This window comes from Streptomyces sp. NPDC026538 (assembly GCF_055567535.1).
The window spans coordinates 226,036-282,839 of record NZ_JBVHQG010000013.1 but is presented as its reverse complement, the minus strand read 5'-3'; the positions used below and the strand labels follow the sequence as shown (position 1 = coordinate 282,839).

Annotated in this window: 47 protein-coding genes, 3 pseudogenes and 1 riboswitch (2 of these 51 only partly in view); of the genes and pseudogenes, 31 read left to right on the top strand and 19 right to left on the bottom strand. The window is 72.5% G+C overall.

The annotated features are described in order from the left end of the window. Together ACZ4N4_RS39545 and ACZ4N4_RS39540 are read right to left on the bottom strand one after the other, a co-directional pair. Positions 1-237: the start of a GNAT family N-acetyltransferase gene (locus ACZ4N4_RS39545; protein WP_467598133.1), read on the bottom strand. It extends 867 nt beyond the left edge of the window; 237 of the gene's 1,104 nt are visible here — the first part of the coding sequence; the start codon lies at positions 235-237; its stop codon lies beyond the left edge, outside the window. A 310-nt stretch (positions 238-547) separates the two neighbouring features. Next, positions 548-887 (bottom strand): annotated as a pseudogene (locus tag ACZ4N4_RS39540) (FAD-binding protein); the annotation flags it as partial. A 230-nt stretch (positions 888-1,117) separates the two neighbouring features. Between ACZ4N4_RS39540 and ACZ4N4_RS39535 the strand changes: the two are divergent. From ACZ4N4_RS39535 to ACZ4N4_RS39515, 5 genes are read left to right on the top strand one after another with little or no spacing between them, the layout of a single operon-like run. Continuing rightward, positions 1,118-2,209, top strand: a complete 1,092-nt coding sequence (locus tag ACZ4N4_RS39535; protein WP_467598130.1) for a sugar ABC transporter substrate-binding protein — start codon at positions 1,118-1,120, stop codon at positions 2,207-2,209. 25 nt (positions 2,210-2,234) lie between these two features. Next, entirely contained in the window at positions 2,235-3,323 is a 1,089-nt protein-coding gene (locus ACZ4N4_RS39530; RefSeq protein ID WP_467598127.1) for a mandelate racemase/muconate lactonizing enzyme family protein, read from the top strand. Then, positions 3,320-4,384, top strand: a complete 1,065-nt coding sequence (locus tag ACZ4N4_RS39525; RefSeq protein WP_467598124.1) for an ABC transporter permease — start codon at positions 3,320-3,322, stop codon at positions 4,382-4,384. The genes ACZ4N4_RS39530 and ACZ4N4_RS39525 overlap by 4 nt, the downstream gene beginning before the upstream one ends. Next, the gene (locus ACZ4N4_RS39520; RefSeq protein WP_467598121.1) at positions 4,381-5,400 is read left to right on the top strand and encodes an ABC transporter permease; all 1,020 of its coding nucleotides are present in this window, start codon (positions 4,381-4,383) and stop codon (positions 5,398-5,400) included. Before ACZ4N4_RS39525 ends, ACZ4N4_RS39520 begins: the two co-directional genes overlap by 4 nt. Then, positions 5,397-6,920 (top strand): sugar ABC transporter ATP-binding protein, encoded by a 1,524-nt coding sequence (locus ACZ4N4_RS39515; protein WP_467598119.1) that lies wholly within the window; start codon positions 5,397-5,399, stop codon positions 6,918-6,920. Before ACZ4N4_RS39520 ends, ACZ4N4_RS39515 begins: the two co-directional genes overlap by 4 nt. 18 nt (positions 6,921-6,938) lie before the next feature. On the opposite strand, the gene ACZ4N4_RS39510 is transcribed toward ACZ4N4_RS39515, so the two are convergent. Further along, on the bottom strand, positions 6,939-7,703 hold the full coding sequence (locus ACZ4N4_RS39510) for a GntR family transcriptional regulator (protein WP_467598116.1): 765 nt from the start codon (positions 7,701-7,703) through the stop codon (positions 6,939-6,941). Positions 7,704-7,859: 156 nt separating this feature from the next. Here ACZ4N4_RS39510 and ACZ4N4_RS39505 point away from each other — a divergent pair, with 156 nt between their 5' ends. The 7 genes from ACZ4N4_RS39505 to ACZ4N4_RS39475 all read left to right on the top strand — a co-directional run bounded on the left by ACZ4N4_RS39505 (position 7,860) and on the right by ACZ4N4_RS39475 (position 13,369). Beyond that, positions 7,860-8,597 carry a YqjF family protein gene (locus ACZ4N4_RS39505; protein WP_467598182.1) on the top strand — a complete coding sequence of 246 codons (738 nt, stop codon included), beginning with the start codon at positions 7,860-7,862 and terminating at the stop codon, positions 8,595-8,597. Between the two features lie 117 nt (positions 8,598-8,714). Then, positions 8,715-9,947 carry a carbohydrate-binding protein gene (locus ACZ4N4_RS39500; RefSeq protein WP_467598113.1) on the top strand — a complete coding sequence of 411 codons (1,233 nt, stop codon included), beginning with the start codon at positions 8,715-8,717 and terminating at the stop codon, positions 9,945-9,947. A gap of 129 nt (positions 9,948-10,076) precedes the next feature. Continuing rightward, on the top strand, positions 10,077-10,853 hold the full coding sequence (locus ACZ4N4_RS39495; RefSeq protein ID WP_467598110.1) for a polysaccharide lyase family 7 protein: 777 nt from the start codon (positions 10,077-10,079) through the stop codon (positions 10,851-10,853). A gap of 88 nt (positions 10,854-10,941) precedes the next feature. Continuing rightward, positions 10,942-11,742 carry a DUF4389 domain-containing protein gene (locus ACZ4N4_RS39490; RefSeq protein ID WP_467598108.1) on the top strand — a complete coding sequence of 267 codons (801 nt, stop codon included), beginning with the start codon at positions 10,942-10,944 and terminating at the stop codon, positions 11,740-11,742. Between the two features lie 42 nt (positions 11,743-11,784). Further along, on the top strand, positions 11,785-12,237 hold the full coding sequence (locus ACZ4N4_RS39485; protein WP_467598105.1) for a hypothetical protein: 453 nt from the start codon (positions 11,785-11,787) through the stop codon (positions 12,235-12,237). Further along, positions 12,228-12,350, top strand: coding sequence for a hypothetical protein (locus ACZ4N4_RS39480; protein ID WP_467598102.1), 123 nt, complete (start codon positions 12,228-12,230; stop codon positions 12,348-12,350). Before ACZ4N4_RS39485 ends, ACZ4N4_RS39480 begins: the two co-directional genes overlap by 10 nt. Before the next feature lie 41 nt (positions 12,351-12,391). Beyond that, positions 12,392-13,369: an SMP-30/gluconolactonase/LRE family protein gene (locus ACZ4N4_RS39475; RefSeq protein WP_467598099.1), complete on the top strand. Its 978-nt coding sequence runs from the start codon at positions 12,392-12,394 to the stop codon at positions 13,367-13,369. Positions 13,370-13,426: 57 nt separating this feature from the next. Here ACZ4N4_RS39475 and ACZ4N4_RS39470 read toward each other — a convergent pair whose 3' ends face one another. Both ACZ4N4_RS39470 and ACZ4N4_RS39465 read right to left on the bottom strand, forming a co-directional pair. Next, entirely contained in the window at positions 13,427-16,801 is a 3,375-nt protein-coding gene (locus ACZ4N4_RS39470) for a pyruvate carboxylase (RefSeq protein ID WP_467598096.1), read from the bottom strand. A gap of 191 nt (positions 16,802-16,992) precedes the next feature. After that, on the bottom strand, positions 16,993-17,811 hold the full coding sequence (locus tag ACZ4N4_RS39465) for a hypothetical protein (protein WP_467598093.1): 819 nt from the start codon (positions 17,809-17,811) through the stop codon (positions 16,993-16,995). Between the two features lie 229 nt (positions 17,812-18,040). On the opposite strand from ACZ4N4_RS39465, the gene bla reads away from it, so the two are divergent. The 7 genes from bla to ACZ4N4_RS39430 all read left to right on the top strand — a co-directional run bounded on the left by bla (position 18,041) and on the right by ACZ4N4_RS39430 (position 24,574). Beyond that, positions 18,041-18,916 carry a class A beta-lactamase gene (bla, locus tag ACZ4N4_RS39460; protein WP_467598090.1) on the top strand — a complete coding sequence of 292 codons (876 nt, stop codon included), beginning with the start codon at positions 18,041-18,043 and terminating at the stop codon, positions 18,914-18,916. 180 nt (positions 18,917-19,096) lie between these two features. Further along, a complete protein-coding gene (locus ACZ4N4_RS39455) occupies positions 19,097-20,716 on the top strand; it encodes a sensor histidine kinase (protein ID WP_467598087.1) in 1,620 nt (539 codons plus the stop codon). Then, positions 20,713-21,120, top strand: coding sequence for a roadblock/LC7 domain-containing protein (locus tag ACZ4N4_RS39450; protein ID WP_351734280.1), 408 nt, complete (start codon positions 20,713-20,715; stop codon positions 21,118-21,120). The genes ACZ4N4_RS39455 and ACZ4N4_RS39450 overlap by 4 nt, the downstream gene beginning before the upstream one ends. Beyond that, entirely contained in the window at positions 21,117-21,464 is a 348-nt protein-coding gene (locus ACZ4N4_RS39445) for a DUF742 domain-containing protein (protein WP_351696726.1), read from the top strand. The genes ACZ4N4_RS39450 and ACZ4N4_RS39445 overlap by 4 nt, the downstream gene beginning before the upstream one ends. Then, positions 21,445-22,071, top strand: coding sequence for a GTP-binding protein (locus ACZ4N4_RS39440; protein WP_453566786.1), 627 nt, complete (start codon positions 21,445-21,447; stop codon positions 22,069-22,071). The genes ACZ4N4_RS39445 and ACZ4N4_RS39440 overlap by 20 nt, the downstream gene beginning before the upstream one ends. Continuing rightward, positions 22,068-23,276: a cytochrome P450 gene (locus ACZ4N4_RS39435; protein WP_467598083.1), complete on the top strand. Its 1,209-nt coding sequence runs from the start codon at positions 22,068-22,070 to the stop codon at positions 23,274-23,276. Before ACZ4N4_RS39440 ends, ACZ4N4_RS39435 begins: the two co-directional genes overlap by 4 nt. Positions 23,277-23,347: 71 nt before the next feature. Then, positions 23,348-24,574: a cytochrome P450 family protein gene (locus tag ACZ4N4_RS39430; RefSeq protein ID WP_467598080.1), complete on the top strand. Its 1,227-nt coding sequence runs from the start codon at positions 23,348-23,350 to the stop codon at positions 24,572-24,574. On the opposite strand, the gene ACZ4N4_RS39425 is transcribed toward ACZ4N4_RS39430, so the two are convergent. Then, positions 24,571-25,734, bottom strand: coding sequence for an NAD-dependent formate dehydrogenase (locus tag ACZ4N4_RS39425; RefSeq protein ID WP_467598077.1), 1,164 nt, complete (start codon positions 25,732-25,734; stop codon positions 24,571-24,573). The two genes, ACZ4N4_RS39430 and ACZ4N4_RS39425, sit on opposite strands and share 4 nt — an antisense overlap. A gap of 105 nt (positions 25,735-25,839) precedes the next feature. Continuing rightward, positions 25,840-26,772, bottom strand: a complete 933-nt coding sequence (locus ACZ4N4_RS39420; RefSeq protein ID WP_467598074.1) for a LysR family transcriptional regulator — start codon at positions 26,770-26,772, stop codon at positions 25,840-25,842. Between the two features lie 454 nt (positions 26,773-27,226). Between ACZ4N4_RS39420 and ACZ4N4_RS39415 the strand changes: the two genes are divergently transcribed. Both ACZ4N4_RS39415 and ACZ4N4_RS39410 read left to right on the top strand, forming a co-directional pair. Then, positions 27,227-28,216, top strand: coding sequence for an aldo/keto reductase (locus ACZ4N4_RS39415; RefSeq protein WP_467598071.1), 990 nt, complete (start codon positions 27,227-27,229; stop codon positions 28,214-28,216). 49 nt (positions 28,217-28,265) lie between these two features. Beyond that, on the top strand, positions 28,266-29,426 hold the full coding sequence (locus ACZ4N4_RS39410; protein WP_453566797.1) for a PP2C family protein-serine/threonine phosphatase: 1,161 nt from the start codon (positions 28,266-28,268) through the stop codon (positions 29,424-29,426). 6 nt (positions 29,427-29,432) lie between these two features. On the opposite strand, the gene ACZ4N4_RS39405 is transcribed toward ACZ4N4_RS39410, so the two are convergent. After that, positions 29,433-31,088, bottom strand: coding sequence for a carboxylesterase/lipase family protein (locus ACZ4N4_RS39405; protein WP_467598068.1), 1,656 nt, complete (start codon positions 31,086-31,088; stop codon positions 29,433-29,435). Positions 31,089-31,316: 228 nt separating this feature from the next. Here ACZ4N4_RS39405 and ACZ4N4_RS39400 point away from each other — a divergent pair, with 228 nt between their 5' ends. Then, positions 31,317-32,102, top strand: a complete 786-nt coding sequence (locus ACZ4N4_RS39400) for an NPP1 family protein (protein WP_453566800.1) — start codon at positions 31,317-31,319, stop codon at positions 32,100-32,102. A gap of 1 nt (position 32,103) precedes the next feature. Here the strand turns inward: ACZ4N4_RS39400 and ACZ4N4_RS39395 are convergent, their stop codons facing one another. The 4 genes from ACZ4N4_RS39395 to ACZ4N4_RS39380 form a co-directional block, all read right to left on the bottom strand. Then, complete coding sequence (locus ACZ4N4_RS39395; RefSeq protein WP_453566802.1) at positions 32,104-32,565, bottom strand: SRPBCC domain-containing protein; 462 nt, start codon at positions 32,563-32,565, stop codon at positions 32,104-32,106. A gap of 74 nt (positions 32,566-32,639) precedes the next feature. Then, complete coding sequence (locus ACZ4N4_RS39390; RefSeq protein ID WP_467598064.1) at positions 32,640-33,455, bottom strand: SAM-dependent methyltransferase; 816 nt, start codon at positions 33,453-33,455, stop codon at positions 32,640-32,642. Between the two features lie 112 nt (positions 33,456-33,567). Beyond that, the gene (locus ACZ4N4_RS39385; RefSeq protein ID WP_467598061.1) at positions 33,568-33,804 is read right to left on the bottom strand and encodes a DUF397 domain-containing protein; all 237 of its coding nucleotides are present in this window, start codon (positions 33,802-33,804) and stop codon (positions 33,568-33,570) included. Position 33,805: 1 nt separating this feature from the next. Further along, complete coding sequence (locus ACZ4N4_RS39380) at positions 33,806-34,681, bottom strand: helix-turn-helix domain-containing protein (RefSeq protein ID WP_453566808.1); 876 nt, start codon at positions 34,679-34,681, stop codon at positions 33,806-33,808. 327 nt (positions 34,682-35,008) lie between these two features. On the opposite strand from ACZ4N4_RS39380, the gene ACZ4N4_RS39375 reads away from it, so the two are divergent. Continuing rightward, positions 35,009-35,617: an ATP-binding protein gene (locus ACZ4N4_RS39375; RefSeq protein WP_450756884.1), complete on the top strand. Its 609-nt coding sequence runs from the start codon at positions 35,009-35,011 to the stop codon at positions 35,615-35,617. Between the two features lie 306 nt (positions 35,618-35,923). Here the strand turns inward: ACZ4N4_RS39375 and ACZ4N4_RS39370 are convergent, their stop codons facing one another. The 5 genes and pseudogenes from ACZ4N4_RS39370 to ACZ4N4_RS39350 form a co-directional block, all read right to left on the bottom strand. Next, on the bottom strand, positions 35,924-36,175 hold the full coding sequence (locus ACZ4N4_RS39370) for a hypothetical protein (RefSeq protein ID WP_467598057.1): 252 nt from the start codon (positions 36,173-36,175) through the stop codon (positions 35,924-35,926). Positions 36,176-36,197: 22 nt separating this feature from the next. Beyond that, positions 36,198-38,360: a hypothetical protein gene (locus ACZ4N4_RS39365; protein WP_467598054.1), complete on the bottom strand. Its 2,163-nt coding sequence runs from the start codon at positions 38,358-38,360 to the stop codon at positions 36,198-36,200. 107 nt (positions 38,361-38,467) lie between these two features. Further along, complete coding sequence (locus ACZ4N4_RS39360; protein WP_467598051.1) at positions 38,468-38,926, bottom strand: flavodoxin family protein; 459 nt, start codon at positions 38,924-38,926, stop codon at positions 38,468-38,470. A gap of 51 nt (positions 38,927-38,977) precedes the next feature. Next, positions 38,978-39,256: pseudogene (locus tag ACZ4N4_RS39355) on the bottom strand (lipase family protein); the annotation flags it as partial. A gap of 85 nt (positions 39,257-39,341) precedes the next feature. After that, a complete protein-coding gene (locus tag ACZ4N4_RS39350) occupies positions 39,342-41,255 on the bottom strand; it encodes a DUF1996 domain-containing protein (protein ID WP_467598179.1) in 1,914 nt (637 codons plus the stop codon). A 397-nt stretch (positions 41,256-41,652) separates the two neighbouring features. Continuing rightward, a riboswitch (cyclic di-AMP (ydaO/yuaA leader) is annotated at positions 41,653-41,827 on the top strand. Between the two features lie 1,856 nt (positions 41,828-43,683). On the opposite strand from ACZ4N4_RS39350, the pseudogene ACZ4N4_RS39345 reads away from it, so the two are divergent. Next, positions 43,684-44,037, top strand: a pseudogene (locus ACZ4N4_RS39345) (C40 family peptidase); the annotation flags it as partial. Positions 44,038-44,062: 25 nt separating this feature from the next. Here ACZ4N4_RS39345 and ACZ4N4_RS39340 read toward each other — a convergent pair. Beyond that, positions 44,063-45,121, bottom strand: coding sequence for an NAD-dependent epimerase/dehydratase family protein (locus ACZ4N4_RS39340; RefSeq protein ID WP_467598048.1), 1,059 nt, complete (start codon positions 45,119-45,121; stop codon positions 44,063-44,065). A gap of 247 nt (positions 45,122-45,368) precedes the next feature. Here ACZ4N4_RS39340 and ACZ4N4_RS39335 point away from each other — a divergent pair, with 247 nt between their 5' ends. The 7 genes from ACZ4N4_RS39335 (at position 45,369) to ACZ4N4_RS39305 (ending at position 56,062) form a co-directional block, all read left to right on the top strand. Continuing rightward, a complete protein-coding gene (locus ACZ4N4_RS39335) occupies positions 45,369-46,733 on the top strand; it encodes an FAD-dependent oxidoreductase (RefSeq protein ID WP_467598045.1) in 1,365 nt (454 codons plus the stop codon). A 336-nt stretch (positions 46,734-47,069) separates the two neighbouring features. Further along, the gene (locus ACZ4N4_RS39330) at positions 47,070-48,236 is read left to right on the top strand and encodes a hypothetical protein (RefSeq protein WP_467598043.1); all 1,167 of its coding nucleotides are present in this window, start codon (positions 47,070-47,072) and stop codon (positions 48,234-48,236) included. Positions 48,237-48,276: 40 nt separating this feature from the next. Continuing rightward, a complete protein-coding gene (locus tag ACZ4N4_RS39325; protein ID WP_351696789.1) occupies positions 48,277-48,564 on the top strand; it encodes a DUF1232 domain-containing protein in 288 nt (95 codons plus the stop codon). A 23-nt stretch (positions 48,565-48,587) separates the two neighbouring features. After that, complete coding sequence (locus ACZ4N4_RS39320; RefSeq protein ID WP_467598039.1) at positions 48,588-49,274, top strand: 2-phosphosulfolactate phosphatase; 687 nt, start codon at positions 48,588-48,590, stop codon at positions 49,272-49,274. A 113-nt stretch (positions 49,275-49,387) separates the two neighbouring features. Further along, on the top strand, positions 49,388-51,871 hold the full coding sequence (locus ACZ4N4_RS39315; RefSeq protein ID WP_467598036.1) for a SpoIIE family protein phosphatase: 2,484 nt from the start codon (positions 49,388-49,390) through the stop codon (positions 51,869-51,871). Positions 51,872-52,053: 182 nt separating this feature from the next. Beyond that, positions 52,054-54,690, top strand: a complete 2,637-nt coding sequence (locus tag ACZ4N4_RS39310) for a SpoIIE family protein phosphatase (RefSeq protein WP_467598177.1) — start codon at positions 52,054-52,056, stop codon at positions 54,688-54,690. Between the two features lie 67 nt (positions 54,691-54,757). Next, a complete protein-coding gene (locus ACZ4N4_RS39305) occupies positions 54,758-56,062 on the top strand; it encodes a hypothetical protein (protein ID WP_467598033.1) in 1,305 nt (434 codons plus the stop codon). A 3-nt stretch (positions 56,063-56,065) separates the two neighbouring features. On the opposite strand, the gene ACZ4N4_RS39300 is transcribed toward ACZ4N4_RS39305, so the two are convergent. After that, positions 56,066-56,804: the 3' portion of a glycoside hydrolase family 15 protein gene (locus tag ACZ4N4_RS39300; RefSeq protein WP_453566829.1), read on the bottom strand. It continues 1,097 nt past the right edge of the window; only the last 739 of its 1,836 coding nucleotides appear in the window; the start codon falls outside the window, past its right edge; it ends in the stop codon at positions 56,066-56,068.

Below are 56,804 nucleotides of genomic sequence, written 5' to 3'. Positions count from 1 at the left end.
GAGGCCGATGGCCCGGCCCACCCCGAGGGCGTTGCGTTCGAAGGGGAAGAAGCCGACGGGTTCGCCGGCGTCGCGCAGGACCGCGACCCGGACGCCCCCGCGGTGTCTGCCTACCCCGATCGTGAACTCCGGGGCCAGAAAGGGATTGGCGTACTCCGGTGACTCGTCCATCGCATGGTGCCAGGCCCGGCAGAGCGACTGGGTCAGCTCGCCGGGTCTGTGGATCGTGATGTCCACCTCAGATCAACCGCCCTTCGGTTGACGAGGTGCGTGGCGCATGACTCCGGGACCGACTCCCGGACGGGCCTCTGCACTGGCCTCTGGATCGCATGGGCGACCACTCCCCCCCATAACGCGGATTCCGCGTTCCGCCGTTGCTACGAACAGCTCCTGTTCCCCGCCGTACACCTTCGGTCCGCGACCGGCGACGCGGTCGCCGGTCCGGAGGTGTCGCTCAAACGTCGCGAAACAGTACGCACGCTGTCAAGAGTGCCACTGTCGCGGCGGGATGGGGGTGGGGTGACTCGGACTTTCCCGGTGCTTTCCGTCAGGTCGCCGTCGCCGCGGCCGCCGCCCGGCCCGCCCGGCGGCCCGAGAAGAGGCAGCCGCCGAGGAAGGAGCCCTCCAGCGAGCGGCACCCCGCCGCCACCGAAGCCGGCGACCTCACCGGCGGCGTACAGGCCGGGCACCGGCGAGCCGTCGCTGTTCAGCACGCGTCCGGAGAGATCGGTCTGCAGACCGCCCAGGGTCTTGCGGGTGAGGATGTCGAGCCGGACGGCGATCAGCGGGCCGGCGCCGGAGTCCAGGATCCGGTGGATCGGCGCCGTACGGCTGAGGGAGTCGCCGATCCAGCTCCGGGCGTTGCGGATGCCCTGGATCTGGACGTCAGCTATTCCAAGACGGCCAGAGGCATCACGCGGGCAAGCGATTTCCTATAGGATTTCGGGCGCGGATGCGCGGTGGGCACGCACTCAGGCGGCGCGGAGGGTGATTCCGGGGCGAGCACCGCCCGTATCACCGCTGATCAAATCAACTCCTGCCGCAAGTCTTGACGCACGCATCTCCCTGACCCACGATCTCCGCATCAATTTCCTATCTGATTCTGCAGGGGTGGGCGATGCACTTCCCGACCAGATCCGTCCTGCCCGGGCTTCTCACGGCGGCCCTGCTCGCCGCGGGGGCAGCGGCCTGCACCTACCGCAACGCCCCCGGCCCCGCGGCCGGTGGGGCCACCGCTGCCCAACGGACCGGCGGCGGTGCCGAGTTGGCGGACGGCTCCGGGACCGAGGTGGCCCTGGTGCCCGGCGGCGCGCATCCCTACTTCCAGCCCTGGAAGACCGCGGGCGCCGCCGCGAAGAAGACGTACGGCCTCGGGTCCGTGACGTTCGACGAGACGGCCGAGTGGGACCAGCAGAAGCAGAACAACCTGCTGTCCACGCTCGCGGCGCGCGGCTACAACGCCTTCGGGGTGTTCGGGGTCTCCCCCACCGACATCAACACGACCTTCGGGGACCTGAAGTCGCAGGGCTTCCCGGTGGCCTCCCTCGGCTCGTGTCCGGCGGGCGGCACCGACGAGGCCGACTTCTGTCTCTCCACGAACGTCGAACTCGCCGCCTACAAGGCGGCCAAGGCGGCCATCGAGGCCATGGGCGGCAAGGGCACCCTGGTCCATCTGACCGGCAACAACGTGGACGCCAACACCCAGTTGCGGATCAAGGGTGTCGCCCGGGCCGTCAAGGAGTCCGGCGGCAGGGTGCGGCTCCTGCAGACCGTCACCGACATCGACACCGACCTTCAGACCGCGCAGAAGGCGGTGTCCGACCTGATGGCGGCGAAGGGCGACCGGATCACGGGCATCGTCGCCACCGCCTACAACCCGGCCGTCGCCGCCGCCGACGCCGTCCGGTCGTCCGGGTCGAAGGCGAAGGTCATCGCCATCGACGACGACGCCAAGATCCTCAGCGGCATCAGGCAGGGCACGGTCACGGCCACCGTCGTGCAGAACCCGGTGGGCCAGGCCGAGATCGGCGTCTGGGCGCTCGCGCTGCTCCAGACGAAGCAGTGCACCGTACGCGCCCCCGGGGTGGAGGTGGACTCCGGCTCGTTCGTCGTCGACAAGGCCAACGTGGCCGACTACGACAAGGCCCGGCAGACGAAGACCGCGCAGCTCAAGCAGGAGTTCGCCGACAAGATCCTCGCGTGCGGCTGACCGCCCCGACACAGAACGGACATCGATGACCCTCATCACGACCGCGACCGCCAGGCTGGCCGACATCGCCGTCGAGACGGACCGTACCGACGCGGTGCAGTCCTTCGTCAAGCAGGAGACCGTCCTGGTCGACCTGGAGACGGCGGACGGCCTCACGGGCACCGGCTACGCCTACACGATCGGCACCGGCGGCAGCTCCGTACTGGCCCTGCTGCGCGACCATCTGCTGCACGCCCTGGTCGGGCAGGACGCCCGCAACGTCGAGGCCCTGTGGCAGCGGCTGTTCGCGCTGACCCGGGCGACCACCACCGGAGCCATCACCTCCCTCGCGCTCGCCGCCGTGGACACCGCCCTGTGGGACGTGCGCTGCAAGCGGGCGGGCGAGCCGCTGTGGCGGCTGGCCGGCGGACACCGCCAGGAGGTCCCGGTCTACGACACCGAGGGCGGCTGGCTCCATCTGAGCACCGAGGAACTGGTGAAGAGCGCCCTGCGGGCCCAGGAGGCGGGCTGGGCGGGCGTCAAGATCAAGGTGGGCCGGCCGCACCCCGCCGAGGACGCGGAGCGACTGGGCGCCGTGCGCGAGGCCGTGGGCCCCGCGCTGCACATCATGACCGACGCCAACCAGTCCCAGACCGCGTCCTCGGTACTCCGCCTGGCGGCCGCGCTGGAGCCGTACGCGCCCTACTGGCTGGAGGAGCCGCTCCCGGCGGACGACATCAGCGGGCACGCCCGGCTCGCCCGGGCCACCGGGATACCCGTGGCCGTCGGCGAGTCCATGTACTCGCCGGCACAGTTCCGGAGTTACCTGGAGGCCGGTGCCGCCTCCGTCGTCCAGGTGGACGCCGCCCGGATCGGCGGCATCACCCCGTGGCTGAAGGTCGCGCACCTGGCGGAGAGCCACAACGTGATGGTCTGCCCGCACTTCCTGATGGAGCTGCACGTCAGCCTGGCCGCCGCGGTGCCCAACGGCCGGTACGTGGAGTACATCCCGCAACTGCGGGCCGTGACCCGGACCGAGCTCACCATCCGCGACGGCATGGCGGTGGCGCCGGACGTGCCGGGCATCGGCATCGACTGGGACCGGGACGCCCTCGACGACCGGAGGGTGGCATGACGACGTCCGTCAGCCCACCGGACACCGTCCCGGAGGAGAGGACAGCCGGTCACCGCATGCCGTTCTGGGTCAACCAGCGGCTCGGCCTGCTCGTCCTGGTCATCGCGCTCGGCGTCCTGTTCGGCGTGCTACGGCCGGCCTTCCTCGACCAGCGCCTGGTGCTCTTCCCGCTGCTGCGGGACGTCGCCACGCTGACCGTGGTGGCGCTCGCCCAGATGGTCGCCCTGTCCGTGGGACACATGAATCTCGCGGTGGGGCGGATGGCGGCGTTCGGGGCCATGTTCGCGGGCCTCGGCTACGACCGGCTCCATCTCCCCATGCAGGCCGGGCTGTTGCTGTGCCTGGCCGCCGGTGCGGCGATCGGCGCGGTCACCGGCTGGCTGATCGCCCGCACCGGGGTGAGCTCCTTCGTCGTCACGCTGGCGATGGACTTCGCCCTGCTGGGCCTGGTCTCCCTGCTGTACTCGGCCCTCACCGAGGACGCCGCCTTCACCACCCGCCCGGCCGGCATCGACGCGCTGCGGTCCTACTCCCTCGCCGACATCTGCGTCGGACCGGTCTGCGGCTCGCCGGCCGTCCCGCAGCTGGCCCAGTTCACCGTGTACGCCATGCTCGGTCTCGGTTTCCTGTACGGCTGTACGCGCATCGGCAGGGAACTGCTGCTCACCGGGGCGAACCCGGCCGCCGCGGAGCTGTCCGGGATCCCCACCGGACGCCGGGTCCTGCTGGCCCACACCCTCTCCGGGCTGCTCGCGGCGCTCGCCGGTTTCATGGCCGCCGCCGGGACGGGCACGTTCCGCGCCTCCATCGGCGACGACTTCATGCTGCCGTCCTTCCTGGGCGCGGTGCTCGGCGGCACCCTGCTCACCGGCGGGGTGGTCTCCGTCCTGGGCACGCTGCTCGGCACCGCGCTGGTCGGTGTGATCCGCAAGGGGCTCGACCTGCTCGGCGTCGGCCTGGAAAGCCTCAACATCTATCTTGGCTGCATCCTCCTCCTTGCCCTGTCGGCCGACCGTATCCGCACCGTGGTGTCCTATCGCAAGGTGGTGCGCTCCACATGAGCACGATCCGCGATCAGCAGAGCCGTGCGGCCGCGGTGCTGCACCGGTTCTCCCGCACGACGACGGCCATGCTGCTGCTGGTCGTCGTGGCCGGCTCGGTGGCGCTGGAGGTGGCGTCGTCGGGCTCCTTCTTCGAGGGCCCCTCGGTACGGGTCTTCCTGCAGTACCTGGCCACGCCCATCCTGATCGGTCTGGCGCAGATGGTGGCGCTGTGCGTGGGCCAGCTCAATCTCGCCGTCGGCGCCCTGGGCGGCTTCACCGCCTGTCTGACGGGGGTGCTCATGGCCGATCACGGGGTGCCGGCCGTGGTCGCCGTGCCGGTGGGCCTGCTGACGGCGACCGCCGTCGGCCTGGTGACCGGCATCGTCATCGTGGCCACGCAGATCAACGGATTCATCGTCACGCTCGCCACCATGACGATCCTCCTCGGCGCCCAGTACCGGCTCACCGGCACCCGTACCGTCGACGCCTACTCACCGGCCCTGCGCGACCTCGGCACGGCGGCGCCGCTGAACGTCCCGCTCGTCTTCGTCACGGCGATCGTCGCGGCGATCCTGCTGGGCGGGTTCGTGTACCGGACGGTCGCGGGACGGCGGCTGCTGGCCGCCGGTGGCAATCCACTGGCCGCCCGGCTGTCCGGGATCTCCACCGACCGGCAGATCGTGGTCGCGCACACGCTGTCCGGACTGCTGGTCGGGGTGGCCGCCGTGACGGCGACCGCCTCGCTGCCCGGCGTCAACCGCAGCGTCGGCGGTGACTGGCTGCTACCGAGCTTCGCGGCGCCGATCATCGGCGGTGTCGCGCTGACCGGCGGCTCCATCGCCGTGTTCGGGACGGTGCTGGCGGCCTTCGTGACCCGGCTCATCGACGCGGCACGCGCCCAGTTCTCGCTGGACCCGAGCTGGGTGAACCTCCTGATCGGGCTGGTCGTGCTCGGCACGGTCGCCGGCGGGCACCTGCACCAGACCCGGCTGGCGAAGACCACGCCGTCTCCGCGGCCGGGAGGTGCGCGGTGAATCCGGTCCTTCTCGAATGCCGCGACCTGGTCAAGGTCTTCCCCGGGGTCCGCGCGCTGGACGGCGTGGGGCTGCGGCTCACCGCCGGCAGTGTGCACGCGCTCCTCGGGGAGAACGGCGCCGGCAAGTCCACCCTCATCAAGGTCCTGACCGGGGTGCACGCCCCCGACGGCGGCACCCTCGCCTGGTGCGGCGAACAGGTGCAGCTCCGCTCGCCGTTGGAGGCGACCCGCACCGGCATCGGCGTCGTCCACCAGGAACGCAACCTGATCCCGGGCTTCTCGGTGGCCGAGAACATCACCCTGCAGAAGCCGCCCGCGCGCCGCGGGCTGGTGGACCACGCGGCCATGACCGAACCGGCCCTCAGCTGCCTGACCGAGTTGGGCGTCGACCTCGACCCGGACCGGCCGGTTCGTGAACTGTCCGTCGCCCAGCAGCAGTTGGTGGAGATCGCCAAAGCCCTGTACACCGAGAGCCGGGTGCTGCTCCTGGATGAGCCCACCGCCTCGCTGTCCCCCGAGGAGACGGAGCGCCTGTTCGAGGTGGTCCGGCGGCTGGCCGAACGCGGCGCCTGTGTGGTGTTCGTCAGCCACAAGCTGGAGGAGGTGTTCGCCGTCTGCGACACCGTCACCGTGCTGCGGGACGGGAGGTCGGTGCTGGAGTCCGCGCCGCTGGCCGAGCACACCCACGACGACATCGTGAGCCTCATGGTGGGCCGCGCCCACGCGGCGGCGGAGATGCGCCCGCGCACGGTCGACCGGTCAGCCGCGCCGGTCCTGGAGCTGGACGCGGTCGCCACCGCCGGCGGGCACCGGGACATCAGCCTGGCGGTACGGCCCGGGGAGATCGTCGGTCTGTACGGGCTGGTCGGCGCCGGGCGGAGCGAGCTGGTCAAGGCGGTGCTAGGCCTGGGCCGGGTCACCGGCGGGGAGGTGCGGGTGCACGGCAGGCCGGCCCGGATCGCCTCGCCGCGTCAGGCGCTGCACGAGTTCGGCATCGGGTACGTGACCGAGAACCGCAAGGAGGAAGGCGTCTTCCTGGAGCAGCCGATCGTCCGCAACATCACGGTGACGGTGTGGCGGAGGCTGGCCAGGGCGTTCGGGTTCGTCCCGGCGGCCGAGGAGCGCGCGGTCGCCCAGGACCTCGTCGGCCGGCTCGGCATCCGGATCACCGGCCTCTCGCAGAACGCCGGTGAACTCTCCGGCGGCAACCAGCAGAAGGTCAGCCTCGCCAAGTGGCTGGCCGCCGACACCCGGCTGCTGATCGTGGACGAGCCGACGGTGGGCGTGGACGTCCGTACCAAGCGTGCCTTCCACGAGCTGATCTGGGAGCTGGCCGGCGCCGGCCTGCCCATCCTGCTGATCAGCAGCGACCTCGCGGAGATGGTCACCCTCGCCGACCGGATCGTGGTCATGACGGACCACCGCGTCCGCGGCGAGCTCGACAACGACCGTGACTACGAGCGGATGAGCGGCCGGATCATCCGCCTGATCCACGCCCAGGACCCGGTGCGCTCGTGAAGTGCGGGGCGCCCGGGGTCAGGGAGTAGCCGGCGGCTCGGGGGCGTCCTCGCCCGCGCGGCCGCCCTCGCCGTCGCCCTCGGCGACCTGTCGTTCCATGCTGCGGGTGAGGTGGTCGGTCATCGCCTCGGCCGCCCGCGCGGGGCTGCGGCGCAGTACGGCCCGGACGATCCGCTCGTGCTCGGCGACGGTCGGGCCGCCGGCGCCGACCACCTTGCTGAGCCGGAAGATGTGCAGGTGGGCGTGGAGGCGTTCCACCGCGTCCTCGAGGAGCGGGCGGTGCGCGGCCTGTCCGATCGCCTCGTGGAAGCGCTGGTCGAGCGCGGCGAAGTCGCGGTAGGACGCGTACCGCCCGTTCGGGCTGGGCTGGGCCTGCATCTCCTCGACGATCCGTTCGAGCTGGTCGAGCTGGTCCTCGGTGGCGTTGGTGGCGGCCAGGGCGGCGGCCCGGGGCTCCAACAGCAACCGCATCTCGAAGAGTTCGGCGAGGCCCTGACGGGTCAGCAGCTCCGTGGCCCGGTATCCGGACAGCGCGCGCTTGACCACCAGTCCGTCGGACTCCAGCCGGGCCAGGGCCTCGCGGACCGGGGTGGGCGAGACCTTGAGGGTGCGGGCGAGCGCGTCGATGCCGACGCGGGCGCCGGGGGCGATCTCGTGGTCCATGACCATCGCCTTGATGCTCTCGTACACACTGTCCGACAGCGCCTGCCGGACGGGAGGCGGCCCGTCGTGCTCCTCGCCCTCGGCCGGGGCCCCGGCCGCGGAAGAGCTGTGCGACGGCATCCCGGCTCCTCGTCCTCAAGGCCTCTGTGTCGTCCACAGTTTACCCAGGTGGGCGGGGTGAGAGGCGTGAAAGTCCTGATCACGCACGGCAGCCGCGGCATCAGGTCCGCCACCCTTCTCACCGCCACCTCGCACTGGTGTGCTAAGACCCTGTCTATGGAACCCGAGCCGATCACCCCCGCCACCCCACGGCCCGTGCGGCGGCCGACCCAGGTGCAGGGCTGGCACGAACTCACCTTTCTGCACTGGCCGGTGGCGCCGGAGCGGGTGGCCGGGCTGCTGCCCGCCGGCACCCGGCCGGACACGCTGGACGGGGTCAGCTACGTCGGCCTGGTCCCCTTCCTGATGCGGGGCGTCGGCCTGGGCCCGGGACCCGGGCTGCCGTATCTGGGGACCTTCTGCGAGACGAACGTACGGCTGTACTCGGTGGACGAGAAGGGCCGGCGCGGGGTGGTGTTCCGGTCCCTGGACGCGGCCCGGCTGCTCCCCGCACTGGGGGGCCGACTCGGATTCCGGCTGCCGTACCTCTGGTCCTCGATGCGGCTGCGCCGCGAGGGCGAGACGATCACCTACACCTGCCGGCGACGGGGCCGCCCGGCCACCGGTAGCCGGGCGGTCGTACGGATCGGGCCGCCGATCGCCGAGCCGTCGCCGCTCGAGCACTTCCTGACCGCGCGCTGGGGGCTGCACGCCACCTGGCACGGGCGCACCATGCACCAGCCGGCCGAGCACCCGCCCTGGCCGCTGCACCGTGCCGAACTCCTCGATCTGGACGACGAGTTGGTAGCAGCGGCGGGCCTGCCCGCACCTGCCGGGCCGCCGGTCAGCGTGCTCTGGTCGCCGGGCGTGAAGGTGCGGTTCGGGCGGCCCACGCTGTCCCGGCACGCCAGGTAAAGAACTCGTATGGTCTAGTCCAAAGTGCGCTTTGGTCCAGTCCAATCTATTGACGTGCTCGCGACACCTCCGGAAGCTGGGGCACACCCTCACCTCCCCCGCCCCCTGGAGGCACCAGTGAGACCCCTTCGCGCATGTCTGGGCGCGGCGGCCGCCGTCACCCTCGCCGCCGCCGGCACGACCGCGCTCGTCGCGAGCAACGCCTCGGGTGCGACCACCGCGCTGAGCAACCGGTGGTACGCGGCCGCCCCCTACCTGATGCCACTGGACAACAACCCGCCGAACGCGGCCACCATCATGGACGCCACCGGCCTCAAGGCCTTCCAGCTGGCATTCGTCCTGGCCCCCAACGGCGGCGGCTGCTCCCCCACCTGGGGCGGTACGGCGGCGGTCTCCTCGGACACCGCCGTCCAGTCGGTCATCAGCACCATCCGCGCCAAGGGCGGCGACGTCTCCGTCTCGATCGGCGGCTACGGCGGCACCAAGCTGGGCCAGACCTGCGCGGACGCCGCCTCCACCGCGGCGGCCTACCAGCAGGTCATCACCAAGTACGGACTGCACGCGATCGACTTCGACCTGGAGGAGCCGGAGTACGAGAACACCGCGGCGATCAAGAACGAGATCGGCGCCGCGAAGATCCTCCAGCAGAACAACCCGGGCCTGTACGTCTCGGTCACCACCGCCGGCACGGCGGACGGGACCGGCTGGTTCGGCAAGCAGATGCTGCTGGAGGCGAAGTCCCAGGGGTTCACGCCGAACAACTTCTCCATCATGCCGTTCGACGGCGGCTTCGGCGGGGCGGCGGCGCAGACCAGCGCGCTCACCAACTTCAACGCCATCCTGCAGTCCACCTTCGGCTGGGACCAGGCGACCGCCTACGCCCACGAGGGCTTCTCCGGGATGAACGGCCGCAGCGACAGCGGCGAGTACTTCACCCAGGCCGACTTCCAGACGGTGCTCGACTACGCCACGAGCCACAACATGGACCGCTTCACGTTCTGGTCCCTGAACCGCGACCGGCAGTGCACTCCGGCCGACAACAACGGCACCACGTCCGGGACCTGCTCCAGCGTGGCACAGAGCGACTGGGACTTCGCCAAGTACTCGGTGAGGTTCGCCGGGGTCACCCCGCCGACCGGCACGCCCACCCCCACGCCGACCCCGACCCCGACCCCGACCCCGACCCCGCCGTCCACCTCCTGCAAGACCGCGTGGAGTTCGACGGCGGTGTACACGGCCGGCAACGAGGTCTCGTACAACAGCCACAACTGGAAGGCCAAGTGGTGGACCCAGAACGAGGTGCCCAGCGCCTCGGAGTGGGGCCCCTGGCAGGACGAGGGCGCCTGCTGAACCTCTTGACGGGATTGGTTCGGACCTTTAGCTTCACGGGTCATCGACGGTTATGGATGCGTCCGGAGTTCACGCACATGAACACCCTGCTGAGTTCCGGACGCACCCTCCTCCGAAAGGACCCCCCCCATGAACCGTTCCCGGCTGCTCGCGGCTCCGGCCGCCGCGGGCCTCACCCTCGCCCTCGTCCTGCTCACCGGCGGCAGCGCGGGCGCCGCGGACCCGAGCAAGGCGCCCGGCGGCAACTTCGACCTGTCCATATGGCAGCTCCAGGAGCCGGTCGGCTCCCCCGGCTCGCCGACCACCATCCCCTCGTCCCGGCTGCAGGGTGCCAACGGCTACCAGGACGCGTACTTCTACACCGACACCCGCGACGGCGCGATGACCTTCTGGGCGCCCGAGAAGGGCGTCACCACGCCGAACTCCAACTACGCCCGCTCCGAGCTGCGCGAGATGAACCGCGACGGCAGCGCGGCCAACTGGTCGCTGAGCGGCAGCCACAGGATGAGCGCGACGCTGCGGGTGGTCTCGGTGACCAAGAACGTGTGCGTGGGCCAGATCCACCTCGGCACCGGCGGCTCCTCCACCAAGCCCCTGCTGGAGCTGTACTACCACTCCAACGGCGACATCGTCCTCGGCACCGAGAACTCCCCATCCGGCGGCCAGACCACGCACAACGTGGGCCACGTGTCGATCGGCAAGACCTGGACCTACACCATCGCCGTCTCCGGCGGGAACACCATCGACCTGACCGTCAACGGCACCACGACCCACTACGCCATCCCGTCCTCCTTCAACCCGTACAAGCAGTACTTCAAGGCGGGCTCGTACAACCAGTCGTCCTCCGACAGCACGACCAACGGCGCCCGGGTCGCGTTCTACGGCCTGACCGTCAATCACGGCTGAGTTCGACCGCACCCCTCTGGCGGAGGCGGTGACTCCGCCGCACGATGGACATGCCGTCCGCGCCGCGGGCCGGACGACGGGAGGACTCGTGACGCAGAGCTGGGGACCACGTCCTCCCGTCCCTGCCGACGACGCCGAGTGGCGGCCCGCGCTGGACATCCCGGCACCCGGGCCGCAGCGCCGCTGGACGGTACTGCTGCGCTGGCTGCTGCTGATCCCGCAGTTCGTCGTCGTCTGCCTGCTGGGCATCGCCGCGTTCTTCGTGACGGTGGCCGGCTGGTTCGCGGCGCTCGTCCTGGGCCGGCTGCCCGACGGGATCGCCGGCTTCCTGGGCAGGTACCTGGCGTACGAGACCCGGGTGGCGGCCAGCTCCATGCTCCTGGTGGACCGCTATCCGCCGTTCGCCCTGACCGCGCCGGAGTACCCGGTGCAGATCGAGCTGCGGCCCACCACCCTGAACCGGCTCGCGGTGCTGTTCCGGCTGATCCTGATGATCCCGGCGGGGATCGTCGCCAACTTCGCGGCGGCGGGCTGGTTCGCGATCGGCTGGATCTTCTGGATCACGGGGATCGTGCTGGGACGGCTGCCCGGGCCGGTCTTCGGGGCGACGGCGGCGGTCGCCCGCTACCGGATGCGGTTCGGCGCCTACGCCGGCATGCTGACGCCCGTCTATCCCAAGGGTCTGTTCGGCGACCAGCCGGCCGCCAAGGCGCGGGAGGCCCGCTCCGCGACCCGGCCGCTGCTCCTGGACACCACCGCGAAGGTCCTCGTCTGGCTGTTCCTGGTGCTCGGCCTGCTCACCCAGGTCTTCTCCCGCTCAACCGCCGACTACGACGACAACGGCCTCGCGAACCCGGCGCAAGTGGTACATCCGGCGGGACGGTCGTAGCGTCGAAGGGAAGGAAATACGGCGGAACTGGTGGGAGCGACCATGCGCAGACCAGTGGTGGGAACGGCGATCGGACTCGGGGCGGCCCTGCTGCTCACGGCGGGCATGACGACGGCTTCCGCGACTCCGCCGACACCGGCCGCGTCGCAGGCGGTCCAGCACCCGGTGCTCGTCGACTGCCTCTGGCACCAGCGGTTCCGGCCGACCGACTTCCTGCTGGCCTGCGGCGACGGCAACAGCCTGCTGACCGGCATGCGTTGGACCCAGTGGAACGACAACACGGCGGTCGGCAACGGCGTGAACGCGGTGAACGACTGCAAGCCGTACTGCGCGGCCGGCCACTTCCACAAGTACGCGGTGACGGTACGGCTCGACCGGCCGACGGCCTGGACGAAGCATCCGAACGTGCAGCAGTTCACGCGGATGAGCCTGAACTACGCCGGCGCCAAGCCGGAGGGATACACACAGGTCATGAACTACCCGCTGTGGAACTGAGCGGGACCGTCACCCGGCTGCACGGCAAGCGGGGCCACGCCGTGCGCCGGGCGGGCGACGTCCCGGCCGGGGCTGCCCCGGGCCGGGACCGGCGGGCCGTCATGTTGGTGTGACCGGTACGCCGGAGCTTCGCGCTCCCGTCGAAAGAGGTCACATGCCCCGATTTCTCCGCCCGGCCGCCGTCGCCCCGGCCGCGATCGCGATCGGCCTGCTCGCGGCGGCTCCCGCCGCGAGCGACGAGCCGGTCCTCTCCAGTCCGCACGTCATCGCGCACTTCGACCTGGCCGCCGGGCAGACGCCCGAGAACGTCGTCACCGAGCGGGGCGGCTCGGTCGACGTGACCTTCGCGTTCGCCCGGCAGGTCGCCAAGGTCACCCGGGAACGCAGGGTCCGGGTACTGGCCACCCTGCCCGCCGAGGACCACCCCCGCACCTCCCTGATGGGCGGCGCCGTCACCCTCGGCCTGGCCCGCGCCCACGACGGGACGCTCTACGTCAACTACGCCACCGGCACCGACCGGACCGGCGTCTGGCGCGTCCCGGCGGGCGGCGGCACACCCGAGCGGATCGCCCAGCTGCCGTCGGACAGCGTGCCCAACGGCCTGGCCCTCGACGAGCGGCACGGGGTGCTCTACGCCGCCGACTCGGCGCTGGGCACGGTGTGGCGCATCCCGCAGGCCGGGGGCACGCCGACGGCCTGGGCCAAGGGCGCCGAACTCCGCGGGCTCCCCGCGCCGGCCAGCGGCTTCGGCGCGAACGGGATCAAGGTGCACCAGGACGCGGTCTGGGTGACCAACAGTGACCGCGGGACGCTGCTGCGCATCCCGGTCGGCGCCGACGGTTCGGCCGGGGCGACCCAGACCCGGGCGACCGGCCTCACCGGCGTCGACGACTTCGTCTTCCCCGGTCACTCGGACGTCGTGCTCGCCGCGCTGAACACGTCCAACGAGGTCGTCATGGTCCGCCCGGACGGCACCCGCAGCACCGTCCTCACCGTGCAGGAGGGCCTGTCCAACCCGACCTCGCTGGCCGTGAACGGCCGCGATCTGTTCGTGGCGGGCGGTGCCTACTCCACCCAGCGGGACCCGAACCTTCTGAAGGCGCGGCTGCGCGCCCACTTCGCCCGCTCATGACCGAGGAGGGGAGGCCCGGCACCGGCCGGCCCTCCCCTCGCCCTGGTGCCGGCGGACTCAGGCGATCTCGACCAGCAGGTCGCCGCCCTCGACCTGCTGGATGCGGTTGATGGCGAGCCGGGAGATCCGGCCGGCCTTCGAGGCGGTGATGGTGGCCTCCATCTTCATGGCCTCGATGGTGGCCACCGTGGCGCCCGCCTCGACCTCCGCGCCCTCCTCGACGGCGAGGGTGACGACTCCGGCGAAGGGGGCGGCGACATGGCCGGGGTTGGCGCGGTCGGCCTTCTCGGTGGCCGGGATGTCCGAGGCAGCCGCCCGGTCGCGGATCTGGATGGGCCGCAGCTGGCCGTTGAGGCTGGACATCACCGTGCGCAGACCGCGCTCGTCGGCCTCGCCGATCGCCTGGAGCTCGATGAGCAGCCGGACGCCGGGCTCCAGGTCGACCGCGTACTCCTTGCCCGGGCGCAGGCCGTAGAAGAAGTCCTTGCTGTCGAGGACGCTGGTGTCGCCGTAGGTCTGGCGGTGCGTCTCGAACTCCCGGGTCGGGGCCGGGAACAGCAGCCGGTTCAGGGTCGTGCGGGGGTCCTTGGCGAGGCCCTCACGGTCCTCGGTGCCCAGCTCCGGTGCCGGCTTGGCGGCGCCGCGGCCCTGGAGCGCCTTGGTGCGGAACGGCTCGGGCCAGCCGCCGGGCGGAGTGCCCAGCTCGCCGCGCAGGAATCCGATGACCGAGTCGGGGATGTCGAACTTCTCGGGGGTCGCCTCGAAGTCCTCCGGCTGCACCCCCGCGCCGACCAGGTGCAGGGCCAGGTCGCCGACCACCTTCGAGGACGGGGTGACCTTCACCAGCCGGCCGAGGATCCGGTCGGCGGCCTCGTACATCGCCTCGATGTCCTCGAAGCGGTCGCCGAGGCCGAGGGCGACGGCCTGGGTGCGCAGGTTGGAGAGCTGGCCACCGGGGATCTCGTGGTGGTAGACGCGGCCGGTCGGGGAGGCGAGGCCCGCCTCGAAGGGGGCGTAGACCTTGCGGACGCTCTCCCAGTACGGCTCCAGGTCCTCGATCGCCCGCAGGTCGAGCCCCGTGGGACGCTCCGAGTAGTCGGTCGCGGCGACGATCGCCGACAGCGAGGGCTGCGAGGTCGTACCTGCCATGGAGGCCACCGCGCCGTCCACCGCGTCCGCGCCCGCCTGGATCGCGGCCAGGTAGGTGGCCAGCTGGCCGCCCGCCGTGTCGTGGGTGTGCAGGTGGACGGGGAGGTCGAACTCCTGGCGCAGCGCCGAGACCAGCTTCGCGGCGGCGGGGGCGCGCAGCAGGCCCGCCATGTCCTTGACGGCGATGATGTGCGCGCCGGCCTCGACGATCTGCTCGGCGAGCCGCAGGTAGTAGTCGAGGGTGTAGAGCCGCTCGTCCGGGTTGGAGAGATCGGCGGTGTAGCAGAGGGCGACCTCGGCGACCGCGGTGCCGGTCTCCCGTACCGCCTCGATGGCGGGGCGCATCTGGCCGACGTCGTTGAGGGCGTCGAAGATGCGGAAGATGTCGATGCCGGTGGCGGCGGCCTCGTGGACGAAGGCGTCGGTCACCTCGGTCGGGTACGGCGTGTAGCCGACGGTGTTGCGGCCGCGCAGCAGCATCTGGAGGCAGATGTTGGGCACGGCCTCGCGCAGGGCGGCCAGCCGCTCCCAGGGGTCCTCGGCGAGGAAGCGGAGCGCGACGTCGTAGGTGGCGCCGCCCCAGCACTCCAGGGAGAGCAGTTCGGGCAGGGTGCGGGCGACGACCGGGGCGACGGCGAGCAGGTCCCTGGTGCGCACGCGGGTGGCGAGCAGGGACTGGTGGGCGTCGCGGAAGGTGGTGTCGGTGATGCCGATGGTCGGCGACTCGCGCAGCCGGCGGGCGAAGCCCTCCGGGCCGAGCTCGACCAGGCGCTGCCGCGAGCCCGCGGGCGGCTCTCCGGCCGGCAGCGGGGGCAGCTTGGTGGTCGACTCGATCAGGTGGGGGCGCTCGCCGTGCGGCTTGTTGACGGTGACGTCGGCCAGATAGGTGAGCAGCTTGGTGCCGCGGTCGGCGGAGGAGCGGGCGGTGAGCAGGTGCGGGCGCTGCTCGATGAACGAGGTGGTGATCCGCCCGGCCTGGAAGTCCGGGTCGTCCAGGACGGCCTGGAGGAAGGGGATGTTGGTGGCCACACCGCGGATGCGGAACTCGGCGACGGCACGCCGGGCGCGGCCGATGGCGGCCTTGAAGTCCCGGCCCCGGCAGGTGAGTTTCACCAGCATCGAGTCGAAGTGGGCGCTGATCTCCGTACCGGCGTGGGTGGTACCGCCGTCGAGGCGGATACCGGAGCCGCCCGGGGAGCGGTAGGCGCTGATCCGGCCGGTGTCGGGGCGGAAGCCGTTGGCGGGGTCCTCGGTGGTGATACGGCACTGGAGGGCCGCGCCGTGCAGCTTCACCGTCTCCTGCGACAGCCCGAGGTCGGCCAGGGTCTCGCCGGAGGCGATGCGCATCTGGGCCTGGACCAGGTCGACGTCGGTGACCTCCTCGGTGACCGTGTGCTCGACCTGGATACGGGGGTTCATCTCGATGAAGACGTGGTTGCCGTGCGGGTCGAGGAGGAACTCGACGGTGCCGGCGTTGCGGTAGCCGATCTCGCGGGCGAAGCGCACCGCGTCCGCGCAGATGCGGTCGCGCAGTTCGGGATCGAGGTTGGGCGCGGGGGCCAGCTCGATGACCTTCTGGTGGCGGCGCTGCAGCGAGCAGTCCCGCTCGAAGAGGTGAATGACGTTGCCCTCGCCGTCGGCGAGGATCTGCACCTCGATGTGGCGCGGGTCGACGACCGCCTTCTCCAGGAAGACGGTCGGGTCGCCGAACGCGGAGGCCGCCTCCCGGGAGGCCTGTTCGATGGACTCACGCAGCGCGGCCGGGTCCTCGACCCGGCGCATGCCGCGGCCGCCGCCGCCGGCGACGGCCTTCACGAACACCGGGAAGCCGATCTCGTCGGCGGCGCGGACCAGTTCGTCGATGTCGTTGGAGGGCTGCGAGGAACCGAGCACCGGTACCCCGGCGGCGCGGGCGGCGGCGACCGCGCGGGCCTTGTTGCCGGTCAGCTCCAGCGTCTGGGCGCTCGGCCCGACGAACGTGATGCCCGCCTCCTCACAGGCGCGGGCGAGTTCCGGATTCTCGGAGAGGAAGCCGTAACCCGGATAGACGGCGTCGGCCCCGGCCCGCCGGGCGGCGGCCACGATCTCCTCGACGGAGAGGTAGGCCCGTACCGGATGTCCTGGTTCCCCGATCTCGTAGGCCTCGTCGGCCTTCAGCCTGTGCAGCGAGTTGCGGTCCTCGTGGGGGAACACGGCGACCGTGCGCGCGCCCAGTTCATAGGCCGCGCGGAAAGCGCGGATGGCGATCTCTCCACGGTTGGCGACCAGCACCTTGCGGAACATCCCTGGATCCCTTCAGCCTGCCGGCGACGAACACCATGGTGTCAGCCGCGCCCTGCCGTAGCCCGCGCAACATTAGGGGTTGCCCGGACCGGCTGAAGTGCGAAAACCATCACATTGACGTCGCTGAGCAGTTCGGCGGGTCGGCCGCGTGACTTATGGGGTTTCGGGGAACACGACAGGGTTGGGGAGTCTCAGGGGATCCGGAGCGAGGGCACGGGGCACTGCGGTGGGTCGGGCCGGGGTACGGGCGGGTCGGACCGGGGCGGGGTCGGCGGGGTGCGGACGTGTTCGGCGGGGCGTTCGCCGAGCCGGGCGGACATCGGCAGCCTGCGGCCGCGCAGCAGGGCGAGGGCGATCGCCGTGGTCACCGCGATCAGGTGCTCGCGGCCGGCGAGGTTCGGTACGGCGACGGACTCCCACACCATCGAACCGCCGGTCAGCGCGAAGACGACGGGCGCCCGGCGGACCACGGCCAGATAGGTGAACAGGCCCACCACGGCGGCGGACGGCCCCGTGTCGAGGATCCGGCCGGCCTCCGGGGGCAGGCCGAAGCCCCACCAGCCGGGTCCCAGCGCGACCATCACCCGGGCGGTCATGGTGCCGGCCAGGGTGGTGAGGTAGGCGACGGCGAGGGTCCGGGCGCGGCCGAGGACGAGTTCGGCGAGGGCGAAGGCGAGGAAGAGCTGGGTGATGCCGGCCCAGACCGGGAGGTCGAGCGCGGGGACGTAGAGCGAGACCGGGGTGCGCAGCAGGGACAGCCACAGGGGTAGGTCGGCGGTGACACCGCCGAGGTGCCACACCAGCCTCCTGCCGAAGGGGTGCTGGGCGATGCCGTGGAAGAAGATGACGCCGAACGCGGCCACGAACGCCAGCACGATCCCGCGGAGACCGCGCCGTACGAGCTGCCGTACCGGCTCCACGACGATGGAGCGCCATTCGTCGTGCAGGGTCCGCCCTGCGAACCGGACCGCACGCGCGGCCGCCGTCCCCCAGCTTCCGTACCCCGTCATGAAAGGCATCGTCCCCTCGACACCGGCCCCCGGCCGTCGGCCCTGCGCCCCTGAAGAGCCTCTCCGCTCTCCGGCCGTTCCACGCGTCGTAGAGACGTTTGGATCATTTGCGACGATGCGGGAGCTACTACCGGCCGGATATCGGCGTCGGGTTTGTCACCCGTCCACGACGGAACCTCCGGGGACGTGATCACGTCCCCGTCATCGAAACCTCGGCAAAGGAGTGGTAATGCAGCAGCCGTCGCGCCGTGTCGTGCTGACCGCGGCCCTGGGAACCGCACTGCCCGCCCGCACCGCCCCGGACGCCACGGCCAGATTCCGGGCGCTGGAGCGCGCGCACGGGGCCCGGCTGGGGGTGTTCGCCTGGGACACCGGCTCGGGGGCCCGGGTCAGGCACCGTTGCGGTGAACTCTTCCCGATGTGTTCGACGTTCAAGACGCTCGCGGTCTCCGCGGTGCTGCGGGATCTGGACGAGGAGGTGCTCGGCGAGGTCGTCCACTACGACCGGAGCGATGTCGAGAAGTCGGGCGGGGCGCCCATCACGGGGAGGCCGGAGAATCTCGCCGCCGGAATGACGCTCGCGCAGCTGTGCGCGGCGGCCATCTCGTACAGCGACAACACCGCGGCCAACCTTTTGCTGGAGCAACTGGGCGGCCCGGTGGCGGTGACGCGGCTGTGCCGTTCGATCGGGGACCGGGTGACCCGGCTCGACCGGTGGGAGCCGGAGCTGAACTCGGCGGAGCCCGGCCGGGTCACCGACACCACCACTCCCCGGGCCATCGGCACCAGCTACGCACGGCTGGCCGTCGGCAACGCCCTGGACGGTGCGGACCGGCGGCGGCTCACCGGTTGGCTGCTCGCCAACACCACCGGCGGGGAGCGGATCCGCGCGGGGCTGCCCGCGGACTGGAGAGTCGGTGACAAAACCGGAACGGGCTCCTACGGCACCGCAAACGACGTCGCGATCGCCTGGCGCCCGGGCCGTGCCCCGGTCGTCGTCGCCGTCCTGTCCACCCACACCGACCCCGCCGCCCAGGCCGACTCGGCACTGGTGAAGGAGGCGGCCGCCGTGGTGGCCGACGTGCTCACGCGAGGCGATTCATAGCATCGTTCACAGTCGGGACACGGCAAGTCGGCGTCACGGACAGCGGTTTCCGCCAAGGGGACCGGAACTGTTCTGTTTCGATCACGAACTCTCGTATAGTGACGGCCAGTTCAGCACCGAGCGTCACATCTCCTTCACCGGAAACACTTCCCTACCCGCTCCGAGGACCAGACCGGACCGATGACCGCGCCCACGCATACCGGCGATCGACCTGCCCTCCGCACGCTCGTTCTCACCCTCGCGCCGACCGCGGTGGTGTCGGCCCTCGTCGTCGTCGCCGCGGTGACCGCCGCGCCGCCTTCGGTCCGCACCCCCCTCGCCCTGGGGGCCGGCGCGGCCGCGCTGGTGCTGTGCGCGGCGGTGACCTGGGCCGCCCACGCGGCGCGGGCCGCCCGGCGCGCCCGGCGCCGGCTGGAGACGGTGAGCCAGGACATCGGCCGGCTGCTCCAGCAACAGGCCCGCACGACCGAGGAGGCGCGCCAGGAGCAGCAGCGGCTCATCGACGAACTGGCCCGGCAGCGGAGCGAGTTCGCGGACTCCTTCGAGCAGGAGCGGGTGCGGATCCACGAAAGCAGCAGCCAGGAGCTGGACTGGTACCGGCAGGAGAACGGCCGGCTCGCCGCCGACCTGGAGCAGGCCTCCCGGGAGCGGGCCGCGGCGATCGCCGCGGCCGGCAACGCGGCCGGCCGGATGCAGGCCCTGGCCACCGCCACCCTCGCCGACCTGCGGGCCATGGAGGAGCGGCACACCGACGAGGAGGTGCTCGCCGACCTGCTGCACCTCGACCACCGCACCGCCCAGGCGGGCCGGATCGCCGACTCCATCGCCGTCCTGACCGGGGCGCGCTCCGGCCGCCGCTGGGCGCGTCCGATCAGCATGGAGTCCATCCTGCGCGGCGCGCTGGGACGCATCAGCGGCTACCGCCGGGTGCGGGTGCACTCGGTGAGCGAGACGGCCGTCACCGGGCACGCGGCCGAGGGCGTCATGCACGCGCTCGCCGAACTCCTCGACAACGCTGCCAACTTCTCGCCCCCGACGGCCGAGGTCCACGTCTATGTGGAGGAGGTGCCGGCCGGGGTCATCGTGTCCGTGGAGGACAGCGGGCTGGTGATGGGCGATGTGCAGCTGCGCCGCGCCGAGCGGGCGGTCGCCGGTGACACCACCGAACTGGGCGGTCTCACCGGTACCCGGCTCGGGCTCGCGGTGGTCGGCAGGCTGGCCGGCAAGCACGGTCTGAAGGTGTCGTTCCGGCCGTCGGCGCGCGGCGGCACCGGGGTGCTGATGCTGATCCCGCAGGACCTGCTGACCCGCCCGGTCGCCGACGAACCCGCGCTGCCCAGGCAGCCGGAGGCGGCCGAACCGGTACCGGCCCCGCCGGACCCGGTACCCGTGCACGAGTCCGCGGAGCCCGACGAGGACGAGGAAGGCCCCACCGGGCTGCCCAGGCGGCGCCGCGGCCGGACCCTCGCCGAGGCCGAGCGCCGGTCGGCGCCCCAGCCGACCGAGCCGCGCCCGGTGGCCGCCGTCGAGGACGCCCGGGTCCGCGCCGCCCGCTTCAACAGTTTCCGGCAGGCCGTCCGCCCGGCCGCGGCCGACCCCGCCGAGGCACCGGGCGCATCGGATCACGCCGACGCCCCCGGCGCGCCCGGCTCGGCCCAGGCCCAGGGCGCGGCCGACACCGCCACGGCCCCGTACACCCCTACCCCGGCGCACGACCCGGTCCCCGCGTCCCACCCGGAGTCCGGCCCCGAGCCCACGTCCCACCCGCACGCGCACCCGGAAGGCGACACCACTTCATGACCGGCAGGACCACCGCCGACGACAAGCTCACCTGGCTCATCGAGGGCCTCCTGGAGCGCACCCCCGGCGCGCGGCACGCCCTGGTGCTCTCCCGCGACGGGCTGAAGCTCTGCCGTACCCCGGAGCTCTCCGTCGACCAGGCCGACCAGCTCGCGGCGATCGCCGCCGGCATCCAGTCGCTGTCGCACGGGGCGTCCGTCGAGTTCGGCGACGGCAGCGGCGGCGTGCGGTCGGCGATGACCGAGTTCTACGGGGGCGTGCTGTTCATCGTGGAGGCCGGCGACGGCGCCCATCTGGCCGTGGTGACCAGCGAGGACGCGGATCCCGGGCTGGTCGGGCACAACATGAGCGAACTGGTCGAGCAGCTCGGCGAACACCTGACCGCGCAGCCCCGTACGTCATGAGCCGGCCCGGCAGGGACGACGCACCCGACCGCCTGTACACCATCACCGGCGGCCGCAGCAGCACCGGTCCGGACAGTCCCTTCGACCTGGTCACGCTGGTCGTCGCCGAGTCGGAGCCGACCCCGGGCATGCAGTCGGAACACGCGGCGATCCTGCGGCTGGCGGAGTTCCCGACCTCGGTGGTGGAGATCGCCGCGGAGCTGAAGCTGCCGGTGAGCATCACCAAGGTCCTGCTGTGCGACCTGCAGGCGGCCGGCCGGGTCAGCGCCCGCCATCCGTACCGGCCGGCCATCACCGACCCCGACATCCTGGAGCAGGTGCTCGTTGGACTCCGCAACCTCTGACGCGCGCACCCCGTTGGGTGCCTCCGCCGACCACGGTTTCAAGATCGTGGTCGTGGGCGGCTTCGGCGTCGGCAAGACCACCCTGGTCCGTTCCGTCAGCGAGATACGTCCCCTCAACACCGAGGAGACGATGACCCAGGCCGGCGAGGAGGTCGACGACATCCGCGAGGTGCGCGGCAAGTCCGCCACCACCGTCGCCTTCGACTTCGGCCGGATCACGCTGGACGCGCGCAACGTGCTGTACCTGTTCGGGGCGCCGGGCCAGGAGCGGTTCTGGTTCCTGTGGGACCGGCTGTTCTCCGGCACCCTCGGCGCGGTGGTGCTCGTCGACACCCGGCGGATCGACGACTCCTGGTACGCCATCGACCGGCTGGAGAAGCACGGCACCCCGTTCATCGTGGCCTGCAACGACTTCGGCGGCCCCGTGCACGCGCCCGAGGACGTCCGGCACGCGCTCGACCTGGACCCGCACATCCCGCTGGTCACCTGTGACGCCCGCTCCCGGCAGTCCGGCAAACAGGTGCTCATCCAGCTGGTCCAGCACGTCAAGAACCGGTACGCCGGCCCCTCGGCACCGGCGGACCTGCCCCGACAGGAGTTCGTGTGACACCCGAAGCCGTGCCGCTCGGCGGCCCCCGGTTCCAGACCGAACCGGCGCGTCTGTACCGCGAGATGCGGCGCGACCACGGCGCCGTCACCCCCGTCGTGCTCGACGGGGACGTGCCCGCCTGGCTGGTCGTCGGCTACCGCGAGCTGCACCAGGTGACCGGAGACCCGGTGCTGTTCAGCCGGGACTCCGACCTGTGGAACCAGTGGGACGTGATCCCCGACGACTGGCCGCTGCTGCCGATGATCGGCCGTAAGCAGCCGTCGATCCTGTACACGGTCGGCGAGCGGCACCGCGAGCGCGCCGGGATGATCAGCGACGCGCTGGAGGCCGTCGACCCCTTCGAACTGCGGGGCCACGCCGAGCGGTTCGCGGACGAGCTGATCGACGGGCTGTGCACCAGCGGCGAGGCGGACCTGGTCGGCCAGTACGCGATGCTGCTGCCGGTACGGGTGCTGGCGCGGCTGTACGGCTTCTCCGACGAGGAGGGCCCCGGCCTGGTCACCGCGCTCAACGACATGATCGACGGGCGCGAGCGGGCGATCGCCGGGCAGACGCATCTGGCCACGTCCATGGCGCAGTTGCTGGCCGACCGGAAGGCGGACCCGGCCGACGACGTGGTGTCGCGGATGCTCCAGGACAAGAGCGGGTTCACCGACGAGGAGATCTCCCAGGACCTGATGGTGATGATGGCGGCCGGGCACCAGCCGACCGCCGACTGGATCGGCAACTCGCTGCGCCTGATGCTCACCGACGACCGGTTCGCGGCCTCGCTGTTCGGCGGCCGCAACAGTGTCGCCGAGGCGATGAACGAGGTGCTGTGGGAGGACACTCCCAGCCAGAACATCGCGGGCCGCTGGGCCTCCCGTGACACCCAGCTGGGCGGCCGCCGGATCCGCGCCGGTGACCTGCTGATCCTCGGCCTGCAGGGCGCCAACTCCGATCCGCAGGTGCGCACCGACGCCTCCGCGCTGACCGGCGGCAACAGCGCGCACTTCTCCTTCGGGCACGGCGAGCACCGCTGCCCGTTCCCGGCGCAGGAGGTCGCCGAGGTGATCGCCAGGACCGGTATCGAGGTCGTCCTCGACCGGCTGCCGGACATCGACCTGGCGGTGCCCGCCGACTCCCTCGCCCGCCGGCCCTCGCCCTGGCTGCGGGGGCTGACCGAGCTTCCCGTCCGGTTCACGCCCGTACCCGCCCTGTAGTCCGACACCGACGGTCAGGCGCAGCACCGATTGACGCAGTACTCCGACCCTGCCCTGGGAGGCACGTCACGATGACGACCGGTACCGAACAAACCCGGATCGCCCTCGACCCCTTCGTCACCGACCTGGACGGCGAGAGCGCGCGGCTGCGTGCCGCCGGTCCGCTCGCCGCCGTGGAGCTGCCCGGCGGGGTGCCCGTGTGGGCGGTCACCCGTCACGCCGAGGCCAAGGCGCTCCTCACCGACCCGCGTCTGGTCAAGGACATCAACGTGTGGGGGGCCTGGCAGCGCGGGGAGATACCGCAGGACTGGCCGCTGATCGGCCTCGCCAACCCCGGCCGCTCCATGCTCACCGTGGACGGCGCGGACCACCGTCGGATGCGCGCGCTGGTCGCGCAGGCGCTCACCCCGCGCCGGGTGGAGCAGATGCGGGGGCGGATCGAGAAGCTCACCCAGGACCTGCTGGACGCTCTCCCGGCGGACCAGGAGACCCTGGACCTCAAGGCGGCCTTCGCCTATCCGCTGCCCATGTTCGTGGTCGCCGACCTGATGGGCATCGACGAGGCCGAACTGCCCCGTCTGAAGGTGCTGTTCGAGAAGTTCTTCTCGACCCAGACCCCGCCCGCGGAGGTCATCGCCACCCTCACCGAGCTGGCCGGGATCATGGCGGCGACGGTCGCCGCCAAGCGGGCCGAGCCCGGCGACGATCTGACCAGCGCGCTGATCCTGGCCTCCGAGGACGGCGACCACCTCACGGACGAGGAGATCGTCTCCACCCTCCAGCTGATGGTGGCGGCCGGCCACGAGACGACGATCTCCCTGATCGTCAACGCCGTGGTCAACCTCTCCACCCACGCCGACCAGCGGGCCCGGGTGCTCTCCGGCGAGGTGGACTGGTCGGCGGTGGTCGAGGAGACCCTGCGCTGGTCCACCCCGACCTCGCACGTGCTGATCCGCTTCGCCACCGAGGACGTGCCGGTCGGCGACAAGGTGCTGCCGGCGGGCGACGCGCTGATCGTGTCGTACGCCGCGATAGGCCGTGACGAGGACGCGCACGGCCCGAGTGCCGGGGAGTTCGACGTCACCCGGGAGTCGAAGAACCGGCACATCTCCTTCGGCCACGGCCCGCACGTCTGCCCCGGCGCGGCGCTGTCCCGGCTGGAGGCGGGCGTCGCGCTGCCCGCCCTGTACGACCGCTTCCCCGGCCTGGACCTCGCGGTCCCGGCGTCCGAGCTGCGCAACAAGCCGGTGGTCACCCAGAACGACCTCTTCGAGCTGCCTGTCCGGCTGAACCCCTAACGGGTGTTGACGGAGTACGACTTGGCTCCCGTGCCGGCCAGCCCACCGCCGTCGACGATCAGGTACTCGTCGCGGATCGGCCGGCCGGCCAGCCAGGACTCCAGGATCTCCCGGGTGCCGGCCGCGTAGCGGGCCTGGGCGGAGAGGCTGGATCCGGAGATGTGCGGGGTCATCCCGTGGTGCGGCATGGTGCGCCACGGGTGGTCGGCGGGCGCGGGCTGCGGGAACCAGACGTCGCCCGCGTAACCGGCCAGCTGCCCGCTGCGCAGCGCCCGGTCGACGGCGTCCCGGTCGGCGATCTTGGCCCGCGCGGTGTTGATGAGATACGCGCCGCGCTTCATCGTGTCCAGCAGCTCGTCGCCGAACAGGCCCTCGGTCTCCGGGTGCAGGGGCGCGTTGATGGTGACGACGTCGCAGTGCGGGGCCATGGCGGCGGCGCTCTCGTGGAAGGTGAGGTTGAGCTCGCGCTCGACGGACTCGGGCAGCCGCGCGCGGTCGGTGTAGTGCAGCTTCACGTCGAAGGGCGCCAGGCGGCGCAGCACCGCGAGACCGATCCGGCCGGCGGCGACGGTCCCGACGTGCATGCCCTCCAGGTCGTACGAACGGCTCACGCAGTCGGCGATGTTCCAGCCGCCGTCGAGCACCACCTGGTGCGCGGGCAGGTAGTTGCGGACGAGCCCGAGGATCATCATCACCACGTGCTCGGCGACGCTGATGCTGTTGGAGTACGTCACCTCGGTGACCGTCACTCCGTGGGCGATCGCGGCGTCGAGGTCGACGTGGTCGGAGCCGATGCCGGCGGTGATCGCCAGCTTGAGGTTCCGGGCGGCGGCGATCCGCTCCGGGGTGAGGTAGGCCGGCCAGAACGGCTGCGAGATCACCACGTCCGCGTCGACCAGCTCACGGTCGAAGACGGAGCCCGCCCCGTCCTTGTCGGAGGTGACGACGAGGGTGTGGCCGGCCTTCTCCAGGAAGGAGCGCAGGCCGAGTTCGCCGGAGACGCTGCCGAGGAGATGGCCGGGGGTGAAGTCAATCGCCTCGGGGGTGGGGGTGGTCTGACCGCCCGGGTAGTGGTCGATGACGGGGACGTCGTCGCGGGCGTAGCTCTTCGGGTATCCGTCGGTCGGGTCGTCGTACAGGACGCAGAGCACCTTGGCCATGGTGGCGGCTCCTCAACTGCGTTGCGGATGACTGCCCTTCACGATCCTCGGGTTCAACTGCGCAGGTCAAAGCGAACTTTGTTATGTGCTCATAGCCCGCGGCTATCAGTCGGGGCCGTCCAGGTGGGCGGTGAGCAGGCTGTCGAGCGCGTCCCGCAGCCGCGCCTGACGGGCGACCTTCACCAGGGCCTCGGCGAGCACGGACTGGGGTTCGCTGCGGGCGATCACGAGGCCCACCCGGGGGCCGTGGGCCGGGCCCTCCAGGGGGACCACGCGCATGCCCACCGGCACGCCGAACATGTGCAGCCAGGCGTGCGAGATCACGCTGGACCAGCGCCCGCCGGGGAGGTGGGCGTAGAGGCCGGCCACGCTGTCGGACTCGACCGCCGGGACCGGCGCGGCACCGTCGGCGGCGAAGCACTCGTCGATGATCCGCCGGTTGCGCATCCGCGGTCCGAGCAGGCACAGCGGGAGGGCGGCGGCCTGGGACCAGGTGGCGGTGGCCGTGTCGCCGAGGGGGCCGCCGACCGGGGTGAGCAGGACGTAGCGCTCCTCGTAGAGCGGGAAGCGGCGGACATGCCGCAGTTCGTCGTCGTCCAGGTACGTCATGGCCGCGTCCAGCTCGAACTCCGCCAGACCGCGCCGGATATCGACGGACGACAGGGACTCCATGGCCACCCGGGCGTGTGGATGCCGGTCGCAGAACGGGCCGGTGAGCAGCGCGGCCACGGGGACCGCGGTGGGGACGATCCCGAGGCGCAGGGTGCCCGTCAGGCCGTCCCGCAGAGCCGACAGCTCCTGGCGCAGCGCGTCCCGCTCGGCGAGGATACGGTGCGCCCACGCCAGCACCACCTCGCCCTCGGGGGTCAGTCCCTCGTAGCGGCGGCCCCGGCGCACGATCGGCACACCGAGCTCGTGCTCCAGCCTGCGTATCGCGGCGGACAGGGAGGGCTGGGAGACATGGCAGGCGGCGGCCGCGCGGGCGAAGTGCCGTTCCCGGGCGAGAGCGACCAGGTATTCGAGCCGGCGCAGCAGCATGCGGCCTCCCCGAAGGGCTCGGCGGCGGATCGACGGCGGTCGCCGTGTCCGGGTCCACGTGTACCGGGTCCACGGGTATGGGGTCCACGGGTATCGGGTCCACGGGTATGGGGTCCACGGGTATCGGGTCCACGGGTATGGGGTCCACGGGTATCGGGTCTGGCCGCACCGGAACCGCGTGCACCGGGTCCCCGTGCACCAGGTCTGGCCGCACCGGGTCCACGCGTATCGGGTCCACGTGTACCGGGCCGGGGTACGGACCGGCAACGCGGGCCCGGGGCGGCCGTTTGACATCGAGTGCGCTCGAAGCCGTAGCGTCCGAAGCGCTCCACCGGACCAGGCCCCGGGCGCCGGGATGCCGACGCGCGGATTCCGCAGCTGAATGGAACGGGGCCCGCGGGCCCTCCGGAAGCGGAGCCCGAACCGAGCAGGAAACGAAAGGCTGGGAGTGAACATGCGACAGCGCAGTCTGCGAGACCTTCAGGTGAGCAGCATCGGCCTCGGCTGCATGGGAATGTCCGCCTTCTACGGCACCGCCGACCAGGACGAGGGCGCACAGACCATCCACCGTGCGCTGGAACTCGGGATCACCTTCCTCGACACCGCGCAGCTCTACGGGCCGCTCACCAACGAGACCCTGGTCGGCGAGGCGGTCCGGGGGCACCGGGACGAGTACGTGATCGCCACGAAGTTCAACTACCGGATGGACCACGCCGTCCCCGGCGACATGAGCAGCATCGGCCCGCAGGACGGCTCGGCCGAGCACGTGCGCAGCTCGGTGCACGGCTCGCTCCAGCGTCTCGGCACCGACTACATCGACCTCTACTACCAGCACCGCGTCGACCCGAACGTGCCGATCGAGGAGACCGTCGGCGCCATGGCCGAGCTGGTCGCCGAGGGCAAGGTGCGGCACATCGGACTGAGCGAGGCGAGCGCGGAGACGATCCGGCGGGCCCACGCGGTGCACCCGATCGCCGCGGTGCAGACCGAGTACTCGCTGTGGACGCGCGACCCGGAGGACGAGGTGATCCCGACCTGCCGGGAGCTGGGCATCGGGTTCGTCCCCTACTCGCCGCTGGGCCGTGGCTTCCTGGCCGGCCGGTTCTCCTCCCCCGACGACCTCGACGCGAACGACTGGCGCCGCACCGGCCCCCGCTTCACCGGCGACAACCTGGAGGCGAACCTGCGGCTCGCCGACAAGGTGAAGGAGATCGCCGCCGAGAAGGGCGTGACCCCGGCCCAGCTGGCCCTCGCCTGGGTGCTGGCCCAGGGCGAGGACATCGTCCCGATCCCGGGCACCAAGCGCCGTACCTACCTGGAGCAGAACGCCGGCGCCGTCGACGTCGAACTGACCAAGGAGGACCTGGCCCGCATCGACGCCGAGGTGCCCAAGGCCGCGGGTGAGCGCTACGACGAGGCCGGGATGAACAGCGTGAACCTCTAGATTTCCGCTCTCGGTGGCCGCTCGATGGGGGGTGGCGCACGCTGGTGGCATGGTGAACCTGCGGAGCTGTACGGCGGGCCTGCGGCGCTCGTGGCAGTCGTCCCACGCGCTGCTGCTGCTCCCGATCGCACTCATCGTGGTGATCGCGGTGGCGGACCTGCGGGCGCCGGAGGACGTCCATCTGGGCCCCGCCCTGGTCATCGCTCCCGCGCTCACCCCCTCGTTCGCCGGCCCCCGGGCTACCGCGCTGGTCGGGGCAGTCGCGGTGGCCGCCCAGGTGGTGATCGCCGTGTTCCACGGCGGGCTGACCACCGCGAACCACATCGTGCAGATCGTCACCCTGACGCTGCTCTCGGTGATCGTGGTGGTCTACAGCGGGGTCCGCGAGCGGCGCCGCGCCCAGCTGGCCCAGGTGCGCACGGTCGCCGAGGCCGCGCAGCACGTGCTGATGTGGCCGCTGCCCGAGCACATCGGCCCGCTGCGGATCGCCTCGCTGTACCTGGCCGCCGAGGACGAGGCGCAGATCGGCGGTGACCTGTACGCGGCCACCCGCCGCGACGGCGAGGTCAGGGTCCTGATCGGCGACGTCCGGGGCAAGGGACTGTCCGCGATCGGGGAGGCGGCGCTGCTGCTGGGCGCCTTCCGGGAGTCCGCCCACCGGCACGTCACCCTGCCGGACCTGGCGGCCGCCCTGGAGCAGAGCGTGCAGCGCTACGCGGTGGACCTGGAGCCCCGGGAGGAGGCGGCCGAGCGGTTCGCCACCGCGCTGCTGGTCGAGATCCCCGACGAGGACCCGGTCACCAGGATGACCAGCTGCGGCCATCCGCCGCCCCTGCTGCTGAGCCCGGGGCACGCGGTGACCGTCCCGAGCCTGCATCCGTCGCCGCCGCTGGGTGTGCCCGGCGCGGGCGGCACCGAACACACCCTGGACGTGTTCTCCTTCGAGCCGGGCGACACCCTGCTGCTCTACACCGACGGTGTCGTCGAGGCACGGGACGCGCAGGGCCGCTTCTACCCGCTCGCGGAGCGGGTGGCGCAGTGGACCGACGACTCTCCCGAGGCGCTGATCCACCACGTGCGGCGCGATCTGCTGACCCATGCCGGCGGCCACCTCGGCGACGACGCGGCCCTGATCGCCCTGCACCGCACCCCGACCGTGCACCGCCGTCAGCACCACGGTGTCCTCGGCCACGGGGCCAACCGGGCGTAGCGCGCCTCAGAACTCCTTGGTCTGTGACTCCAGATACGTCTTCAGGAAGGTGAGCTTCGCGTCGCTGTCCGCCACCGCGACCGTGCCGAAGTCCGCGCCGAGTTCCATCGTCCGCGGGGTGTCGGTGGCGAGGGCCGGCCAGTCGGTCAGGGAGCCGCCGTTCGGGTCGCCGGTGGCGGCGAACCGGGCGACGCAGGAGGCGGTGGTGTCGGCGATGTCGTAGTCCTGGGAGGTCCAGGGGCGGTCGGTGCTGTAGAGGTAGCCGAGCAGGTAGTAGACGTCGGAGCCCTGGAAGGCGCCGGTCACGTCGGTGCCGATGGCCGGGTTGGTGGCGTCGTGGCCGGGCGGGACCCGGGTCCAGAAGTAGGTGTGGACGGGGCCGGTGTTGCCGGCGGTGTCCTTGAACTGGTTCGCCCACAGGAAGGCGGAGACGCGTTCCTTGTCACGGGCGTAGGCGTCGTACTGCTGGGCCGCCGTCGTGTCGCTGTCCGCCGGGTACAGCTCCAGGAAGGTGTCGGCCAGCCCCAGCGGACCGAACTCGGACCGGGCGTGGTCCTGGAACGCGTCGAGCGTCGTCCTCAGGCCGGGCGAGGCGCCGTTCGCGTCCTTGCAGACACCGGTGAGGACGGGCACGTCGGTCTCGGCGCGGGCCGCCAGCACAGCCGTGTAGGTGTCCGGCAGGACGTGTCCGTCGAGCACTTGGCCGAAGTCGGCGGAGGAGTCGGCCAGGGCCCCGGCGACGATGTCGTCGGCGCCCAGCGCGCGCAGTGCGGCGAGGCTGTCGGCGCCCAGCCGGGCGGCGAATTCGGTGCCGTTGGCCTCGGCGTCGGCGAGGGTCCGGTAGCGGCCGGTCTCCCGGGCGATCGCCGGGTCCTTCGTGTACCGGACGCCGGAGGAGAGCAGGGCACGGTGGTAGAGGCCCCTGGCGCGCCGGGACGCGAGCAGGGTGTTGACGACGGACGCGCCCTGCGCCCAGCCGGCCAGGGTCACCCGGTCCGGATCGCCGCCGAACGCGGCGATGTTCCGCTGGACCCACTCCAGGGCGGCGACGACGTCCAGGATCCCCCAGTTGCCCGAGCCGCCGTACGTGGACTCGGCGGTCAGTTCGGGGTGGGCGAGACCGCCGAGCGGGCCGACGCGGTAGTCGGGGGTCACGACGACCACGCCTTTGGACGCGAGCAGGGAACCGTCGTAGATCTCCTGCCCTGACCACAGGGCCTGCTCGCCGCCGTAGAGCCAGACGAGGACGGGGCGGCTGCTACCCGAACCGGTCGCCGCCGTCCAGATGTTGAGGTTGAGGCAGTCCTCGCCGAGTTCGGGCACCTGGCCTGCCGGGATGCCCGTGACGGGCTGCGGGCAGGCCGGGCCCCAGCTGTCGGCGGTGCGCACGCCGTACCAGGAGGGGGCAGGCTGCGGCGGGCGCCAGCGGTTGGCGCCGGCGGTGGAGGCGGCGTACGGCAGGCCCTTGTAGACGGTGACGCCCCGCAGGCCGCCCCGGACTCCGGTGGCCCGGCCGGACTCGGTGGTGACCGGGTCGGCGTCGGCCGCGCTCCGGGCCGCTTCGGCCGGCGTGGGCACCGTGCCGAGCAGCCCGGCCGCGGCCGCGGCGCCGAGAAAGCCGCGCCGGTTCAGCGCGGCCGGAGGCATGTCTCTGTCGTTCACCGGGCTCCCTTTCGGGTCGTGGGGGGCGAGCCGACGAGAAGCCTGGCGTCGGGCCGAGCGCCGCGGCAAGCGCAACCGGGCTACTCACAGCAGGTCAACAGGGTCTGACAGCAACGGAGTTGACCGAGCCGTTCAATTGTCTTTGGGTCAAAGTTAAGTCGTAAGGGTGGTCTCGACCATTGGCTGACTGTCAGACTCCGCTTCGCCTTTCAGAGACAGGGAGTCGACATGCCCGACCTGCAGTCCCCCACCCGCAGACGGCCACTGCGCAAGGCCCTGGCCGCCGCCCTCGGAGCCCTCGCGCTGGTCATCGCCGTGCCCGCCACCGCGCACGCCGACGTCCTGACCCTGCTGCCGCAGAACGCCGACGGGCTGGAACAGACCTTCTCCCCGGCCTACGACTACGACGGCGACGGCTGCTACACCACCGCCGCGATCGGCGCGGACGGCACCATCAACCCCGGTCTGGGGCTGGGCGGTGACGTCAACGGCCACTGCCACGACTACGCGCAGCTGGCCAACGCCAACACCTACTCGCGCGAGAAGTGCAACAACGGCTGGTGCGCGGTGATGTACGCCAGCTACTTCGAGAAGGACCAGGCGACGTACGGGCCGTTGGCCATCGGGCACCGGCACGACTGGGAACACGTCATCGTGTGGATCCAGAACAACCAGGTGCAGTACGTCTCGGTGTCGCAGCACAGCAGCTACCAGGTGGCGGCCGCCTCGGCGATCCGGTTCGACGGCACCCACCCGAAGATCGTGTATCACAAGGACGGCCTGTCCACCCACGACTTCCGCTTCGCCAACTCCAACGACGACCCGCCGGAGAACGTGACCGGCGGCTGGTTCTACCCGCGCCTGGTGGGCTGGAACGGCTACCCGGCGGGCTACCGCGACAAGCTGATGAACGCCGACTTCGGTGACGCCACCATCAAGATCAAGGACGGCTCCTTCGAGTCCAACCTGTCCTACTCGATGCCGTCCGGGATCGCCTTCGACCCGAACGCCTGATTCATCCGCGGCCCTCGACGAGCCGGGCCAGGTTGTCGAGGGCCATCCGGGTGCCCAGTTCGTTGTCCTCGGGGCGGACGCCTTCGGGGACGCCCTCGTGCAGCACCTCGACGTCCGTGCCGCCGCCGGCCGCGGTGAGGGCCGTCGTCATCGTCATGGTGCCGCGCACGGCGTCGTCGGCGGTCTCGAAGTCGATGACCTCGACGACGAGGCGGTCCGGGACCAGCCGGGCGAAGTGCCCCCGGTAGGTGTCGGTGTGCCCGCCGGACTTCCCGGCGCGCCCGGGGTCGTCGTAGTCGAGGGACACCCGGAACTCGCCGCCCTCCCGGGCGTCGAAGGCGTGCACCCGGGCGGTCATGCCGTCCGGCGTCCGCCAGGCGGCGACCGCCTCCGGGTCGAGCAGCGCCCGGTAGACGGCAGCCGGGGGCGCCTGTACCCGCCGGGTGACGCGCGTGCTGGTCATGAGCTCACGGTACCCGTGAGACGACCGTGCCGGGGCCGGGAAGGTGAGCCGGGCCCCGGCACGGAGTTCTTGCGTCACGGCTTGCGGGCGACCGCTCCGTACATCGCGATGTCCTCGTCGCGGATGCCTTCCTCGCCGTGGCCGTCCGGGAGCCACTTGTGCACCTGGACGATGCCCGGCTCGACCAGCTCCAGGCCCTCGAAGAACTTGTGGGCCTCGTCGATGGTGCGCAGCCGCATCGGCATGTTGCGGGCCGCGTACTCCCGGGCGACCCGGCCCACCTCCTCGGGCGCGAACTCGGCGGTGCCGATGGACATCGCCAGATAGCTGCCGGAGGGCAGCGGTTCCAGCAGCCGTCGTACGACACCGACCGCGTCGTCCGCGTCGAGCATGAAGTGCACGATGGCGATCACCGTGAGCGCCACCGGCTCGTCGAGGTCGAGGGTCTCGCGCAGTTCGGGGGCGTCCAGGATGGCCGCCGGGTCGCGGAAGTCGGCCTCGATGTACGCCGTCCTGCCCTCGGGCGCGCTGGAGAGCAGGCCCTGGGACAGGGTGAGGACGATCGGGTCGTTGTCCACGTAGACGACCCGGGAGTCGGGGGAGACCGCCTGGGCGATCTCGTGGAGGTTCGGGGAGGTGGGTATGCCGGTGCCCACGTCCAGGAACTGCCGCATCCCCGCCTCCTCGGCGAGCCAGCGCACGGCACGGTTCATCCAGTCGCGGTTGGCGCGCATGTGGACCGGGAGCGCGGGCCACTCCCGGGACATGGCGTCGCCCGCCTCCTGGTCGGCGGGGTAGTAGTCCTTGCCGCCCAGGATGTAGTCGTAGATCCGGGCTGAGTGCGCGTTCTCGGTGTCGATGCGGTCGGCCGGCCATCCGTTGTCGGGCAACGCCGTGTCTCCCATTCGGGTGAAGTGAGGGGGGTGCGGGGGGGGTGGTCGCGTCAGATGTGGGGGGTTGAGTGAACGATCAGCTATAGCAAGGAAGTTCCGGCCACACGGCTCACATGAGGAAGTCGGCGTCACCCGCCTTCACACCGGACAGGAAACTGGTCATCTCGCGGGGCGTGAAGACCAGCGCCGGTCCGTCCGGGTCGGTCGACTGGCGTACCGCTACCCGCCCGTCGGCGAGCTTCTTCACTTCCACGCAGGCGCCGCCGGCGTCGTCGCTCCACGGCTTGGACCAGCCGCGCGCGCCGAGTTGCCGGGACGGAATGCCATTGTGTACGGAGTGGTGCACGTCAGAGCTCCTCGCGAATCGCACCGAGGATGACCTCGGTCTTCCTGGCGGGCGCCGCCTGGGCGCCCAACCGGTCCAGGGCCTCGCGGTAGACCACGACATCCTCGCTCTTGTCCAGGTAGACGGCGCCCACCAGGCCGTTGAGATAGACGATGTCGGGCAGTTCGGGGGCCCGGAACCGGAAGAGGTGGTACGCACCGGCGCGCATCGCCGGGTGCGGGCCGTTGGCGAACGGCATGATCTGCAGAGTGACGTTGGGCAGCCGGTTGATCTCGATGAGATGGTCGATCTGGGCGCGCATGACCCCGGCACCGCCGACCGGCCAGCGCAGCACCGTCTCGTCCATCACGACCCACAGCCTGGGCGGCGCCTCGCGGGTGAGCAGTTCCTGACGGCGCATGCGCAGCGCCACCCGGCGCTGGGTGGCCTCGGTCGGCGCGTGCGGGTTGCCGGCGCCGAGCAGAGCGGCGGCGTACTCCCGGGTCTGCAACAGGCCGTGCACGAACTCGTTCTCGTAGGCGCGGATCTGCAACGCGGCCTGTTCCAGACTCAGATACGCGGCGAACCAGTCCGGCATCACATCACGGTAGGTGTGCCACCAGCCGCGCTTGTTGGCCTCGCGCACCGACTGCAGGAAGGTGTCGACCTCCTGGCGGTCCGTCACTCCGTAGATCTGCAGCAGCTTCTCGGCGTCGGCCAGCCGGAGCCGGGCCACCTTGGCGGCCTCCATCCGGCGGATGGTGGAGTGGCTGACGCCGATCGCCGTGCCGGCCTGCTCGTAGGACAGGCCCGCCCGGGTCCGCATCTCCTCCAGTTGCCGGCCGAGGATCATGCGCAGGACGGAAGGGGCACCGCCCCAGTCGGTCTCCGAGGTCACGCCCTACCCCCTCGCACAGGTCTCAGGGTCACCGTCTCACGCGTTCGTGATCGGCTCGCGGACTCATTCGATCACTTCCTGTCGGGAGCAGCATGCACTTCACTTCTTGCAATTTTCAACTTGCTGGTTGCGAGGCGATGTTGGCAGGTGCCAGAGTGGACCTACTGCTCCCGCTGACCAAGGAGCAGGCGAAGCAGTCCAGTTGGGGGAGACTGAGCTGCGATCCGGTGTCGCCCTGGCACGGGTCGTCGTCTGCCCCCGTGCGGCAGGGGCGGATGCGACCGCTCAGCCCCCCACGCTGCGAAGCCGGACGAAAGGCGCACGGCGATGGCCCCGCCCTCTCTCCCCCAGCCGCTCGACCGACTGCCCGATGACCGGATACCCGGCCTGCCCCGACCGGCGCTCGCGGCCGGCGCCGAGGGCCCGCACCGCCCGTCGGACGCGGCGGGCATCCCCCGACCACCCGGAGGCGAACGCCTCGGTCGACTCCCTGGGCCGCAAGGCCTCGACCGGTTCGCCTCCGGGGACCGGCCCGTCCCGCACAGCCTTGCGTTCGACCTGGCGCCGACACCCCGGGCGGTGGGCAACGCCCGCCGCAGCGTGGGCGAGCTGCTGGCCTCGTGGGGCGTGTGCGAGGAGGCCTGCGACAACGCGGTCCTGGTGACCTCCGAACTGGTCACCAACTCGATCGTCCACTCGGCCGGCCGGCGGATCATCTGCCGGGTGCACGCCGTCCCCGACCGGATCCGTATCGAGGTCGAGGACCAGAGCGGGAGCTTCACGCTCCCGGCGCCCCGGCAGGCCAGACCCGACGAGCAGAACGGGCGCGGACTGTTCCTGGTCGACGCGCTCAGCCTCGACTGGGGCGTCACGGTCGCGCCGGAGGGATCCTCCGCACGCGTCGTCTGGGCCGAGCTGTCGACGGCACCGGACTGACCTCCCCAGCTTTCTCCCCCACATCTCAGGAAGCACGTCGTCTCATGAACCATCCCCCCACGCCCGACCTCGCCGCCGACCCGTCCTGGACCCGCACCCGTCCCAAGCCCGGCCCCGAACAACCCCACACCACTCCGGCGGGCTGACCCGCCCCGCGGCCCGGGCCTCCTGGGAGGCCTGGGCCGTCGTGTGTCCATGGCGGGCGCCCGGCACGGGACGCGGCCGTCGGGGTCGCGTCGCATGATCGGGTGAAGGGGCCGGCTGACGGGCGCACCGCGGTACGCCCGGCGGCCGGCCGGGCGCCGGTCAGTTCGTCGCATGGGACAGCAACGCCGTCGCCGCGGAGCGCAGTTGGGCCGCCGCGGCCGCGCAGGCCGTCGCCTGCCGCTCCAGGGCGGCCCCGCTCCACTCCGGCGCCTCGGCACAGCCGGCCAGGGTGACGGCGGCACCGCGCAGCCGTTGCGCGTAGCCGTCCATCCGTTCCGCGTCGACTCTCAGGTCGTCGACGTAGGCGAGGAGTTCGGGGGCGGCGGTGGCGGGGCGGGGTTCGGTCACCATGGTGGCGCACCTGTTCTCGGGCTCAGCGCGGCAGCGGCGCGCCGGCGCTTCTGTGGGCGATGAACCGTGGGCTGGTCAGGACGAACCCGGGCCGGACGGTGTCGAGTTCGAGGATCTGGAGGTGGCGGGCCAGCGGCCCGTGCCCGCCGTCGAGCCGCAGCCGTATCCGGGGCCGGGTGTGGACGCGCGGTCGTCCGTCGGCGCGGACCAGGGTGCGTACGGTGCTGTCGCCGCGGCGGCCGTAGAGCACCCAGTCCGCCTCCGGACAGCGCACACCGGGGCCCGGGCTGCCCTCGACGTCCAGGCCCAGCTCCGGTGCCTCGACCCGGAGTTCACGTCCTTGCAGGGAGACCTCGGCGGATCCGTGCACGGCCGGCTGGGCCCAGAGCTCCTCGGCCACCGCCCGCGCTTCCCGGGTGCCGACGGCGAGCGCGACGACGTACCGTCCGGTGCGGCGCAGGTCGACGCGGCGCAGCAGGTCCCTGGCGAGGTCGTACGCGTGCGGCCGCCACAGGTCGTCGACCAGGACGGACAGGCCCAGTTCGGTGTAGGGGCCGATGGTGGTGCAGCGGTGCTCGTACAGGGAGAGCACGGCCAGGGCGCGGCGGCCGAAGCGGGTGGGGACCATCCAGGTGACGTCCGGCAGCAGGCTGCGGGCGACGTCCGCGTCGACCGGGTAGCAGAGGTGGGCGGCGGAGGAGTCGTAGTAGCGGACCGGCACCTCGACCGGGCCCGCCGAGGTGGGGACGCTGGTGGTGGGGACGGTCAGCAGGGGGTAGCCCTGGGGAGGCTGGGAGCGGTCCCTGAGCCGGTAGACACGGGTGCGTTCCACGGGGCCCCGGTAGGGGGTGAGGGCCTCGTCGACGTCCTGGGTGACCTGCGGGATCACCGTCTCCAGGTGGTCGATGTAGACGCGGAGCAGGTGGCAGCGCGGGAACTCGTGGTCGGGGCCGGAGTAGTCGGCCCGGTACCGGTTGGGGCGCGGGCCGGACGCGGCGCCCCTGCCGCGGCCGTCCAACGCCGGGACGATGTCGTGCCGGTTGGTGATGCCGGCGACCCAGGTGCGCGGGTCGGCGGGCTCCCGGTGGTCCGTCGGCGCACCGACGGCGACCACGTGGGTGACCCGGTAGGCGCGGCAGAACTCCTCGTCCTGGGCGAGGTTCAGCAGGGCGATCGCGCCCTCACCGTGTCCGACGAGGGCGAGGTCGGCACCGCGCGGGACGCCGTGGTCCCGGATCGCAAGCAGGATCGAGCGGGTGTAGGGCGAGTCGGTCATGAACAGGTTGCGCCAGGCGTCGGCGAAGTCCTGCGGGGGGTCGTCGCGGGGGCGGCCGGGGGTCGTGCCGGGGGCCTGGACGACGTACCGGAGCACGCCGTCGGGGCCGCGTACCTCCTGGACCAGGACGCGGCCTTCGGCGTCGAGGACGTCCAGGTTGCGCAGGAAGGCGAGCAGGGAGCCCTCGCCGGCGAGGCCCCGGGCCTCCCGGGCGGACGGTTCGACGGCCTGGACGGCGCCCTCACCCCGGTCCGGGGACGAGGGGTGGGCGGCGCTGATGCCGCGCGCCGGGTCGGCGGTCAGCTCACGGCCGGCGGCGAGCGCCCAGGCGGTCTCGTCGTTGACCGGGTCCTCGCCCAACAGGCCGCGGATGGCGAGGAGTTCGGCCAGGATCGGGGCCAGTGCGGACAGCGCGTGCCGGGCATCCTGGTCCTTGAAGAGGGCCCGCAGCGCGCGGACGGCCTCGAAGTCCCGGTCGGCGGTGACCGCGGCCGTCAGCCGGCGCATGCCCGGGTCGCGCCGGAACTCGGGGTGGTCGAGCAGGACGGCGGCGATCCTGAGCCGCAGCGAGGTGACCGCCACCAGCGCGGCCAGGGACTCCCGGCCGAGCGCCTCCCCCGCCGCGCCGAGGAGACGGCCCACGCCGTCCGGTGCCACGATCGCGGCGCCGCCGAGCCCGTTCCTGTTGGTGAGCGCCCGCAGCAGTGCCCAGCGGGCGGCGTAGCCGGTGCGGGGGCGGCGGCGCGCGGAACCCGTCAGCGCCGGGGCGAACAGGACGGAGCTGGTCCGTGCGCACACCTCGCGGATGCCCTCGGCGACGTCCACGACGTCACGGGCGCACTCCCGCAGCAGTTCCTCCGTGGGCGGCTCCTCCGTGGGCGGCCCGGAGGCATGCCGGTGCGCTGCCATCCGGCGCTCCCTCGGATCGACGACATGGCCTGGTCCCATCGTGTGCCCTGGGCCCGGTGCGCGCACCTTCGTCCGTGCGGGTGACGGTGGCCGCCGCGCGGAGTCCGTCAGGCGTCGTCGGCGAGGCCGGCGGCGACGGTCGCGCCGAGTTCCCAGCACGCCTCGAGGTCGGCCTTGCCCGGCTCGCCGGTCACCGTGACCGGCTGGGCCGCCCGGCGCCAGCCGAGGCCGGTGGTGATGGAGTCGAGGGCGCGCAGGGCGCCGGTGACGTCGTTGCCGCCGTGCACATAGGCGCCGAAGGGACGGCCCTGTGTCTCGTCCAGGCACGGGTAGTAGATCTGGTCGAAGAAGTGTTTGAGGGCGCCGGAGACATAACCGAGGTTGGCCGGGGTGCCGAGGAGGTAGCCGTCGGCTGCCAGCACGTCGGAGGCCGTGGCGGACAGGGCCGCCCGCCGCGCGACCCGCACCCCCTCGATCTCCGGGGTCGTCGCCCCGGCGAGCACGGCCTCGAACATGGCCTGGCAGTGCGGCGAGGGGGTGTGATGGACGATCAGCAAGGTGGGCACACCGGCACCCTGCCGTGCGCGGCCCGCCGACGGCAACCGGCGGGCCGCCGGTCAGGGCCGTGCGGGCATGGTCCAGCAGTTGGAGACGGCCGGCAGGCCGGACAGCCGGGCCGTGAGCCAGGCGACGGCGTCGCCCTGGTCGGTCAGCAGGGGGCCGAAGTGGTTCAGCAGGGCGCGGCCCACGACCGGCAGCACGACCGGCACATAGGTGACGTCCGCGCCTTCGTCGCACCAGTCGACGGCGAGCCGCCGGGCCTGGGCGTGCGGGACGAGGTCGTCGCTGACGCCGGTCGCCAGCCGGACCGGGCTCGCCGGTGCCGTCCCGCCGATGCCCCGCCTGACCCCGGGTACGGGGGTCAGGCGGAGCCGCGTCGACTCCGTCAGGCCGAGGCCGGGCAAAGTCGGGTCGGACGGGTCAGGACGACCTCCACCGGGTGCGCCACAGCAGCACGAACCCGGCGGCCAGCAGCACTCCGCCGAAGAGGGCCGGCCACAGGTGGGCGCCGGTCTCGGCGAGATCACCCTGGACGGCCTGCGGCTCGGTCTGGGGTGCGGTGGACGGCGCGCCCTGGCCCGCCGGAGCGGCGCCGGCCGTGGTCGCCGTGCCGGCCGGGGCCTGGGTCGCGGGACGCTCGGTCGGCCGGCTGATGACACCGCCCCCCGCGCCCGACGACTTCTTGGGCGAAGCGCTCGTGTAGACCTGCGGCAGACCGGTGCCGCCGGCGGCGGACTTCGTGGCGGACGGCTCCGCCGCGGGCTCGGAGGGCTGGGCGCTCTCGGTCTCGGCCGGCGGGTCGGCCGGGGTCGCCGTGTCGCTCGGCTCGGTGACCGGGCTCGCCGACTCGGACGGCGGGTTCTCCGGGCTCGCCGACTCCGACGGGTCGGGTTCGGCGCTCTGCGACGGCGGCTGCTCGTCGGCCCCGGCCCCGCAGGTGCGGCCGGAGTTGATGCAGCCGACCATCTTCCGCATCAGGCTCTCGTCGAAGACGTTGATGAAGTCACCGTGGTCGGTCACCGGCTTGTGCAGCTGCTCGGGGAACGAGTCCACCGCGAACAGCGGGACCGTACGGCCGCCGTCCTGGAGGCTCGGTGCGTCGACGTCGTAGACGATGCGCTGCACCAGCTGCGGAATGGCCTGGAACCCGGCCGGGCAGCTGCCGTCGGCCGCGGCGAACGCCACATGGGTGCGGTGGTTGGCGCTGTCGATGTTCCGGCCGTCCCAGCAGCTCTGGAACCTGAACGTGCGCACGACGTCACTGCCCGAGGGGCAGAGCGGGTACTTGTCCTTGAGCTGCCGGTCCTCGAAACCCGTGCAGCTCCAGGAGGCGTTGGCGTTGGCCGGGCCGTTGACGAAGGCCTTGGCGTCACCGGTGATGATGCGCAGCAGCCGGGGCATCTCGGTGACCTTGGAGGTCGGGTTGCCCTCGAAGGTGAGCGTGACCTCCTTTGCCGTCACGATCTGCCCGGCGTTGCCCTCGGTGCCGCCGCCCGGCTTGTCGGCGTCCCGCTCCTGCTTGCCGTTCTGCAGCCGCAACACGGGCCAGTAGTACGTGGACTTGTCGCCCTGGTCCGCACAACTCGTGTCGGCGTTCGCGAGGTCGTCGTCGCTGGCGAAGGCGTTGTTGGACTGGTTGCCGATGTAGTCGTGGAAGTGGTGGGCGCCGTTGGAGACGCCGGGCGCCACGATCACGTTGTCCGAGTTGAACAGGCCGTTCGCGTTGACGCCGCAACTGGACGCGAAGGTGCCGGTGGAGCCACCGGGCTGCTCGGCCGGGGTCGTGACATTGGGCTGGACGGTGGTGATGTCGGCGTAGTCGGCGGCGACGGGGCCGTTGCCGCCCTGACCGCCGATGCCGGCGCCGGCACTGGCACTGGCGCTCTGGCTCGGTGTGGCACCGTCCTGCGGCGACGCCGACTGCCCGCCGCCCTGGTCCGAGGAGCGCAGGGTGCAGGCGGCGAGGTCGTCGAGGCCCTGCGGACGGTCGCCCTCGCGGTCGATGGCGTCGGCGATGCGCTGCAGGGACTCGGACCGCTTCTCCTTCAGCGGATCCAGGATCGTCTGGTCGGCGAGGCCGGGGTTCTGCTGGATCGCCGCGGCCGACTCCTTGAGCTGCTGGTAGGCGGCCGCGATCTGCTGGTCCAGCTGCGCGAGTTCACCGTCGACGTCTTCCCGGGCCGCGTCGGGCACGTCCGTCAGCCGGCTGCCGACGTCGGGGCAGTAGACGGTGGGCGCGGACAGCACCTGAGCGGTGGCGGCCTGCCCGGACTGGTCCGATTCGGTGGCCGAGGCGTAGACGTTCACCGCGACCAGTGTTCCGCCGCCGAGCATCAGGGCGACCGCTGCGAAGGTCGCGCGTTGTGCGCCGGTCGGGCGTCTGCGCCTGTTGGGTCTCAAGGTCGTTCCCCTGCATGTCGTGGTCGGCCGGGCATGGAATTCCCCCGCCCTATACGCGGGGCGGCGCCACCGTGTTCAACGGCCCCACGAATTCACGGTGACCTCACAGGAAGCGGTCGCTCAAGCCGCCGCCGGCACCGCTCCGACGGGCGCACGTCGGCGCTCGCCACGTGGGCGAAATGCCGTCCCGCGACGGCCGGTTCTCGAACGCTACGACGAACATCACAATTACGTATCGGACATTAGGCACTTCAACCTTCACACGAGTGACACAAGTTGGCTAAGTTGACGGGCAAGCCGCTCGGCTCCCCCCGGCGAATCCCGTCGGGCCGCGCGGCCTCCGCCGAATCCGGTGCCCAACGGGGCGATCCGGAGCCGGGGACCCATCCGAACCACTGGGGTGAATCGGCCAACTGCCCTTAGGGGCAGGAGCCGTAGGGCATGCCTTCCGGATCGACCCGCCCGAACCCGACAGCTAACTCGGTAGGCGGAGCACGGAAGGAGCACGACCCCCATGGCGCCCGAGAGCCGTGACGAGGTTCGACAGCGGATCGACAGCCTCTACGACCAGGCCGAGAACGCCACCGGGAACTACAACGCCACACGTGCGATGAACGGGGGCTCGCGGTCTCGCGGTGTCCCGCTGTTCAAGCGGCCCCGGCGCGACGACCCGGGCCTGGACAACATCGCCAAGGAGTGGTTCGACAGCGCACGCTCGCGGCTGGGGCCGAGTGTCCCCGCGGCGCTGCCCGCCGACCGGCAGCCCGCCCGCCCCGGCCCGCGACGGCCCGTCAGCGCGATGGCAGCCGACCTGCTCGGCCAGTTGGAGGGCTCCGGCCCGTCCCGGCCGGAGCTGACCGCGGGGCCGTCCGCGACCAGCGACATCGAGGTCGTCCGCGAACTGACGGAGCTCCCCAAGCTGGAACTGACGGCCGGGTCCCCGGCGGCGCTGCCCCCGGGACCGTCGAGCGCGGCCAAGGCGCTGCCCGCCGCCGCGCCGCAGCGGGCCACACCGGGCGCGTCCAAGACCAAGAGCCAGCTGAAGATCGCCAAGGCGCGCGAGGTGCTGTCGCAGCGCACCGGGCAGCGTGCGATCGCGGCGCTCGAACCGGCCGCGCCCGCCCCGGCTCCGCAGGCGGCCCCGACCGCCCAGACCCCTTGGCCCACGCCCGAGGCCCAGGTCCCGGCCCAGCAGTGGCCGGCCCCCGCCGGTATGCCCGGCCAGTACGGCGACACCGGCTCCTTCCCGACCGACGCCCTGACCGGTACCGGTGCCCTCCCGGCGGTGACCGTGACGGAGACGGGTGCCATCCCGGTGGTGCCGGCGACGGACACCGGCTCCTTCCGGGTCATGACCCCGGGCGCCGCCCAGCCCATGTCCCCGGCGGACACGGGCGGCTTCCGCGTCATGACTCCGGGCGCCACGGGCGGCTACCCGGCCGTGCCGCCCATGGACGCGGGTGCGATGCCCGCCGCGGGCCCGGGCGACACCGGTTCCTTCCGGGTCATGACGCCGGGCGCCACGGGCACGTTCCCGATGCCGGCCGACACGAGCGCGTTCCCGATGCCGGCCGATACGGGCGCGTTCCCGACCGCGACCCCCACGGACACGGGCGCGTTCCCGACCGCCGCTCCCGCGAACACGGGGGCCTTCCCCACCGCCGCCCCGACGAACATGGGCGCGTTCCCGAACATGGGCGCCTTCCCCACCGCCGTCCCCGCGGACGCGGGCGCCTTCATCAGCGCCGCTCCCGCCATGCCGGCCGCGCCGGTCCCGGACACGACGGCCACCGGTTCCTTCCCGGGCATGACGCCGGACGCGGCCGCCGCCTACCTCGGCGCGCCCCCGGCCGCCGCGGAGCCCGCCTACCCCACCGCCGCGTACGCCGTGCAGACCGCCGCCATGCCGTCGGTCGCCATGCCGTCGGCCGACTACGGCGCCGGCGCCTTCCCCGCGGCGCCCGCCGCCGGCATGGGCGGCTACGCCGCCGGTATGCAGCCCACGGCCGCCGCCTACGCCACCGCACCGGCCACGACCGCGCTCGACGGGCCGATGCCCACGGCGGTGATACCGACGGCGGTGACGGACCCGCCGTGGGCGATGATGGCCTCCCCCGCCGCGATGACCGCGCCTCCCATGGCGATGGCCACCGCCGCCCCGGCGGCCCCGGCCCCGCTCCCCACCGCGCCCGTCCCGACGGCGCCCCCGGTGGTCACCGCCCCCGTCCCGACCGCACCCCCCGTGGTCACCGCCCCGCTCCCCACCACCCCCGTCCCGAGCGCGCCCCCTGCCGCCTACCCCGCCGCGGCCGTCACCGACACCGGCTCCTTCCTCGTGCCCGGTGCCGCGACCGAGCCCGGCAAGGCCATGAAGGCGCTGGCGTTCGCCCGGGCACAGATCGGGCGGCCCTGCGTGTGGGGCGCGACCGGGCCGGAGTCGTACGACTGCTCCAGCCTCACCCAGGCCGCCTGGCGGGCCGCCGGAGTGTCGCTGCCGCGCAGCGCGCCGGACCAGGCCTTCGCCGGCACCCCGCTGACGCTGGCCACCATCGAGCCCGGTGACCTGGTCTTCTTCTTCGACAACGACAGTCACGTCGGGGTCTACGCGGGCAACGGCATGATGATCCACGCGCCGAGCCCGGGGGCGGCCATCCGCGAGGAGTCGATCTACACCGCCGGGGAGTCGGCGATCCACCGGGTGGTCCGCCCGGCCTGAACCCCCGCCGTCGGGTCCGTCGGGGTCAGACCCTCCGCCGCCGCGTGCGCCAGCTCTCGTGGTGGTCCAGGAGGGTCTCCTCGACGGGCCGGTAGGTGAGGCCCAGTTCCCGGACGCCCCGGCTGTTGTCGACGCGGAAGCGGATGCCGAGGTGGTTGCGTATGTAGTCCTGGGTGAGGCCGAAGGAGGGGCCGAGGATCCGTACCGGCCAGTGCGGGAGCGCGGTGCGCGGCAGACGCGGATCCCACGGACGGCGGGTGCGGATGATCCGGGACATCTCGTGGAAGGACGTCATCGTCTCGTTGGCCACGATGTAACGGCCGGCCGCCGCCGGGTTCTCCGCCGCCGCGATGTGCGCGTCGGCCACGTCGCGGACGTCCGCGGTGGTGAAGCTGAAGTCCGGGGCGCCGTAGCAGAAGTAGCCCTTGAACAGCTCGTCCAGCAGGAACAGGCTGCCGGACTCGGAGGCGGGCGTGAGCGAGGGACCCAGTATCAGGCCGGGGTTGACGGAGACCATGCGCCAGCGGTCCTGGGCGGCCTCGGCGTCCCAGGCTGCGCGCTCGGCGACCGTCTTGGCGTAGTGGTAGGGGTTGCCGGCCACCGTGCTGGTGTTGTTGAAGTACTTCTCCGTCAGGATCTCGCCGGCCATCTCGCGGACGTCGGAGTAGTCGCCGAAGATCGCGCCGACGGTGGAGGTGAAGACCAGGGTCGCCACGTCCGGGGCGCGGCCCACGCTCGCCAGCACGTTGCGGGTGCCGAGCAACGCCGGGTCCACCACGTCCCGTCGGCCGTCCCTGATCCGTTCCGGCATGAGGAACGGCGACGCCACGTGGAAGACGGTCGCACAGCCGCGGAACGCCTCGTCGAAGGAGCCGTCCTTGAGCAGGTCCGCCTCGAACAGGGTGAGCCGGCCGGGGAAGGCCTCCTGGAACTCCCACAGGGGCCGGACCTTGGCCGCGTCGGAGGCGCTGCGGACGGTCGCGTGCACCCGGTAGCCCCGCCGCAGCAGCCCGCGCACCAGATGGCTGCCGACGAATCCGCTGCCGCCGGTGACCGCGACGGTCGTCTCCCCGCGTGCGTCCACGCTCTCACCCCTCGCCCTCCGGCCACCGCGCCTCGGTGCGCCGCAGAGGACAGGTTGGTGCATGCCCGGGGCGGCCGCCAAGGACCGGGAGGGGAGCTGTACCGTCTCCTTGCCATAAGCGGGACCCGACAGAGGTCATAAGGTCGTCTTATGAGGTCATAGACCGGACCCGCGTACCAACTTAGGACTGCCTTAGCTTAGGCTTCCCGTTCGAGATCGATTGTCCTCACTCGAAGGGAACCTGATCATGCCGCGCCCCCTGCGGGTAGCCATCGTCGGAGCCGGCCCCGCCGGGATCTACGCCGCCGACGCCCTGCTCAAGTCCGAGGTGGCCGCCGAGCCCGGCGTGTCCATCGACCTCTTCGAGCGGATGCCCGCCCCGTTCGGCCTGATCCGTTACGGCGTCGCCCCCGACCACCCGCGCATCAAGGGCATCATCACGGCCCTGCACCAGGTGCTCGACAAGCCGCAGATCAGGCTCTTCGGCAACGTGGACTACCCGACCGACATCAGCCTCGACGACCTGCGCACCTTCTACGACGCGGTGATCTTCTCGACCGGCGCGACGGCCGACCGCGAGCTGCGCATACCCGGAATCGACCTGGACGGCTCCTACGGCGCCGCCGACTTCGTCTCCTGGTACGACGGCCACCCGGACGTGCCGCGCACCTGGCCGCTGCAGGCCGAGAAGGTCGGCGTCCTCGGTGTCGGCAACGTGGCCCTGGACGTGGCCCGCATCCTCGCCAAGACCGCCGACGAGCTGCTGCCGACCGAGATCCCGCCGAACGTCCACGACGGCCTGAAGGCCAACAAGGCCCTCGAGGTGCACGTCTTCGGCCGCCGTGGGCCGGCGCAGGCGAAGTTCTCCCCGATGGAGCTGCGGGAGCTGGACCACTCCCCCAACATCGAGGTCATCGTGGACCCCGAGGACATCGACTACGACGAGGGCTCGATCGACACCCGGCGCGGCAACAAGCAGGCCGACATGGTCGCCAAGACCCTGGAGAACTGGGCGATCCGCGATGTCGGCGACCGTCCGCACAAGCTCTTCCTGCACTTCTTCGAGTCGCCGACCGAGATCCTCGGCGAGGACGGCAAGGTCACCGGCCTGCGCACGGAGCGCACCGCCCTGGACGGCACCGGCAACGTCAAGGGCACCGGCGAGTTCAAGGACTGGGAGCTCGGCGCGGTCTACCGCGCGGTCGGCTACCTCTCCGACAAGCTGCCCAAGCTGCCCTGGGACATCGACTCGGGCACCGTCCCGGACGAGGGCGGCCGGGTCGTCGAGGAGAGCGGCAACCACCTCCGGTCGACGTACGTCACCGGCTGGATCCGCCGCGGTCCGGTCGGTCTGATCGGCCACACCAAGGGCGACGCCAACGAGACGGTCTCCAACCTGCTGGACGACTACGCGAACGACCGGCTGCACACTCCCGCGTCGCCCGCGCCGGAGGCCGTCGACGCCTTCCTCGCCGAGCGGAACGTCCGCTTCACCACCTGGGAGGGCTGGTACCGGCTGGACGCCGCCGAGCGGGCGCTGGGCGAGCCGCAGGGCCGCGAGCGCGTGAAGCTCGTCGAGCGCGAGGACATGCTCCGGGAGAGCGGCGCGTGACACGACGCTGAACCACTCGAAGGGCTCGCCTCGGAGGGCTCGACGAAGGGCTCGAAGGGGGGCCGACGGATCGCCGTCGGCCCCTCACGTGTTCGCCGTCGGCCGGGCGAACGGGGCCCGCCCCTATGCGGATGGACGAGCAGACCCCGTTCGCCGCACCATTGTCCGGAATGCGCCTGGTCGGGGACACGGGTGAACCGCCGTCGCACGACGCACACGGTGCACACCCCGGGTGCGGGGCGCATTCCCCGTGCGCGGGCGGCCCCCGCCCTGTGGAACACGCTCCCGAGCGGTGATACTGGATCGCACACCCCGCTCCCATCAGCAGATTGGCCCATGTCGAACTCCGCCACCGACCGTGCCGTCCTTCCGCCGACCGTCTGGACCGCCCGCGGCCGCCACACGGGCCCGGACTCCGAGGAGGTGATCCGCCGGATCCTGCGCCGCCGCAGGGAGACCGGCGCCCTCGACGACTTCGCCGAACCAGCCGTGGCCGCCGTGGCCGCCGAAGCCGCCGTGCCCGGGGAAGCCGGCCCGCGGGTCTTCGAGGCGCGCTGGCGCGTCGACGACGGCACGGTGACGGTGCGCGCCCGGTTGACCCTCGTAGCACAGGCGGCCGGACGGGAGTGGCAGCTGGTCGCCGAGGCCGAGCGGCCCTGGGACGAGGCCTGGCCCTCGCCGGCGACGGTGTTCTGGCCCGACGGCGACGAGGCCGGGGACGGCGGCGAGGCCGCCTGGGACTACCACCCGGCCGTCGCGGGCCTGCGGCTGCGCACGGTCAACCCGCTGCCCGCCGACGACAAGGACATGAGGCGGGTGCTGCGCGAGGCCGCGAAGGACGCCTGGTGCGTCAACCTCGTGGTGCACGAGGCGATGACGCCCGACGCGCTCGGCCGGCAGCCGCTGGTCCGACAGCTGCCGCCCGGCCTCGCCCACCGTGTCGTGGAGCACCGGGCCACGCCCCAGCAGTTCCGTGCCGTGAACTGGGCGGTGCGCGACCTCGGCGTCGAGGTGCCGCGCGGCGGTGCCGTCCTGCTGCCCCCGGACCCGGCACCGGCCGGCTACGACGCGCGGGAGTACGCGGTGCGCAGCGTCTTCCTGGACGGTTCGGAGTCCACCGAACTGATTGCCGTGCTGCGCCGGTTCGCGGCGCTGCCCAAGCCCGCGCCGCAGGGCGCCGAGGAGGCGCTGGCCGATCTGCGCGACAACTGGACCCTGATGACGCTGGAGGAGGAGCTCGCCCGCGAACGCGAGCGGGTCGCGCAGTACGCCGAGGCCCTGGAGGCCATGACCAGGTCCCGCGACCTGTACCGGGAGGCCGCCGAGCGGGCCGACGAGGCGCTCGCCGCCCTCCGCGACACTCCCACCCCCGCCGTACCGGCCTCCCAACCCGGCTCCCCTTTCCAGCAGTTGACCCGGGTCTTCAAGGGCCTGCGGCCGCCGAAGGAGAATGCCGGGCCGACGGCGATGCCCGAGGACGAAACCGGGAAGACGGACCGGTGAGAAGCCCCGGGCCGGACCGGGGCAGGACGACAGGACAGCCATGGACACCACCACGACCGTGCTCGTGATCTGCGCGATCGTCGCGGCGGCCCTGCTCGCCGGGGCGGTCACCGTGCTCGTACGACTGGTCCGCACCCGGCGCACCCTGCGCCGGGCCGGGCTGCCCACCGGACCGCGCTGGGTGTTCTGGGGCGCCGTCCTGTACCTGGTGCTCCCGACCGACCTCCTGCCCGACCCGATCTACCTGGACGACATCGGCGTCCTCCTGCTGGCCCTGCGCTCGATGCGCGCGGCCCGGGTGCTGCCGACGGAGGAGCCCGAACTCTGAGCCGCCCAGGGCATGATGGGCGGATGCGAACCACGTTCACCGGTGTCTCCGGGCTCTCCTCGCCGCCCGATGTCGCCGTGGTCGTCGACGTGATGCGGGCGTTCACCGTGGCGGCCGGGGCTTTCCGGCATGGCGCGGAGCGGATCGTCTTCGCCGGAACCCTCGACGAGGCACTGGAGTTGAAGGCCCGCCACCCGGGCTGGCTGGCCTTCCAGGACGGTCCGGTGGTGCCGGGCTTCGACCTGGCCAACTCACCGGCCCGGCTGCGCTCGCTGGACGTCGCGGGCCGCACCGTCGTCCAGCGGACCACCGCCGCAACGGCCGGGGCGCTGGCCGTCGCCGGGGCCCGGCTGCTGCTGTGCGCGAGTTTCGTGGTCGCCGGGGCCACCGCCGCCGTCCTGCGGCGGGAGCGGCCCGAGGCGGTCACCTTCGTCGTGACCGGGGACGGCGGTCGGGCCGAGGAGGACCTGGCCTGCGCCCAGTACATCGCCGGGCGCGTGACCGACGACGGCCTCGATCCGGGTCCGTTCGTGGACCGGGCCCGGAACTCCGACGCCGCCGCGCGGCTCGCCGAGGGGGCGCGGCTCGGCTGGGACGGCATCCACCCCGAGGACGTGCCGCTGTGCCTGGAGACGGACACCTTGCCGTTCGCCATGGCCGCCGCCCGGGAGGACGGTCACCTGGTGCTGCGCCCGGTTGCCGACGGCTGAGCCGGCGCCGGCGTGGAGCAACCGGTCGGTGCCGCCCGGGTGCGTTCCGTGGGCGTCGAGGCGCATTCTTGCTGTGTCCCCCACCCAGTGGTGCACGGACGAGGTAGGACCGGATGACTGGGAGCGGCGAGCACCTGGGCCGGGCGCGTGAACGGCTGACCGCACTGCTGGTCGACGCCTCGACCGGCGCCCTGGACGCGGTCGGCGGCCACGTCGCCGGGGTGTACCTGCGCGCCGGCGCCCCCGGGCTGCTGCGGCTCGCGACCCTGGTGGGGCTGCCCGGCTCGCTGTTCCGGCCCTGGTGGCGGCTGCACGTGGACCGGCCGTTCCCGGTCGCGGACGCCTACCGGCTGGGGGTGCGGGTGGTGCTGCCCAACGCCGCCGAGATGGTGCGCCGCTACCCCCAGTTCGCGGCCGGGCTGCCGTTCCAGTTCGGATCGGTGTACGCGCCCGTGCCCGGGGCGGTGCCGTCCTTCGGAGTGCTCACCGTGCTGCGTCCGGCGGTCCCGGACGCCGAGGACGAGCTGCCCGGCCTGGACCACCTGGGCCGGCTGGCCGAGGACCTCGGCGCCGGGCTGCGCGCGCTGGTGGCCGAGGAGGGCGACGCGGCGGTCGCCTGGGAGGGCGAGCCGGTGTGCGTACGGCCGCCCGCGACGCGTCCGGGGACGGCCCGCGCCGGGCGTTTCACCTGGGACCCGGCCACCTCCGAGGTGTGCGCGGACGACCGGCTGCACGCCCTGCTCGGCGTGGCGCCGAAGGACTTCCCCACCACCGGCGCCGAGCTGGCGGCGGCCGTGACGCCCACCGAAGCCCACCGGGTGCTGACCGCGCTGCGCGAGACCGCGGCCGGCCGCCCGCCGGAGTGCCCGCTGCGGGTGCGGGCCGCGGACGGCGCCCCGCGCCTGCTGGGACTGTGGCCGCCGCCCGGCGCCCCGGACCCGACCCTGGTCTCCGGGGTCGTCGTCGACCCGGGCCCGACCGGGTTCGCCGACGGGGTGGCCGATCTGCTCCCCCAGGGGGTGTTCTGCCTGGACCGCGCGGGGCTGCTGCGCTACGTCAACCCGGCAGCCGCCCGCCTGACCGGCCGGCCGGCCGCCGAGCTGCTCGGCCGGCCCGTGTGGGAGGCCATGCCGTGGCTGGGCGGAGCGCCGTACGACGACCACTGGCGCGGTGCGCTGCTCGCCCGCGACCCGGTGCACTTCCAGGTCCGCCACGGGGACACCGGCGAGGGCGACTGGCTCGCCCTGTCCCTGCACCCCGGCCCCGACGTCGTCACCGGCACGGTCGTCCCCACCAACCGGATCGACCCGGCCGTACACCTGCCGAACCCGCCGCAGCCGGGTGCGGCGGGCGGTCCGACGGCCCCGGTGTACCGGCCGATCGCCCTGGCCATCGCGCTGACCGACGCGGTGACCGCACGCCAGGTGTCGGCGGTGGTGATGCAGGAGCTGCTCCCGGCCTTCGGCGGCCGCCGGCTGGCCATCTACCTCCTCCAGGGCCGGCATCTCTACCTGGCCTGGGAGTACGGCTTCCCGCCTGGCTTCCTCGACCCGTTCGACGGGGTCGGTCTCGACGCCCGCATCCCCGGCGTCGAGACCCTCACCACCGGCAGACCGCTGTTCTTCGAGTCGATGCGGCAGCTGGGGGACACCTACCCGGGCCTCGCCCTGGACGCCGACGTCGGCGCCCGCGCCTTCCTGCCGCTGATCGCCTCCGGTCGCCCGGTCGGCTCCTGCATCCTCGGCTTCGACGTCGAGCGCGGCTTCACGACCGAGGAGCGCACCGTCCTCACGGCGCTCGCGGGCCTGATCGCGCACGCGCTGGAGAAGGCCCAGCGCTACGACAGCGAGGCCGCCCTCGCCCGCGGACTCCAGCAGGCGCTGCTGCCCCGCCGGCTGTCGGCCCACCCGGGGGTGGAGACCGCGGGCCGGTATCTGCCGGGCACCCAGGGCATGGACGTGGGCGGGGACTGGTACGACGTGGTCGAGGCCGGCGACGGACTGGCCCTGGTCATCGGGGACGTCCAGGGACACGGGGTGCAGGCGGCGGCCACCATGGGCCAGCTGCGCAGCGCGGTACGGGCGTTCGCGCTCGGCGACCGGCCGCCCGACGAGGTGCTGAGCGGCACCAACCATCTGCTCATCGACCTCGACCCGGGCCAGTTCGCCAGCTGCTGCTATGTGCGCCTGGACCCCGCCACCGGACGGGCCCGGGTCGCCCGGGCGGGTCATCCGCAGCCCCTGCTGCGCGCCCCGGACGGCCGCACCAGCGTCCTGGAGATCGCCGGCGGAGTGGTGCTCGGCGTGGACCCGCGGGCCCGCTACCCGGTGACCGAGCTGGAGCTGGAGCCGGACGCGATCCTCGCCCTGTACACGGACGGGCTGGTGGAGCGGCCGGGCGAGGACATCGACGACGGCATCACGGCGCTGCGGCTGGCCCTGGCGAAGGCCGGGGCGGCACCGGGCCGGCGCGGCGGCCGTTCGCTGGCCGGGGTGGCCGACCGGCTCACCGCCACGGCCCGGCACGCCACCGACCGGCCCGACGACGTGGCGCTGCTCCTCGCCACCCGCCGCCGGGCGTCCGGAGACCGCCTATGACCCGGCACGACGGGACCTCGGGCCGCTTGCCTCCGGAGACCCTCTCGCCTCGCCGGGCCGGGCAGTGTAGACATGGGCTCATGGTCCGTCTGTCCGGCCGGTCCGAGACCCGGCCGCCTCCTTCCGAGGCTGCGCACGCGCCGCTCGCGGAGCGGGAGCGGACGGCGACCCGGCCGGGGCATATGCGTTCCGGGCGGTGGTGGTCGGCGCGCAACGGTCGCAGCGTGGCCGGACAGGTGTTCATGCTGCAGGTGGTGATCGTGCTGCTGCTGGTCGTGATGGCGGTGGTGGAACAGGTCCTCCAGGTGCGGCACGACAGCAGTATGGAGGCCCGCAACCGGTCCGTGGCCGTCGCCCAGTCCTTCGCCAACGCGCCCGGCACCGCCGCCGCGCTGCGGCTGCCGGATCCGACCTCCGTGCTCCAGCCGAAGGCCGAGGCGGCCCGCAAGGCGACCGGCGTGGACTTCATCGTCGTCATGAACACCGAGGGGATCCGCTACACACACCCGAAACCGGACCGCATCGGGAAGAAGTTCGTCGGGAACATCGGGCCCGCGCTGGCTGGCCAGACCGTCACCGAGGAGGTCCACGGCACCATCGGGGAGCTGGTGCAGGCCGTGGTCCCGGTCAGGGACGCCGACGGCAAGGTGGTGGGGCTGGTGTCGGCCGGCATCACCACCGCGCACGTGGGCGGCGCCGCCGACCAGCAACTGCCGCTGCTGCTGGCCTCGGCCGCCGCCGCGCTGGCCCTGGCGACGGCGGGCACGGCACTGGTCAGCCGACGTCTGAGGCGTCAGACGCACGGCCTCGGCCCGCACGAGATGACCCGCATGTACGAGCACCACGACGCGGTGCTGCACTCCGTGCGGGAGGGGGTGCTGATCGTCGGCGGCGACGGCCGGCTGATGCTCGCCAACGACGAGGCACAGCGCCTGCTGGACCTGCCCCCGGACGCCGAGCGCCGCAAGGTGCGGGACCTCGGTCTGGACAGCGACACCGCGGAGCTGATCGCCTCGGGACGGATGGCCACCGACGAGGTGCACCTGGTCAAGGACCGGCTGCTGGCCGTCAACCAGCGCCCCATCGAGGTGCGCGGCGGCCCGCCCGGCAGTGTCATCACCCTGCGCGACTCCACCGAGCTGCGCGCCCTGTCCGGGCGTGCCGAGGTGGCCCGCGAGCGCCTGAACATGCTGTACGACGCCGGGGTGGGCATCGGCACCAGCCTGGACGTCACCCGGACGGCCGAGGAACTGGCGGAGCTGGCCGTGCCCCGGTTCGCGGACTACGCCGCCATCGACCTGTACGACGCGGTCCTCAAGGGCGAGGAGCCCAAGCCCGGGGACGCGCTGCGCCGGGTGGCGTTCACCGGCCTCCAGAAGGACGTCCCGCTCTACCGGGTCGGCGAGCGGATCCGGTTCGTGCCGTCCTCGCCGCAGGCCCGCTGTCTGGAGACCGGCGACTCCGTCGTCGAGCCGCGGCTGCGCGACGCGCCCGGCTGGCGGGCCCAGGACGTGGAGCTCACCGGCCGGATCCTGGACTTCGGCATCCACTCGCTGATCACGGTGCCGCTGCGGGCCGGGAACCTGGTGCTGGGGGTGGCCAACTTCTGCCGTTCGGAGAAGCTCGCACCGTTCGACACGGAGGAGCTGGCCCTCGCGGAGGAGCTGGTGGCCCGGGCCGCCGTCTCCATCGACAACGCCCGCCGCTACACGCGCGAGCACAGCATGGCGGTGGCCCTCCAGCGCAGTCTGCTGCCGCGCAGGCTGCCCGAGCAGAGCGCCCTGGACATCGCCTACCGCTATCTGCCGGCGCAGGCGGGCGTGGGCGGCGACTGGTTCGACGTCCTGCCACTGTCCGGGGCCCGGGTGGCGCTGGTGGTCGGGGACGTCGTGGGGCACGGGCTGCACGCGGCGGCGACCATGGGGCGGCTGCGCACGGCCGTGCACAACTTCGCGGCACTGGATCTGACCCCCGACGAGCTGCTGAGCCTGCTGGACGAGTTGGTGAGCCGCATCGACCAGGACGAGACCCCCGCGGACAACACGGCCCCGGTCACGGGGGCCACCTGCCTCTACGCGATCTACGACCCGGTCTCCCGGCGCTGCACGGTGGCCCGGGCCGGTCACCCGCCGCCGGCGCTGCTCGGGCCCGACGGCAGTGTGCGGTTCCCGGACGTGCCGGCCGGCCCGCCGCTGGGGGTGGGCGGACTGCCCTTCGAGACGGCGGACCTCGAGCTGCCCGAGGGCAGCAGCCTGGTCCTGTACACCGACGGGCTGGTCGAGGACCGGCAGCGGGACATCGACGAGGGTCTCGAACTGCTCGCGGGTGCCCTGGAGTCGGCGGCCGGCGGCACCCCCGAGGAGACCTGTGCGGCGGTCCTGGAGCGGTTGCCGGCCCGCCCCAGCGACGACGTGGCGCTGATCGTGGCCCGCACCCGGGCCCTCGGCGCGGACCAGGTCGCCGAGTGGCAGGTGCCGGCCGACCCGGCGGCCGTCTCCGAGGTGCGGGCCAAGGTCACCCGTCAGCTCGCGGACTGGGACCTGGACGAGCTGTCGTTCACCACCGAACTGATCCTCAGCGAACTGGTCACCAACGCCATCCGCCACGGCCGCCCGCCCATCGGGGTTCGGCTGCTCTGCGACCGGACGCTGATCTGCGAGGTCTCCGACGCCAGCACCACCTCGCCGCACCTGCGGTACGCGGCGAGCACCGACGAGGGCGGCCGGGGGCTGTTCCTGGTCGCGCAGATGGCCGAGCGCTGGGGCACCCGGTACACCCCCGCCGGCAAGGTCATCTGGGCGGAACAGCCGCTGCCCTGAGGCCCCGAGGGGGTGCCTCGCACAATTGTGTTGAGGACACGTCACCCCTCGGGTGATGATCCCCGGTATGTTCTCGCGCCGCAGCCGTCGCCCCAAGTCCGCCGAACTCGTCAAGGCCTGGGAGTGCCTGGACTCCGGGGATCTGCCCGGAGCGGTACGCCAGTTGCGGGCCGCCGGGGAGGACGCCCCGGTCGTCGAGGTGGCCCTCGTGGTCGAGCGGGCCGCCGAGGCGGCGGGCTTCGACGACCTCGGACAGGCCGCCGCCGCGCTCGCCGCCCGGCCCGATCATGCCAAGAACCTCTTCGACTTCGGGTACGCGTGTGTCGAACGTGGCCTGTCCTTCCTGGCGATCCCGCCGCTGCGCACGGTGCTGAGCCACAACCCGGGTTCGCTGATGGTCCTGCGGGAGCTGGTGTCGGCGTACGAGCGGGAGGAGCGCCACCAGGAGGCGATGACCGAACTGGCCCGGCACGAGGGCGACTTCGCCGACTGGCCGGACCGGTATCTGCTGGTGTACAACGCGCTCATGGCGGGCGACCTCGAGATGGCCCGCCGTCAGCACGCGCTGCTGCCCGAGCCGGAGGACGCCCAGTGGCTGCCCACCCGGGAGCGCCAGACCCGGATGCTGGAGCGGGCCGCCGCCCTCGGCGAGCCGTCGGGGCTGCGTGACTGGCAGTACGTGATCGGCGGCCAGGTGCTGGGCACGCTCTCCCCGTTCGGCTTCGCCGCGGGCATGGCGGGCCGGTACGCCTGGCTCCAGGACAGCCCGGAGATGTGCCTGCGCGCCCTGCGGCGGCTGGCGCTCCTGCTGTCCACGACGCGGACGAGCCCGCGTTCGGTGTCCCTGCTGCCCGACCGCGGCTCGCGGATCCTGGGGCTGGCCGCCGCCGAGGTGCTGGACCTGCCGGCCGTGCCGTTCGAGCCGGACCGCCAGGACACCGTCGTCGTGGCGTACGACCTCGACGAGCTGGCCGGGCACCCGTCGGGCCCGGAGATCATCGGCTCCCTCTTCGGGCGCGCGCCGGGCCAGGTGCTGCACGAGCACGCGAGCTGCTGGACCGACACCCCGGCCGTCACCGCCGACAGCATCGGTCTGCTGCACCAGTCGGTGGTGGCCCCGTGGGGCGAGCGGCTGCGGGTCGGCGAGAACGGCGAGGCGGAGCGGGAGGCGGCCGACGAGCGGCCCGAGGAGGAGCTGGCCGCCGAGATCACCCGGGCCGACGCGACTCCTGACGAGGGCGACGGCGAGGGGCCCGCCGACCCGGACGAGGCGTTCGCCGCGTTCGCGGAGTCCGTCCGGGACAGCTGGCTCACCGGCGACCGGGCCCGCGTCAACTCTTCGGGACCGGTGCGCAGTTCACGCTTCGCGTGACCGTCAGCCGAGCGCCCGGTCCAGGTTGAAGGCCGCGCTGATCAGCGAGAGATGGGTGAACGCCTGCGGGAAGTTGCCCTGTTGCTCTCCGGTGCGGCCGATCTCCTCGGCGTACAGCCCGAGATGATTGGCGTAGGTGAGCATCTTCTCGAAGGCGAGCCGGGCCTCGTCCACGCGTCCGGCGCGCACCAGGGCCTCCACGTACCAGAAGGAGCAGATGGAGAACGTGCCCTCGTCGCCGCGCAGGCCGTCGGGGCTGGCCTGCGGGTCGTAGCGGTAGACGAGGGAGTCGGAGACCAGGTCCTCGCCGAGGGCGTCCAGGGTGGAGAGCCACTTGGGGTCGGTCGGCGCGATGAACTTGGCCAGCGGCATCATGAGGAGTGAGGCGTCCAGGACGTCCCCGCCCTCGTACTGGACGAAGGCGTGGCGCCGCTCGGACCAGCCGCGCTCCATGATCCGCCGGTAGATGGCGTCCCTGGCGCTCAGCCAGTGGGCCAGGTCGGCGGGCAGGCCGCGCCGGCGGGCCAGCCGGATCGCCCGCTCGATGGCGACCCAGCACATCAGGCGCGAGTAGAGGAAGTTCTTGCGGCCGCCCCGGGTCTCCCAGACGCCCTCGTCGGGCTGGTCCCAGTGGTCGCAGACCCAGGCGACGAGCCGGGTGACGTCGTCCCACTGGCCGCTGGAGATGGGCTGGGCCCACTTGTCGTAGAGGTAGATCGAGTCGATGAGGGCGCCGTAGATG

What these genes read in the sequence shown, in the direction of transcription:
- ACZ4N4_RS39455 (WP_467598087.1), top strand. Translation starts at nt 19,097, where the DNA reads ATGACCGCGCCCACGCATACCGGCGATCGACCTGCCCTCCGCACGCTC.
- ACZ4N4_RS39535 (WP_467598130.1), top strand. Translation starts at nt 1,118, where the DNA reads ATGCACTTCCCGACCAGATCCGTCCTGCCCGGGCTTCTCACGGCGGCC.
- ACZ4N4_RS39430 (WP_467598080.1), top strand. Translation starts at nt 23,348, where the DNA reads ATGACGACCGGTACCGAACAAACCCGGATCGCCCTCGACCCCTTCGTC.
- ACZ4N4_RS39525 (WP_467598124.1), top strand. Translation starts at nt 3,320, where the DNA reads ATGACGACGTCCGTCAGCCCACCGGACACCGTCCCGGAGGAGAGGACA.
- ACZ4N4_RS39470 (WP_467598096.1), bottom strand. Translation starts at nt 16,801, where the DNA reads ATGTTCCGCAAGGTGCTGGTCGCCAACCGTGGAGAGATCGCCATCCGC.
- ACZ4N4_RS39310 (WP_467598177.1), top strand. Translation starts at nt 52,054, where the DNA reads ATGCGTTCCGGGCGGTGGTGGTCGGCGCGCAACGGTCGCAGCGTGGCC.
- ACZ4N4_RS39520 (WP_467598121.1), top strand. Translation starts at nt 4,381, where the DNA reads ATGAGCACGATCCGCGATCAGCAGAGCCGTGCGGCCGCGGTGCTGCAC.
- ACZ4N4_RS39395 (WP_453566802.1), bottom strand. Translation starts at nt 32,565, where the DNA reads ATGACCAGCACGCGCGTCACCCGGCGGGTACAGGCGCCCCCGGCTGCC.
- ACZ4N4_RS39420 (WP_467598074.1), bottom strand. Translation starts at nt 26,772, where the DNA reads ATGCTGCTGCGCCGGCTCGAATACCTGGTCGCTCTCGCCCGGGAACGG.
- ACZ4N4_RS39305 (WP_467598033.1), top strand. Translation starts at nt 54,758, where the DNA reads ATGTTCTCGCGCCGCAGCCGTCGCCCCAAGTCCGCCGAACTCGTCAAG.
- ACZ4N4_RS39410 (WP_453566797.1), top strand. Translation starts at nt 28,266, where the DNA reads ATGGTGAACCTGCGGAGCTGTACGGCGGGCCTGCGGCGCTCGTGGCAG.
- ACZ4N4_RS39325 (WP_351696789.1), top strand. Translation starts at nt 48,277, where the DNA reads ATGGACACCACCACGACCGTGCTCGTGATCTGCGCGATCGTCGCGGCG.
- ACZ4N4_RS39530 (WP_467598127.1), top strand. Translation starts at nt 2,235, where the DNA reads ATGACCCTCATCACGACCGCGACCGCCAGGCTGGCCGACATCGCCGTC.
- ACZ4N4_RS39475 (WP_467598099.1), top strand. Translation starts at nt 12,392, where the DNA reads ATGCCCCGATTTCTCCGCCCGGCCGCCGTCGCCCCGGCCGCGATCGCG.
- ACZ4N4_RS39465 (WP_467598093.1), bottom strand. Translation starts at nt 17,811, where the DNA reads ATGACGGGGTACGGAAGCTGGGGGACGGCGGCCGCGCGTGCGGTCCGG.
- ACZ4N4_RS39330 (WP_467598043.1), top strand. Translation starts at nt 47,070, where the DNA reads ATGTCGAACTCCGCCACCGACCGTGCCGTCCTTCCGCCGACCGTCTGG.
- ACZ4N4_RS39495 (WP_467598110.1), top strand. Translation starts at nt 10,077, where the DNA reads ATGAACCGTTCCCGGCTGCTCGCGGCTCCGGCCGCCGCGGGCCTCACC.
- ACZ4N4_RS39510 (WP_467598116.1), bottom strand. Translation starts at nt 7,703, where the DNA reads ATGCCGTCGCACAGCTCTTCCGCGGCCGGGGCCCCGGCCGAGGGCGAG.
- ACZ4N4_RS39425 (WP_467598077.1), bottom strand. Translation starts at nt 25,734, where the DNA reads ATGGCCAAGGTGCTCTGCGTCCTGTACGACGACCCGACCGACGGATAC.
- ACZ4N4_RS39315 (WP_467598036.1), top strand. Translation starts at nt 49,388, where the DNA reads ATGACTGGGAGCGGCGAGCACCTGGGCCGGGCGCGTGAACGGCTGACC.
- ACZ4N4_RS39335 (WP_467598045.1), top strand. Translation starts at nt 45,369, where the DNA reads ATGCCGCGCCCCCTGCGGGTAGCCATCGTCGGAGCCGGCCCCGCCGGG.
- ACZ4N4_RS39400 (WP_453566800.1), top strand. Translation starts at nt 31,317, where the DNA reads ATGCCCGACCTGCAGTCCCCCACCCGCAGACGGCCACTGCGCAAGGCC.
- ACZ4N4_RS39505 (WP_467598182.1), top strand. Translation starts at nt 7,860, where the DNA reads ATGGAACCCGAGCCGATCACCCCCGCCACCCCACGGCCCGTGCGGCGG.
- bla (WP_467598090.1), top strand. Translation starts at nt 18,041, where the DNA reads ATGCAGCAGCCGTCGCGCCGTGTCGTGCTGACCGCGGCCCTGGGAACC.
- ACZ4N4_RS39485 (WP_467598105.1), top strand. Translation starts at nt 11,785, where the DNA reads ATGCGCAGACCAGTGGTGGGAACGGCGATCGGACTCGGGGCGGCCCTG.
- ACZ4N4_RS39320 (WP_467598039.1), top strand. Translation starts at nt 48,588, where the DNA reads ATGCGAACCACGTTCACCGGTGTCTCCGGGCTCTCCTCGCCGCCCGAT.
- ACZ4N4_RS39365 (WP_467598054.1), bottom strand. Translation starts at nt 38,360, where the DNA reads ATGGCAGCGCACCGGCATGCCTCCGGGCCGCCCACGGAGGAGCCGCCC.
- ACZ4N4_RS39350 (WP_467598179.1), bottom strand. Translation starts at nt 41,255, where the DNA reads ATGCTCGGCGGCGGAACACTGGTCGCGGTGAACGTCTACGCCTCGGCC.
- ACZ4N4_RS39445 (WP_351696726.1), top strand. Translation starts at nt 21,117, where the DNA reads ATGAGCCGGCCCGGCAGGGACGACGCACCCGACCGCCTGTACACCATC.
- ACZ4N4_RS39415 (WP_467598071.1), top strand. Translation starts at nt 27,227, where the DNA reads ATGCGACAGCGCAGTCTGCGAGACCTTCAGGTGAGCAGCATCGGCCTC.
- ACZ4N4_RS39450 (WP_351734280.1), top strand. Translation starts at nt 20,713, where the DNA reads ATGACCGGCAGGACCACCGCCGACGACAAGCTCACCTGGCTCATCGAG.
- ACZ4N4_RS39370 (WP_467598057.1), bottom strand. Translation starts at nt 36,175, where the DNA reads ATGGTGACCGAACCCCGCCCCGCCACCGCCGCCCCCGAACTCCTCGCC.
- ACZ4N4_RS39375 (WP_450756884.1), top strand. Translation starts at nt 35,009, where the DNA reads ATGGCCCCGCCCTCTCTCCCCCAGCCGCTCGACCGACTGCCCGATGAC.